The sequence below is a fragment of the Mesorhizobium sp. M1348 genome (genome assembly GCF_040317925.1).
In the GTDB taxonomy this organism is placed as follows: domain Bacteria; phylum Pseudomonadota; class Alphaproteobacteria; order Rhizobiales; family Rhizobiaceae; genus Mesorhizobium.
Genome location: NZ_JAMYLH010000009.1, coordinates 114,995 through 170,386, shown reverse-complemented (window position 1 = coordinate 170,386; position 55,392 = coordinate 114,995). Strand labels below are relative to the sequence as shown.

General features: G+C 63.4%; 56 protein-coding genes (2 of these 56 only partly in view). 28 read left to right on the top strand and 28 right to left on the bottom strand.

The features are described from left to right. Nucleotides 1-661: the 5' portion of an SDR family oxidoreductase gene (locus NKH13_RS17825; protein ID WP_352721017.1), read on the bottom strand. It extends 203 nt beyond the left edge of the window; the window shows 661 of its 864 coding nt (coding positions 1-661); its start codon is at nucleotides 659-661; the stop codon falls past the left edge of the window. 104 nt (nucleotides 662-765) lie between these two features. Here NKH13_RS17825 and NKH13_RS17820 point away from each other — a divergent pair, with 104 nt between their 5' ends. Next, entirely contained in the window at nucleotides 766-1,656 is an 891-nt protein-coding gene (locus NKH13_RS17820; protein ID WP_352913364.1) for a LysR family transcriptional regulator, read from the top strand. Nucleotides 1,657-2,340: 684 nt separating this feature from the next. Here NKH13_RS17820 and NKH13_RS17815 read toward each other — a convergent pair. Next, nucleotides 2,341-2,574: a hypothetical protein gene (locus NKH13_RS17815; RefSeq protein WP_352913362.1), complete on the bottom strand. Its 234-nt coding sequence runs from the start codon at nucleotides 2,572-2,574 to the stop codon at nucleotides 2,341-2,343. A gap of 491 nt (nucleotides 2,575-3,065) precedes the next feature. Between NKH13_RS17815 and NKH13_RS17810 the strand changes: the two genes are divergently transcribed. From NKH13_RS17810 to NKH13_RS17800, 3 genes are read left to right on the top strand one after another with little or no spacing between them, the layout of a single operon-like run. After that, nucleotides 3,066-3,551, top strand: coding sequence for a (2Fe-2S)-binding protein (locus NKH13_RS17810; protein WP_352468744.1), 486 nt, complete (start codon nucleotides 3,066-3,068; stop codon nucleotides 3,549-3,551). Then, nucleotides 3,548-4,537, top strand: a complete 990-nt coding sequence (locus NKH13_RS17805; protein WP_352913361.1) for an FAD binding domain-containing protein — start codon at nucleotides 3,548-3,550, stop codon at nucleotides 4,535-4,537. The genes NKH13_RS17810 and NKH13_RS17805 overlap by 4 nt, the downstream gene beginning before the upstream one ends. Continuing rightward, complete coding sequence (locus tag NKH13_RS17800; RefSeq protein WP_352913359.1) at nucleotides 4,534-6,756, top strand: xanthine dehydrogenase family protein molybdopterin-binding subunit; 2,223 nt, start codon at nucleotides 4,534-4,536, stop codon at nucleotides 6,754-6,756. Before NKH13_RS17805 ends, NKH13_RS17800 begins: the two co-directional genes overlap by 4 nt. Here the strand turns inward: NKH13_RS17800 and NKH13_RS17795 are convergent. Beyond that, nucleotides 6,734-7,933, bottom strand: coding sequence for an amidohydrolase (locus NKH13_RS17795; protein WP_352913358.1), 1,200 nt, complete (start codon nucleotides 7,931-7,933; stop codon nucleotides 6,734-6,736). The genes NKH13_RS17800 and NKH13_RS17795 overlap by 23 nt on opposite strands. Nucleotides 7,934-8,023: 90 nt before the next feature. On the opposite strand from NKH13_RS17795, the gene NKH13_RS17790 reads away from it, so the two are divergent. After that, entirely contained in the window at nucleotides 8,024-8,854 is an 831-nt protein-coding gene (locus NKH13_RS17790) for an AraC family transcriptional regulator (protein ID WP_352913356.1), read from the top strand. Nucleotides 8,855-8,922: 68 nt separating this feature from the next. Then, entirely contained in the window at nucleotides 8,923-9,354 is a 432-nt protein-coding gene (locus NKH13_RS17785; protein WP_352913354.1) for a cupin domain-containing protein, read from the top strand. A gap of 38 nt (nucleotides 9,355-9,392) precedes the next feature. Here NKH13_RS17785 and NKH13_RS17780 read toward each other — a convergent pair whose 3' ends face one another. From NKH13_RS17780 to NKH13_RS17770, 3 genes are read right to left on the bottom strand one after another with little or no spacing between them, the layout of a single operon-like run. Then, a complete protein-coding gene (locus tag NKH13_RS17780) occupies nucleotides 9,393-9,944 on the bottom strand; it encodes a nuclear transport factor 2 family protein (RefSeq protein WP_352913353.1) in 552 nt (183 codons plus the stop codon). Next, the gene (locus NKH13_RS17775; RefSeq protein ID WP_352913352.1) at nucleotides 9,941-10,924 is read right to left on the bottom strand and encodes an alpha/beta hydrolase; all 984 of its coding nucleotides are present in this window, start codon (nucleotides 10,922-10,924) and stop codon (nucleotides 9,941-9,943) included. The genes NKH13_RS17780 and NKH13_RS17775 overlap by 4 nt, the downstream gene beginning before the upstream one ends. Further along, nucleotides 10,909-11,262: a nuclear transport factor 2-like protein gene (locus tag NKH13_RS17770; RefSeq protein ID WP_352913350.1), complete on the bottom strand. Its 354-nt coding sequence runs from the start codon at nucleotides 11,260-11,262 to the stop codon at nucleotides 10,909-10,911. Before NKH13_RS17770 ends, NKH13_RS17775 begins: the two co-directional genes overlap by 16 nt. Before the next feature lie 351 nt (nucleotides 11,263-11,613). Between NKH13_RS17770 and NKH13_RS17765 the strand changes: the two genes are divergently transcribed. Continuing rightward, nucleotides 11,614-12,522 carry a LysR family transcriptional regulator gene (locus NKH13_RS17765; protein ID WP_352913349.1) on the top strand — a complete coding sequence of 303 codons (909 nt, stop codon included), beginning with the start codon at nucleotides 11,614-11,616 and terminating at the stop codon, nucleotides 12,520-12,522. A gap of 27 nt (nucleotides 12,523-12,549) precedes the next feature. Here NKH13_RS17765 and NKH13_RS17760 read toward each other — a convergent pair whose 3' ends face one another. Together NKH13_RS17760 and NKH13_RS17755 are read right to left on the bottom strand one after the other, a co-directional pair. Then, nucleotides 12,550-13,005 carry a carboxymuconolactone decarboxylase family protein gene (locus NKH13_RS17760; RefSeq protein WP_352913348.1) on the bottom strand — a complete coding sequence of 152 codons (456 nt, stop codon included), beginning with the start codon at nucleotides 13,003-13,005 and terminating at the stop codon, nucleotides 12,550-12,552. A gap of 119 nt (nucleotides 13,006-13,124) precedes the next feature. Then, nucleotides 13,125-13,568, bottom strand: a complete 444-nt coding sequence (locus tag NKH13_RS17755) for an SRPBCC family protein (RefSeq protein ID WP_352721040.1) — start codon at nucleotides 13,566-13,568, stop codon at nucleotides 13,125-13,127. Nucleotides 13,569-13,794: 226 nt separating this feature from the next. Here NKH13_RS17755 and NKH13_RS17750 point away from each other — a divergent pair, with 226 nt between their 5' ends. Then, the gene (locus NKH13_RS17750; protein WP_352913346.1) at nucleotides 13,795-14,559 is read left to right on the top strand and encodes a copper homeostasis protein CutC; all 765 of its coding nucleotides are present in this window, start codon (nucleotides 13,795-13,797) and stop codon (nucleotides 14,557-14,559) included. Nucleotides 14,560-14,580: 21 nt separating this feature from the next. After that, nucleotides 14,581-15,078, top strand: a complete 498-nt coding sequence (locus NKH13_RS17745; protein WP_502914236.1) for a GNAT family N-acetyltransferase — start codon at nucleotides 14,581-14,583, stop codon at nucleotides 15,076-15,078. Nucleotides 15,079-15,097: 19 nt separating this feature from the next. On the opposite strand, the gene NKH13_RS17740 is transcribed toward NKH13_RS17745, so the two are convergent. Further along, nucleotides 15,098-16,120: an acyltransferase family protein gene (locus NKH13_RS17740; protein WP_352913343.1), complete on the bottom strand. Its 1,023-nt coding sequence runs from the start codon at nucleotides 16,118-16,120 to the stop codon at nucleotides 15,098-15,100. A 403-nt stretch (nucleotides 16,121-16,523) separates the two neighbouring features. Here NKH13_RS17740 and NKH13_RS17735 point away from each other — a divergent pair, with 403 nt between their 5' ends. The 4 genes from NKH13_RS17735 to NKH13_RS17720 all read left to right on the top strand — a co-directional run bounded on the left by NKH13_RS17735 (nucleotide 16,524) and on the right by NKH13_RS17720 (nucleotide 20,371). Then, nucleotides 16,524-17,663 carry an FIST N-terminal domain-containing protein gene (locus NKH13_RS17735; RefSeq protein ID WP_352913342.1) on the top strand — a complete coding sequence of 380 codons (1,140 nt, stop codon included), beginning with the start codon at nucleotides 16,524-16,526 and terminating at the stop codon, nucleotides 17,661-17,663. 10 nt (nucleotides 17,664-17,673) lie between these two features. Continuing rightward, entirely contained in the window at nucleotides 17,674-19,014 is a 1,341-nt protein-coding gene (locus NKH13_RS17730) for an ATP-binding response regulator (RefSeq protein WP_352913340.1), read from the top strand. Between the two features lie 3 nt (nucleotides 19,015-19,017). Beyond that, nucleotides 19,018-19,704, top strand: a complete 687-nt coding sequence (locus tag NKH13_RS17725; protein WP_352913338.1) for a DUF6392 family protein — start codon at nucleotides 19,018-19,020, stop codon at nucleotides 19,702-19,704. Nucleotides 19,705-19,867: 163 nt separating this feature from the next. Continuing rightward, nucleotides 19,868-20,371 carry a hypothetical protein gene (locus NKH13_RS17720; RefSeq protein ID WP_352913337.1) on the top strand — a complete coding sequence of 168 codons (504 nt, stop codon included), beginning with the start codon at nucleotides 19,868-19,870 and terminating at the stop codon, nucleotides 20,369-20,371. Nucleotides 20,372-20,421: 50 nt separating this feature from the next. On the opposite strand, the gene NKH13_RS17715 is transcribed toward NKH13_RS17720, so the two are convergent. After that, nucleotides 20,422-21,105, bottom strand: coding sequence for a response regulator (locus NKH13_RS17715; protein WP_292662956.1), 684 nt, complete (start codon nucleotides 21,103-21,105; stop codon nucleotides 20,422-20,424). Nucleotides 21,106-21,316: 211 nt separating this feature from the next. Between NKH13_RS17715 and NKH13_RS17710 the strand changes: the two genes are divergently transcribed. From NKH13_RS17710 to NKH13_RS17695, 4 genes are read left to right on the top strand one after another with little or no spacing between them, the layout of a single operon-like run. Then, a complete protein-coding gene (locus NKH13_RS17710; RefSeq protein WP_352913336.1) occupies nucleotides 21,317-22,027 on the top strand; it encodes a fumarylacetoacetate hydrolase family protein in 711 nt (236 codons plus the stop codon). A gap of 4 nt (nucleotides 22,028-22,031) precedes the next feature. Continuing rightward, entirely contained in the window at nucleotides 22,032-22,682 is a 651-nt protein-coding gene (gene maiA, locus NKH13_RS17705) for a maleylacetoacetate isomerase (protein WP_352913334.1), read from the top strand. Then, on the top strand, nucleotides 22,672-23,148 hold the full coding sequence (locus NKH13_RS17700; protein WP_352913332.1) for a DUF4262 domain-containing protein: 477 nt from the start codon (nucleotides 22,672-22,674) through the stop codon (nucleotides 23,146-23,148). Before maiA ends, NKH13_RS17700 begins: the two co-directional genes overlap by 11 nt. A gap of 60 nt (nucleotides 23,149-23,208) precedes the next feature. Further along, on the top strand, nucleotides 23,209-24,249 hold the full coding sequence (locus tag NKH13_RS17695; RefSeq protein WP_352721058.1) for a zinc-dependent alcohol dehydrogenase family protein: 1,041 nt from the start codon (nucleotides 23,209-23,211) through the stop codon (nucleotides 24,247-24,249). A 1-nt stretch (nucleotide 24,250) separates the two neighbouring features. Here NKH13_RS17695 and NKH13_RS17690 read toward each other — a convergent pair whose 3' ends face one another. Then, nucleotides 24,251-25,144 carry a LysR family transcriptional regulator gene (locus tag NKH13_RS17690; RefSeq protein ID WP_352721060.1) on the bottom strand — a complete coding sequence of 298 codons (894 nt, stop codon included), beginning with the start codon at nucleotides 25,142-25,144 and terminating at the stop codon, nucleotides 24,251-24,253. Between the two features lie 140 nt (nucleotides 25,145-25,284). Here NKH13_RS17690 and NKH13_RS17685 point away from each other — a divergent pair, with 140 nt between their 5' ends. After that, nucleotides 25,285-26,721: an MFS transporter gene (locus tag NKH13_RS17685; protein ID WP_352721062.1), complete on the top strand. Its 1,437-nt coding sequence runs from the start codon at nucleotides 25,285-25,287 to the stop codon at nucleotides 26,719-26,721. On the opposite strand, the gene NKH13_RS17680 is transcribed toward NKH13_RS17685, so the two are convergent. Continuing rightward, nucleotides 26,690-27,547 (bottom strand): alpha/beta fold hydrolase, encoded by an 858-nt coding sequence (locus NKH13_RS17680; protein ID WP_352913329.1) that lies wholly within the window; start codon nucleotides 27,545-27,547, stop codon nucleotides 26,690-26,692. The genes NKH13_RS17685 and NKH13_RS17680 overlap by 32 nt on opposite strands. A 179-nt stretch (nucleotides 27,548-27,726) precedes the next feature. Continuing rightward, the gene (locus NKH13_RS17675) at nucleotides 27,727-28,605 is read right to left on the bottom strand and encodes a DMT family transporter (protein ID WP_352913327.1); all 879 of its coding nucleotides are present in this window, start codon (nucleotides 28,603-28,605) and stop codon (nucleotides 27,727-27,729) included. 105 nt (nucleotides 28,606-28,710) lie between these two features. Between NKH13_RS17675 and NKH13_RS17670 the strand changes: the two genes are divergently transcribed. After that, nucleotides 28,711-30,114 carry an aminotransferase-like domain-containing protein gene (locus NKH13_RS17670; RefSeq protein ID WP_352913325.1) on the top strand — a complete coding sequence of 468 codons (1,404 nt, stop codon included), beginning with the start codon at nucleotides 28,711-28,713 and terminating at the stop codon, nucleotides 30,112-30,114. 30 nt (nucleotides 30,115-30,144) lie between these two features. Here the strand turns inward: NKH13_RS17670 and NKH13_RS17665 are convergent, their stop codons facing one another. From NKH13_RS17665 to NKH13_RS17655, 3 genes are all read right to left on the bottom strand, one after another. Next, nucleotides 30,145-30,642: a MaoC family dehydratase gene (locus NKH13_RS17665; RefSeq protein WP_352721068.1), complete on the bottom strand. Its 498-nt coding sequence runs from the start codon at nucleotides 30,640-30,642 to the stop codon at nucleotides 30,145-30,147. Nucleotides 30,643-30,778: 136 nt separating this feature from the next. Then, nucleotides 30,779-31,207 (bottom strand): phasin family protein, encoded by a 429-nt coding sequence (locus NKH13_RS17660; RefSeq protein WP_352721069.1) that lies wholly within the window; start codon nucleotides 31,205-31,207, stop codon nucleotides 30,779-30,781. 83 nt (nucleotides 31,208-31,290) lie between these two features. Then, nucleotides 31,291-32,595, bottom strand: coding sequence for a DUF445 domain-containing protein (locus tag NKH13_RS17655; protein WP_352913323.1), 1,305 nt, complete (start codon nucleotides 32,593-32,595; stop codon nucleotides 31,291-31,293). A gap of 191 nt (nucleotides 32,596-32,786) precedes the next feature. Between NKH13_RS17655 and rirA the strand changes: the two genes are divergently transcribed. After that, nucleotides 32,787-33,248 carry an iron-responsive transcriptional regulator RirA gene (gene rirA, locus NKH13_RS17650; protein ID WP_352721072.1) on the top strand — a complete coding sequence of 154 codons (462 nt, stop codon included), beginning with the start codon at nucleotides 32,787-32,789 and terminating at the stop codon, nucleotides 33,246-33,248. 13 nt (nucleotides 33,249-33,261) lie between these two features. Here the strand turns inward: rirA and NKH13_RS17645 are convergent, their stop codons facing one another. The 5 genes from NKH13_RS17645 to hemP are packed head-to-tail and all read right to left on the bottom strand — an operon-like array spanning nucleotide 33,262 to nucleotide 37,367. Further along, nucleotides 33,262-34,050: a heme ABC transporter ATP-binding protein gene (locus NKH13_RS17645; RefSeq protein WP_352721074.1), complete on the bottom strand. Its 789-nt coding sequence runs from the start codon at nucleotides 34,048-34,050 to the stop codon at nucleotides 33,262-33,264. Nucleotides 34,051-34,061: 11 nt separating this feature from the next. Beyond that, nucleotides 34,062-35,165, bottom strand: a complete 1,104-nt coding sequence (locus NKH13_RS17640; protein ID WP_352721076.1) for a FecCD family ABC transporter permease — start codon at nucleotides 35,163-35,165, stop codon at nucleotides 34,062-34,064. Nucleotides 35,166-35,170: 5 nt separating this feature from the next. Beyond that, nucleotides 35,171-36,079, bottom strand: coding sequence for a heme/hemin ABC transporter substrate-binding protein (locus tag NKH13_RS17635; protein ID WP_352721078.1), 909 nt, complete (start codon nucleotides 36,077-36,079; stop codon nucleotides 35,171-35,173). Nucleotides 36,080-36,089: 10 nt separating this feature from the next. Continuing rightward, a complete protein-coding gene (locus tag NKH13_RS17630; RefSeq protein WP_352913321.1) occupies nucleotides 36,090-37,151 on the bottom strand; it encodes a hemin-degrading factor in 1,062 nt (353 codons plus the stop codon). A 9-nt stretch (nucleotides 37,152-37,160) separates the two neighbouring features. Further along, nucleotides 37,161-37,367, bottom strand: a complete 207-nt coding sequence (gene hemP / locus NKH13_RS17625; RefSeq protein ID WP_352451949.1) for a hemin uptake protein HemP — start codon at nucleotides 37,365-37,367, stop codon at nucleotides 37,161-37,163. Nucleotides 37,368-37,655: 288 nt separating this feature from the next. Between hemP and NKH13_RS17620 the strand changes: the two genes are divergently transcribed. The 3 genes from NKH13_RS17620 to NKH13_RS17610 are packed head-to-tail and all read left to right on the top strand — an operon-like array spanning nucleotide 37,656 to nucleotide 41,562. Then, nucleotides 37,656-39,803, top strand: a complete 2,148-nt coding sequence (locus NKH13_RS17620) for a TonB-dependent hemoglobin/transferrin/lactoferrin family receptor (RefSeq protein ID WP_352913415.1) — start codon at nucleotides 37,656-37,658, stop codon at nucleotides 39,801-39,803. 5 nt (nucleotides 39,804-39,808) lie between these two features. Then, nucleotides 39,809-40,240 (top strand): hypothetical protein, encoded by a 432-nt coding sequence (locus tag NKH13_RS17615; protein ID WP_352913320.1) that lies wholly within the window; start codon nucleotides 39,809-39,811, stop codon nucleotides 40,238-40,240. A gap of 2 nt (nucleotides 40,241-40,242) precedes the next feature. Further along, the gene (locus tag NKH13_RS17610; RefSeq protein WP_352913318.1) at nucleotides 40,243-41,562 is read left to right on the top strand and encodes an energy transducer TonB family protein; all 1,320 of its coding nucleotides are present in this window, start codon (nucleotides 40,243-40,245) and stop codon (nucleotides 41,560-41,562) included. A gap of 70 nt (nucleotides 41,563-41,632) precedes the next feature. Here NKH13_RS17610 and putA read toward each other — a convergent pair whose 3' ends face one another. After that, entirely contained in the window at nucleotides 41,633-45,244 is a 3,612-nt protein-coding gene (gene putA / locus NKH13_RS17605) for a bifunctional proline dehydrogenase/L-glutamate gamma-semialdehyde dehydrogenase PutA (RefSeq protein ID WP_352913317.1), read from the bottom strand. A gap of 153 nt (nucleotides 45,245-45,397) precedes the next feature. Here putA and NKH13_RS17600 point away from each other — a divergent pair, with 153 nt between their 5' ends. Then, nucleotides 45,398-45,850 (top strand): Lrp/AsnC family transcriptional regulator, encoded by a 453-nt coding sequence (locus NKH13_RS17600; RefSeq protein WP_352568904.1) that lies wholly within the window; start codon nucleotides 45,398-45,400, stop codon nucleotides 45,848-45,850. A gap of 27 nt (nucleotides 45,851-45,877) precedes the next feature. Here NKH13_RS17600 and NKH13_RS17595 read toward each other — a convergent pair whose 3' ends face one another. Together NKH13_RS17595 and NKH13_RS17590 are read right to left on the bottom strand one after the other, a co-directional pair. Continuing rightward, on the bottom strand, nucleotides 45,878-47,077 hold the full coding sequence (locus NKH13_RS17595; protein WP_352913316.1) for a cytochrome-c peroxidase: 1,200 nt from the start codon (nucleotides 47,075-47,077) through the stop codon (nucleotides 45,878-45,880). A gap of 7 nt (nucleotides 47,078-47,084) precedes the next feature. Beyond that, the gene (locus NKH13_RS17590; protein ID WP_352913315.1) at nucleotides 47,085-47,531 is read right to left on the bottom strand and encodes a FixH family protein; all 447 of its coding nucleotides are present in this window, start codon (nucleotides 47,529-47,531) and stop codon (nucleotides 47,085-47,087) included. Nucleotides 47,532-47,688: 157 nt separating this feature from the next. On the opposite strand from NKH13_RS17590, the gene NKH13_RS17585 reads away from it, so the two are divergent. Continuing rightward, a complete protein-coding gene (locus NKH13_RS17585; RefSeq protein ID WP_352913314.1) occupies nucleotides 47,689-48,618 on the top strand; it encodes a sugar kinase in 930 nt (309 codons plus the stop codon). Here the strand turns inward: NKH13_RS17585 and NKH13_RS17580 are convergent. From NKH13_RS17580 to NKH13_RS17570, 3 genes are all read right to left on the bottom strand, one after another. Next, nucleotides 48,611-49,612 (bottom strand): NADP-dependent oxidoreductase, encoded by a 1,002-nt coding sequence (locus tag NKH13_RS17580; RefSeq protein WP_352913313.1) that lies wholly within the window; start codon nucleotides 49,610-49,612, stop codon nucleotides 48,611-48,613. The two genes, NKH13_RS17585 and NKH13_RS17580, sit on opposite strands and share 8 nt — an antisense overlap. A gap of 5 nt (nucleotides 49,613-49,617) precedes the next feature. Beyond that, nucleotides 49,618-50,565: an alpha/beta fold hydrolase gene (locus NKH13_RS17575; protein WP_352913312.1), complete on the bottom strand. Its 948-nt coding sequence runs from the start codon at nucleotides 50,563-50,565 to the stop codon at nucleotides 49,618-49,620. Nucleotides 50,566-50,651: 86 nt separating this feature from the next. Beyond that, nucleotides 50,652-51,467, bottom strand: coding sequence for an oxidoreductase (locus tag NKH13_RS17570; RefSeq protein WP_352913310.1), 816 nt, complete (start codon nucleotides 51,465-51,467; stop codon nucleotides 50,652-50,654). A 102-nt stretch (nucleotides 51,468-51,569) separates the two neighbouring features. Here NKH13_RS17570 and NKH13_RS17565 point away from each other — a divergent pair, with 102 nt between their 5' ends. Next, a complete protein-coding gene (locus NKH13_RS17565; protein WP_352913308.1) occupies nucleotides 51,570-52,154 on the top strand; it encodes a TetR/AcrR family transcriptional regulator in 585 nt (194 codons plus the stop codon). A gap of 12 nt (nucleotides 52,155-52,166) precedes the next feature. On the opposite strand, the gene NKH13_RS17560 is transcribed toward NKH13_RS17565, so the two are convergent. Further along, a complete protein-coding gene (locus NKH13_RS17560; RefSeq protein WP_352913307.1) occupies nucleotides 52,167-53,165 on the bottom strand; it encodes a LacI family DNA-binding transcriptional regulator in 999 nt (332 codons plus the stop codon). A 197-nt stretch (nucleotides 53,166-53,362) separates the two neighbouring features. On the opposite strand from NKH13_RS17560, the gene NKH13_RS17555 reads away from it, so the two are divergent. Together NKH13_RS17555 and NKH13_RS17550 are read left to right on the top strand one after the other, a co-directional pair. After that, nucleotides 53,363-54,403, top strand: coding sequence for an ABC transporter substrate-binding protein (locus NKH13_RS17555; RefSeq protein WP_352719608.1), 1,041 nt, complete (start codon nucleotides 53,363-53,365; stop codon nucleotides 54,401-54,403). A 127-nt stretch (nucleotides 54,404-54,530) separates the two neighbouring features. Next, nucleotides 54,531-55,392, top strand: partial view of an ABC transporter ATP-binding protein gene (locus NKH13_RS17550; RefSeq protein ID WP_352719609.1) — the 5' portion only. It continues 176 nt past the right edge of the window; only the first 862 of its 1,038 coding nucleotides appear in the window; its start codon is at nucleotides 54,531-54,533; its stop codon lies off the right edge, out of view.

Below are 55,392 nucleotides of genomic sequence, written 5' to 3'. Positions count from 1 at the left end.
ACGCGATCTGGCGTCCGAGGACGTCCGTCCAGATGGCCGCGACATCCGCGCCGGTCAGCGTGTCAGGGCCGACCAGGTTGATGCGGTCGAACGGGAGCGGCGCTGCGGCCTGCTCGCGGCGGATGAGTTCGATCGCGGCGATCTCGCCGATGTCCCGCGCGTCGATCATGGCGACGCCCTTGGCTCCGATCGGCATCGGATAGATGCCGTAGCCGGTCACCACGTCCTTGATCGTGATGTCGTTGTCCATGAAGTAGGCGGGCCGCAGGATGGTGGCGTTGAGCCCCATCTGTTCGATCATCCGCTCGACGCCGAACTTGCCGGCAAAATGCGGCACGTTGACGTAGAGGTCGCTGTGGATCACCGACAGGTAGACGATCCGCTCGATGCCGGCCTCGCGGGCAGCGGCCAGCGCTACCAGCGCCTGGGTGAATTCGTCGGCCACCACCGCGTTCAGCAGGAAAAGGGTGGAGATGCCGGAGAAAGCTCTGCGCAGGGAATCGACGTCGAGCAGGTCGCCCTGCACGACATCTACGCCAGCGGGGAAATTGGCCTTGGAGGGATCGCGAACCAAAGCGCGCACATTGGCGCCACGCTTCACGAGCTGTTCGACTACGTTGCGGCCGACATTGCCGGTCGCGCCGGTAACGAGAATGGTCATGGGGTTACTCCTGAGTTGAGCCGTATGGCATCCCAGAAAATTAGTGATCCACATTTGTGTCGGTAGGCGTTATATCTGGACACGCCGTCCCACAGGTGGAACACATGGATCTACTTGCCCTTGCTGATTTCAATCTGGTCGCCCGCCACGGGGGCTTCGGTAAGGCCGCGCGCGCTGCCGGGCGCCCGAAGGCCACCTTGTCCCGACGCGTGGCGGAGCTGGAGGCGAGTCTCGACTTACGGCTGTTCGAGCGCGGCGCGCGCGCGCTGAAGCTGACGGAGGAAGGACGTGCGCTTTTCGAGCGCGCGGGCCGGCTGCTGTCCGAGCTCGAAGAGACCGCGGCGGCGATCGCCTCAGGCGGCGAAAGGCCGCGAGGCAGGTTGCGGATCAGCGCCCCAGTGCTGTTCTCACAGACCGCGATGGGGAAGATCGCTGCCGGCTTCGCCCTGAAATACCCGGAGGTAAGGCTCGAGGTCACGACGGAAGACCGCGCCGTCGACATGATCGAAGAGGGATTTGATCTGGTGATCCGGGTCAATCCGGATCCGGATGAGAGCCTCGTCGGGCGAGCCTTTCTGCGTGACCGACTGGTGGTCGTGGCAAGTCCTCACCTCTCCCGGCCGGCGGAGGGTCTGGCGACCCCGGCCGTCATGCGTTCGACAGCCGATCGAAGGGCTTGGGCGGTGAAGACGCCCACTGGCCGGTCAACAATCGCGATCGAGCCGGTCCTTGTGCTGTCGTCACTCATCATGGTCCGGGATGCGGTGCGAGCGGGCGTCGGCGCGGCACGCCTGCCGGTGTCGCTGGTGAGCCATGATCTGGCGGACGGAACGCTGGTACATTGGGGGGATCTCGATCGGCCCGACATCGCCCTGTGGACGCTGTATCCCTCTCGGCGGCTGCTGAGCGCCCGCGTCTCCGCATTTATCGACCATCTGAAGCAGGCCTTTCCCATGGGAACGCCTGACGAGCTGGCCGCCTATATCGGCAAATGATGCCCAGGAAGCTGGTTAACTCAGTTGATGCCTTATGCGAGGCACAAGGAAAGCAGTTGCCGTGCTTTCTTGGCGGTGCGTTATTCGAAATATCTTCCGCGAACGCGACATTTTTTAACGGCAACCGGCTCCGCGAACTGTGCCATCGTCACCACTGCTGACGGCCGGCTATGTGTAGGTATTGAGAGCGCCACCGACCGCATTCCCTTCCCTCCTCGTGGACGAAAAGTGTTCGTTCGAATGATGCTTTTCCGTTGCCATAAGCGCAAGGTTTTGGTCAGCCAGCACAGGGCCTCCTCTTAAGCTCGCTGGCCGTCAAGGCCCAGCGGCCTCTAGCTGCCAGTCTCCCCGCAACCAAGCCGCTGGGTCGCATCGCCAAGGGCGAAGCTTGCAGGCCGGGTGTATATTAGCAACATATTGACTAGGGCACCGTCCGCTCCAGACTCAAGTGTATGGCGCGGGGCACTGGCATCGGTGACGTGGTTGCGATCACGGCCACGGTAGTAGGCGGGTCGCCGACGACCGTATCAGCGTCTCAATCCTCTCCTACAACTTCCCGCATTCGAGCGTGGACAGCAAGTCCAAGGTCAAGCGAGGCCAGCAGATAGAGCTTGCCGGCGAGATCACGCGCATAGACGAGGAAGGCGGCAAGGTGACCATCGACATGGGACCGCCAACTTGGCTTTATTCAGCCTTGAGGTTAATCACCCGCATCACGGCGACCACTGTCCCGTTGTTCGTAGCAGCCTCCTTCGTGCTACCCTTGCCGCAGCTCCATACATCGCCTTCCTTGGCCGTGAACTGCATATCCCCGGCCGTGACCTGCAGCTCGCCTTCAGTGACCGTGCAGACCATGTCGTCGGCCATGACATCCCCCAGCGGGCTAGATCCCTTTGGCTGATACACGACGTCTTCCATCGCGATTTTCTTGTACCCTTGATATGGGAGTCTCGTGTTCCCAGTTCGACGAGCCGAACGCCGGGAAAAATCTCTTTGCCATCAGTCGGACCGTAGGTCTTGGCCGCTACCGGAGTCGGCAATGCAACCAATAGCGGGGTCGACAACGAGGTGGCACCAAGGGCAAGAGCATTACGTCGATTCATCTTCATAACATTATCCTCCCTGAGTTAGTCGGCCCACAACTGGGCGAACCTGATATTTTACGCGCCTGTGCAGCCAAATAGTCAAAACACAATTAAGCAGGCCCATGCTCAGTATGGCCACCACGCCAGCGCAAGCGCGACGTGCAAGCCTTTCCGCCGCAAATCTCAAACGCACGTTTTTTGCTTTCGGCGCATGACAGCGTCTTTCCCCCGGAATCGCCCGCCCTATTTCGTCTCGACAGGTGGGCGGCTGCTTGCTGGACGAGTCCTTGCGGCGAGTACGGCATGTGCTTCGAGGTACCCCACATGAACTTCCACGATCGGCACCTATTGAGGTTGCGGGTGAACGGAGAGGATCACAGCCTTTCCGATCTCGATCCCCGCGTCACGCTGCTCGACCTGCTGCGCGAGCGGCTTCATCTGACCGGAACGAAAAAGGGATGCAATTTCGGCGAGTGCGGCGCCTGCACGGTGCATCTCGACGGGCGGCGTGTGAATGCCTGCATGATACTTGCCGTGTCCGCCGAGGGACGCGAGGTCACGACGATCGAAGGTCTGGCAAACGGCGATGCGCTTCATCCCGTGCAGCAGGCGTTCATCGATCATGATGGTTTCCAGTGCGGATTCTGCACGCCCGGCCAGGTGATGTCGGCGGCGGCGCTGATCGAGGAGGGACATACCGGCTCCGATGCCGAGATCCGCGAATGGATGAGCGGCAATCTGTGCCGCTGCTCGGCCTATCCGCAAATCGTCGAGGCGGTGCGCGCGGCGGCCGGGAGGGTGAGCCAATGACCCCATTCGTCTATGCGCGCGCCGACAGCCTGGGCGACACGATCGCGGCAGGTGCCGCGCCGGATAGCGCCTTTCTCGCCGGCGGCACCGAATTGCTCAACTGGCTGCGCCTTGGAATTGCCGAGCCGATGCGGATCATCGATATCTCCCGCCTCGACGGGCTGGATCAGATCGAGGCACTGCCCGGCGGCGGCTTGACGATCGGCGCGCTGACTCATCTCAACGACGTCGCGCAGCATGCGCTGGTCATGCGCGACTATCCGGTGTTGAGCCAGGCGATCCTCAACGCGGCGTCGCCGCAACTGAGAAATCTCGCAACGATAGGCGGCAATCTGCTGCAGAAGACGCGCTGTGCCTATTTCCGTGCCGAAGAGCAGTTGCCATGCAACAAGCGTCAGCTCGGCTCCGGTTGCTCGGCATTGCATGGCATCAACGACAATCACGCAATATTCGGTTGGACCAAGGATTGCGTCGCCACCCAGCCATCCGACCCGGCGGTGGCGCTGGCAGCGCTTGATGCGGTCATCATCACCGCGCACCGCAGCGCCGGCCGGCGCATTCCGGCAGCGGAATTCCACCTGCTTCCCAACACGCGGCCCGAGGCAGACAATGTGTTGCAGCAAGGCGAACTGATCACGGCAATCGAGCTGCCGGCAGCGGCGCCGCGATCGGCCTACCTCAAGGTGCGCGAGCGCGAATCCTACGAATATGCCATCGTCTCGGCCGCCGCTGTGCTGGAGATGGACGGCCAAACCATCCGTCGGGCGGCCCTGGCGCTGGGGTCCGTCGCGCTGCGGCCGTGGCGGCTGAGCGCCGCCGAGGAGCGGCTCGCCGGTGCCGAACTCGGCGATCGCGAGGCGTTGAGCACCGCCATCGAGCAATCGTTCGCCGAAGCGCGTCCCTTGTCGCAGAACGCCTACAAGATCGAACTGGCCAAGACCGCCGCTTTGCGGGCGATCGAAAGAGCAGCGAGGATGCCGTCATGATGATCAGCCAGCCTGTTGCCCGCCCTGACGGCGGCGTCAAGGTTACCGGCCGCGCCCGCTATGCGGCCGACTATTTTGCTCCCGATCTGCTCCATGCAGTGCTGGTGACCGCGCCCGTTCCCGCCGGCCGCGTGACGTCGATCGCCGTCGACGATGCGCTCGCCGAGAAAGGCGTCGTGCGTGTGCTCACGCATGAGGACATGCCCAAATTCGGCCGGTTCGCATCGCCGAGGGCGGAGCCCGATACGCAGATGCAGCAGGCCGAAGGCCCGCCGGCGGCGCAGAGCTTCATGCCCATGCAGGGCAACGAGATACGCCACGAGGGCCAGCCGCTTGCCATTGTGCTGGGCGAGACGCTGGAGGCGGCGGAAGCCGGCGCCCGCCGCGTCGCATTGCGCTACGAGTTCGCCGAGCCGGAATTGCCGGCACCGCCGGAGTGGACCGCCATCGACAAGGCTGCGGTCGTGCCGAGGGAGAGCGGCTTTCTGTTCCTGGAGCCGACGTTTACGAAGGGCGAGGTCGACCGCGGGCTTAGTAACGCAGCCGCCATGGTCGAAGCCGTCTACCTGCAGCCGTCGCGCCATCACAACGCCATGGAGCCCTCGGCGACGCTCGCTGAGTGGAACGACGGAGAGCTGACGCTGCACGACGCCACGCAGCACGTCTATGGTGTCCGCCAGGTGCTTGCCGCCCGTTTGAATATCCCGGCCGAGAAGGTCCGCGTGATTTCCCGCCATACCGGCGGCGGCTTCGGCGGTAAGGGTTGGATCTGGCCGCATCAGGTGCTGGCCGCCGCCGCGGCGCGCATCATGCAGCGCCCGGTCCGGCTGGCGCTCAGCCGCGCCAATGCCTATTCCTGCCTCGGCTACCAGCCGCGCATGGCACAGAAGATCGTGCTGGCGGCGGACAGGTCGGGCAAGCTGACCGCCGTGCAACAGGACGTGGTCAACCTGACAACCGTGACCGACGATTTCGTCGAGTTCGCCACCGAGGCCTCGAAGGGTCTCTACGCCACGCCGGCCATGCGTCTCAGCCAGCGCGTCGAGCGCGCAAACGTCGCCATGCCGACGGCGCTGCGCGCGCCGGTCGAGGGTCCGGGTACCTGGGCCCTCGAAAGCGCGATGGACGAGCTCGCCCACCGCCTGGGCGTCGATCCGCTCGACCTGCGTCTGATCAACCATGCGGACACGGATCCGGCCACCGGCCGGCCCTGGTCATCGAAGAAGCTGCGCGAGGCTTATGAGGAAGGCGCCCGCCTGTTCGGCTGGCGCGAGCGCCCGCGCAAGCCGCAACGGGACGGCGATTGGCTGATCGGCTACGGCATGGCGACCTGCAGCATGGGCTGTTTCCGCCACCCGACGCCTGCAGCCGAGGTCAGGCTGCACAGGGACGGCACGGTGCTCATCCGCACCGGCACCCAGGACATAGGAACCGGAACACTCACCATCTTTCCGCAGATCGCAGCCGACGTGCTGGGCCTGCCGATGGAGAAGATCGAGTTGGAAATGGGCGATACACAGCTGCCGGAGGCGGGTCCGACCTATGGCTCATCGTCGACCATGGGGGTGGGCGCGGCGGTGCTCGCAGCCGCCGAAGATGCACGTTCGCAGCTTGCCCGTCTTGCCAATCTGCTGCCGGACGAGGTCGAGATGCAAGACGGCAAGATTCGCCGCAAAGGCGCTGCCGGCGGTCAGACGATCGCCGATGTTATGAGCCATACCGACATCGGCGAGATCATCGGCTCCGGCTCGTTCGATCCGGCGCAGCATGGCAAAGGCCTCGCCATGCGCACTTTCGGCGCGATCTTCATGGAGGTCGGTGTCGATCCGGGGCTCGGCCTGCTCAGGCTTCGTCGCGCCGTCGGCAGCTACAGCGCCGGCCGCATTGTCAATCCCCGCACCGCACGCAGCCAGATGACGGGCGGCATCATCTGGGGCTGGGGCATGGCGGCGATGGAGCAGAGCAGGCACGAACCGGTGCTTGGACGGTTCCTGTCGAAGAACCTTTCCGGGGTCGCCATTCCGGTCAACGCCGACATTCCCGGCGATATCATTATCCACTTCGTCGACGAGGTGGACGAGCATGCCAGCCCGATTGGCGGCAAGGGCATCGGCGAGCTCGGCGCCACCGGCGTTGCCGCTGCGGTGGCCAATGCCGTCTTCGACGCTATAGGCAAGCGGATCCGGGAGCTGCCGATCACGCCGGAAAAACTGCTGTAGAAGGACCGGCCCGCGGAAGCGTCTGCTCGACGAGGTTGACGTAATAGCGCATTACCGTCGGCACGATCTCGTCGTTGAAGACGTAGCGGTCGCCGTGCAGGCCTTCGCCCGGGCCGACCTCGCCGGCACCGATCCACGCATAGCAGCCGCTCGCCTCACGGATCATGAAAGCGAAATCCTCGCAGCCGAGACTGGGACTGAACTCGGTCATGACATTCTCCCGGCCGACGGCGGATGCCGCCGCCTCGACGGCGCGGGCCGTCGCGTCCGCGGTGTTGATCAGCGGCGGATAGCCCTTCCGGTAATCGAGCCTGGCCTTGAGCGAATGCGCGGCGGCAATACCTTGTGCGATCTCGCCGATCAGCCTCTCGCAATGGTCGGAAAGGCCGGGCTCGAAGAAGCGGCAGGTGCCTTGCAGCCAGACCTTGCCCGGCACGATGTTGCCGACATTGCCGCCATGGATCTGCGTGAGGCTGACGACAAGCGCGCTTTGCGGGTCGACCGAGCGGCTGACGATGCGCTGGACGGCTTGCACGAAGGCGCCGGCGGCCAGGATCGGGTCGTCGCCGAACTGCGGCATCGCGGCATGCGCGCCAAGACCCTCGAAGGTCAGTTCGAAATTATCCACGGCCGCCATTTGCGGCCCGACGCGGGCGGCGATCGTCCCCAGCCTGACGCCCGGCCAGTTGTGGACTGCATAGACCGCCTCGACCGGAAAGCGCTTGAACAGGCCGTCCTCGATCATGCGCATGCTGCCGCCCTCGTTCTCCTCGGCCGGCTGAAAGATGAAAGCGACGGTGCCGTCGAAGGTGCGGGATTGACTGAGCAGTTTGGCGGCGCCGAGCAGCACGGCGGCGTGGCCGTCATGGCCGCAGGCATGCATTACTCCTTCTTTCCTGGAGGCATAGGGCAAGCCGGTTTTCTCCAGCACCGGAAGCGCGTCCAGCTCGGCGCGCAGGCCGATGCCGCGCGCGCCACCACCGCTGCGCAGGACACCGACGACCCCGGTGCCGCCGATCCCTTCATGCACCTCGTCGAGGCCGAAGGAGCGTAGTTTCTCTGCAACGAAACGCGCCGTTTCGTATTCATTGAATCCGAGCTCCGGATTGGCATGGATATGGTGCCGCCAGCCTATGACGTCTGGTGTCAGCGCGGCGATGCGGTCATTATGCAGCATGATGCCTCCTTTCACGCCGACAAAGGCGGCGCGATTTGATCCTGCCAGGCATACAAGGCCGGACGAGAGGCGTCTTGAACCGGATTGACCATGGCAAGGACAAACGAAGCGGCAGAGACCGGGAAATACTGGCGGCATCCGTGCTTCCCCGACCTTGGCCTGTTCGAGGCGCGCTTCACCCAGCACCGCTACGAACTGCACACGCACCCGACCTATGTGATCGCCCTGATCACCTTCGGCTGCGAGCGGATTCGCATCGGCCGTCAAAGCGTTCTTGCTCCGGCAGGCGCCATTGCCGTCGTTAATCCAGAGGAGTGGCATGACGGCGAACGCGGCGCGGACGAAGGCTGGGCCTACCGGACGTTTTATCCTTCGGTGCCGCTGATGACCGCGCTTGCCCGCGAACTCGGCCGCGATGGCGCTCCGGTCTTTTCGCGCGCGACTATCCAAGACAGTGGTCTTGCTGCAGCGTTGGCGGCAGCACACCAGGGCTCGACATCCCCGGACACAATGATGGCCGAGACGTCCCTGTTCGTGGCGCTGCGACGGCTGATCGTTCGGCATGGCGATTGGAACGGGCGTCCCGAGGAGCTCGAAAGCTCCAGTTCACGGCGAAGGTTTTCGCTCTACCGCGATCTTGTCGAAAGCGAGCTTGGCTCGCAGCTCGACCTCAAGCGGCTTGCAGGCGCGGCCGGCGTAACCCGGTTCCAGGTCATCCGCGACTTCAACAAGGCGATCGGCCTCACGCCGGCGGCCTATATCCGCGACCGGCGATTGCGCCGGGCGAGCGCGCTGATCGAACGGGGATTTGGCCTCGCCGACGCCGCCATCGCGGCAGGTTTCGCCGACCAGAGCCATCTGTCCCGTACATTCCGGGCCATGCATGGCATGACGCCGGGCATATTTAGAAGAGCGGGATAGGCGCTCCTGAACAGACAGCTTGCGCGCCAATGCGTGCTGCGCAATGCTGACGCAGCTCGGGGGGAATCATGCGAAAAATCTTGGCATCGACGCTGCTGCTCGCGGCTGCACTGTTTGCAAATAGGGCCCAGGCGCTGGATGCCAGCGGCACCCCGGTTGTCGTGACCCCGCTTGCCTCTCGCACCGAGACCGCGTCCGGCCAGCCGATTACGCTGCCCCAGAAGAACGTGCAGGTCCTGGTCTCGGCCTATCAGATCGCGCCGGGCGCGACCTTGCCGGTCCACAAGCATCCGTTTCCGCGCTATGCCTATGTCGAGGCCGGCACGCTTCAGGTGACCAATGTCGAGACCGGCAAGAGCAACACCTATCAAACAGGTGATTTCATCATCGAAATGATCGGGCAATGGCATCAAGCGACCAATGTCGGCGCCGATCCCGTCAAACTGCTGGTCATCGATCAGGTTGAAGAAGGCACCAAGAACACGGTATTGCGCCAGTAGCTGCGGTCGTCGGGCACTGCAGCAAGCAACGTCCGAATTCACTCCGCCGCTTTCGCCCGGTCGGCAGCGGCGGCCAGAACGGCGCGATCCCCCTCCTCGTACAACCGATGGATGGCAATGGCGTTGACGCGCCAGCCTTCCGGCGTCCGCACCAGCCGGTGGAGATAGCTGCCGCCGACCGTCCAGAACCGGGCGCCGATCCAGTGAGTTGCGCGGACATGGCTGCGTGCAACCGCGTCATTGCCCGCGCCTTCGACGGTGATGTTGGTGATGAGGTGCTGGGTGGCGTCGAAGCCCGGCAGCAGCCCTTGCCACACGGCGATCAGCGCGTCGCGGTCGCTGGTTGTCGCCTCGCCGCCGAAAAGGCTGGTATAGTCGGTCGTGACGCGGGCCGCGAGATAGGATCTGACCCGGTTCCATTCACGCAGATCGGCATAGAGGCCGATCCCGGCAACCGCCTCGGCGATTGCGATCCTGTCTTCGACCGTCAGCGCATCTCCCGATGCGCTCGAGGCGGGCGCCGAGATGGCGGAAATCATCGCAGCGGAAACCGCCGAGATCAGGACATGCCGGCGGGTGACGAAGCTCATTGTCCCGCCTCCCCCGCACTGCCCAGCGTCGCGCGGAAGTGCGCGGCGACGGCATCACTCGCCGCCTTCACCGGCGCGGCACGATCGTAGAAATCGAATTGGGTGACGTTGTCGAGCCACAGCTCCTGCTTGGAGCTGGTCAGCCGCGCGTAAAACTTGTGCGCACCCTGGGGAATGGCTGCCGCCTCGCTATGCACCATCAGAAAGGGCTGGTGCAGGCGCGGGGCAGCCTGGATGGCGTCGAACCTCAGCCAGCCGCGCCAGAAGGCCGGATCGGCCTCGTTGCGCCAGGCCGGGATCATGCCGCGATCGGGCTCGGTGTAATAGGGCATCTTGAACATGATCGCGCGCTCGTCGGTCAGGCTCGCGGCCGGCAGGAACGCCTGTCTGCCGGTGCGGCGATACGCGGCCTCGGCCGCATCGCTCGTGGCTTCAAGCCTGGCGACGCCGTGCTTGCCGCCATAGGTCTGCTCGACCACTTCGGCATCCTGCAACCAGGGCGCAACGAGGGCGACCGACTTGATCGCGGCGTTTTCGGCCGCAGCGGTGACCATGTAGCCGGAGCTGGCGCAAATGCCGAGCCCCCCGATGCGGTCCTGATCGGCTTCGGGCCGGCTCGCGAGATAGGCGACCGCTGCTTCGATGTCGGCGATCTTGGCCTTAGGATCCTCGTACTGGCGGCGTATGCCGCCGCTTTCGCCCCAACCGCGAAAATCGAACGTCAAGGCGACGAAGCCGCGGTCGGCCATCTCGCGCGCGTAGCGGGCCGGCATTTGCTCCTTTACCGTCATCCAGGCGCCGGTGACGACCAGCGCGGGCCGAGGTTTCGCCGCGTCCAAATCCTCCGGCAGATAGAGCTCGCCGATGATCTGCTCACCGTTCGAGGCGAAAGCGACGCGCTCGATGCGCGGTGCGGCGAAGGCATTGGAGGCGGCGAGCGCCACGGCGGTTGCTGCAGCAAGTGTCAGGATTTTAAGCATCGCAAGTCTCCTTTGGCTTGGAGTGAGAAGCGCGGCGCGTTGCGAGAAAGACCGCCGTCCCAGCGCTCGCCAGCCAGTCGGCCGGGCAATGGCGTCAGCGGGTAATGAGCCCAGTAGAAGGCGTCCGACTGATACATGTCGGTCAAAAAATTCTGTGCCTCGGCGATCTTGCCGTCCTTGATGCGGAACATCAGCGCGTAGAGCTGGTCGATCTCGGGACCTGAGCCGACATTCGACCAGCCGCGATGGACATCGACGACGAGGTCGCCCTGCGCCTGGAAGAAGATCGGCTCCGCCTTGAACTTGCCGTCGGCCAGGCCGCGGAAGAAGGCGACCACCTCGTCCGGCCGCGCTTGTCGCCGGCGAGCGGATGATGACCGGGAATGCGCCACACGATGTCAGGCGCGAGGAAGGGCCGCACGGCCTCGGGATTGCCGCTCGTGTAAGCTGCGTAGTAGTCCTTGATGAGCTGGATGTTGCTGTCCTCCAGCGGCCCGGCATTCGCCGGGGCGGCAGACACCGCCAGAAGGGCGCCGGCGGCGAGTGAAGCGAGCCTGGTCATCGGTCCTGTCTCCTTGCCAGTTCGAGCCGTCGCAACAGCGAGGCCCGTTCGTCGAGCCCAACATGACGCCTTTTGTTCGCCGGAAAAACCAGTAGGGTTCGACAGGGCTATTTGGAAAAACCTTACAATGCGCCTCGACCAATTCAGCGGCATCGTCGCCTTCGTAAAAGTTGCGGAGGCCAGGAGCTTCACCCGCGCCGCAGCCGAGCTCGGCGTCGCTCCGGCCTCGTTGAGCGAGGCGGTCAAGGGGCTCGAGGAGCGCCTGGGGGTGCGGCTGCTCAACCGTACGACCCGCAGCGTTGGCTTGACCGAAGCCGGTGCCCAATACCTCGATCATGTGCGCCCGGCAGCCGAAGATATCCGGGCGGCTGGTGCGGCACTGCGCGAGGCCCGCGACCGTCCCGCCGGCACGCTGCGCCTCAGCCTGCCCTGGATCGCCGCCCCGCTGCTGATCGAACCGCTGATGCGGCCGTTCATGGATGCTTATCCCGAAGTGCGGCTTAGCCTGATCTTCGACGACAGCTTCGTCGACATCGCCGCCGAGGGCTTCGACGCCGGCCTGCGCATCGGCGAGCTTCTCCAGAAAGATATGATCGGCGCGCGCCTGGGCGGACCCCTGCAGATGGTCGTGGTCGGCAGCCCCGATTATCTGGCGCGCAACGGCACGCCGAAGCGGCCGGCCGACCTCGCCGCCCATCGCTGCATCGCATTCGCTCTCACCCGCACCCGCACGATTTCGCCCTGGGAGTTCATCGTGGAGGGACGCGAAGTCGCATTCACGCCGGACGCATGTCTGGTCGTGAACACGCTTCCGCTGTGCATTACCGCCGCCGCGCAGGGGCTTGGCCTCGCCTTCGCGGTCGAGGGCCTCGCCGCGCCGCTTCTTGCCTCAGGCGCGCTGGTCAAGGTGCTGGAGCCTTTCTGTCCCGCTTACGAGCCGCTCCACCTCTATTATCCGAGCCGCCGCCTCGTACCGCCGAAGCTGCGGGCCTTCATCGACTTCGTGCGCGCGAATTCTCACAAGCTGCGGATCTGATGTGGCTTTGCGGGAACCCGGCCCCGTTCAGCCCCAGGCGCCGACCATCTGCCTGGTAGTTGCGTTGAGACGGTTGAACGCATTGATCAGGGCAATCTGGACGACCAGGGCGGCAAGCGCCTTTTCGTCGAAGTGCCGGGCTGCCTCGTCCCAGACCGCGTCCGGCACCGGATCCGGCCGGTCGGCCAACCGGGTTGCCGCCTCGGTCAGCGCCAGCGCGGCGCGCTCGGCGTCGGTGAAATAAGGTGTCTCCCGCCAGGCGGACACGGTGAAGACGCGCTCGTCCTTTTCGCCGGCCTTCTTCAATTCGCGCGCATGCATGTCGACGCAGAGGCTGCATCCGTTGATCTGGCTGGCGCGCAAATGGACGAGCTTGCGCGTCACATAGGACAGGTCAGCCGTTTCCGTCGACTTGTCCAGCGCGAGCAGCGCCTGCAGGGCGCCGGGAATGAGCATCACCGGGTTTTTCAATCGTGCTTGCACAGTGGTCTCCTTCGGACGTGTTTTCTCAAGCCCGGACGACGAACATCCGGGGTCTCGATATTTCTTGGTTCTGTCAGTTCGCCGGCCGCCGCGTTGCGGCAAGGCGAGCGCCGGGATCTTCAGCTTTGCGAGGCAGTCACCCGCTCAAGCCGCTCGAGAATGCGCGGCCAACCGCTTCCCATGCCGATGTAGCCGCGCTCGTCCTCGGACCGGAACCCGGAATGCTCCATGCGCACCCGCGTCGCCGTACCTTCGGGCGTCAACGACCATGTCACCACGGTCTTCAGACCGCTGTCGGATTCGGTGCCGTCGCCCCAGCTGTAGGCGAGCAGGCGTGGCGGCTCGATCTTCAGCACCTCGCAGTTCGTCACGCCGGACCAGCCAGGCACCGGCGTCGCGCGAAAGGTAAAGCGATGGCCTTGCTCAGGCGCAAAGTCGTTCTCCATCAGCCATTCGGCAACCAGATGCGGCACGGTCAGTGCGCGCCATATCTTTTCAGCCGCATGCGGGATCAGACGCTCGACGACAATGGATTTGGTTTCGATTTTGGTTGCTTCAGTCATGACTTCGGACCCGTTGTTTGCGGTTTGGCTGGGCTATTCAACAACGCGCTCTCCATGAGAACCAATAACCCATCAGCTATGAGTTACGTATAACGCTTAAGTTATGAATGTGTCAAGCGGCGGAATGGCAGGCGCGCCCGCAAGCACATTGAGCCAACACTTCCGGCTTTCATCGCACCAGACCCGATGCTACCGCTGGCCAGCTGAAATCATCGACGGATCGCCCATGATCGAGACCGAACGCCCTCGCCTGCCGCTGATCGAGATCTGCGTCGAAGGCACAGACGGCCTGCTGGCCGCGCAAGCCGCAGGCGCCGACCGTGTCGAGCTTTGTGCCAGCCTGATCGAGGGCGGCATCACGCCGAGCTTCGGCACGGTGCGCACAGCGCTCGAGCTGGCGACGATCCCGTTCCACGTCATCGTGCGGCCGCGCGGCGGCGATTTTCTCTATAGCGAAGCCGAATATCGTTCGATGCTCGCCGATGTCCGCGCGCTTGCCGAGCTCGGCGTCGCCGGTGTCGTTATCGGCTGCCTCGCGGCCGACGGCACGATAGATGAGCAGCGCATGAGCGAACTGGTGAAGGCGGCGGGGCGATTGAACGTCACCTGCCACCGCGCCTTCGACATGACCCGCGACCCGACAGAGGCACTGGAGGCGCTGGTCCGCTGCAAGGTCGGCCGCGTGCTGACCAGCGGCCAGCGCGACACGGCACTGGAAGGCGCGGACCTGCTCGCCGATCTTGTCAGGCAGGCCGGCGGCCGCATCATCATCCTCGGCTGCGGCGGGCTTGATCCCGAGAACATCGGCAAGGTGCGGAGGAAAACCGGGTTGAGCGAAATGCACTTCGCCGCGCTCAAGGACGTGCCGAGCGCCATGCGCTACCGCAACCCGAAAGTCGGCATGGGCGGCACCGACCTCGACCGCGAATACCGCAACACCGTGACCGACGAGGCGATGGTGGCGGCAACCATCGCCGCTGCCCGGACATGATGCCGGATGACAGAAGAAAACATGATTGAAACGCATTTCCCGATCGAGCAGGTCTCGCCGCGTGATGAGCCCGCCATCCTCGCGCTCAACAACGAGCATGCTGCCGAATTGTCGTGGCTGGAACCCGAGCGCCTGTCCTTCCTGCTCGGCGAAGCGTTTTACACGCGCCGCATCGGCACGCTCGAAGCCTTCATCATGACCTTCGACCAGGACGCCAGCTATGACAGCCCGAACTTCCTGTGGTTTCGCCAGCGCTATCCGCGGTTCGTCTATGTCGATCGTGTCGTGGTCGACGCCAAAGCGCGCGGCCGCGGCCGTGCCCGCCGGCTGTATGAGGATCTGTTCGAGCAGGCGTCACGCGCCGGCCAGGCGATCGTCACCTGCGAAGTCAATGCCGAGCCGCCCAATCCGGCTTCGGACGCTTTCCATGCCGCACTCGGCTTTGTGGAAGTGGGTGACGCGGTAATCCACGGCGGCAAGAAGGCGGTACGGTATTATGCAAGGCGGATTGCCGGCTGAACGGCGTGCGCCGTTCGCCCTACCAATTGCGGTTCAGCCAGGAGCGGGCCGGCTTTTCGACGATGTAGTAGCTGCACAGCGCGCAAGCGAACACCGCCGCCAGCATCAGCCACGGCGAACTGCCTTGTATGTCGACGAATTGGTAAAAGGGCTGCTGCCAAAGATAGAGCGAATACGACCACAGCCCCAGCATCGTCATCGGCAGGGAGGATAGAAGCCCGGTCAGGTGCCGGCTGCTGAAGTCGAGCGAGTTGACGGCGAGCGCCAACAGCGGCACCGCGACCAGATAGTGGATCGGGGTTGGCACGGCAGCCATGAAAAGCAGCACAGCTATGACTGAGGTCGCCAGGGCGACATGCGGACCCTTGAGCAGCGCCGGCAGCCTGTCGTCGGCCTTGAGCAGGCATATCACCGCCGACAGCAGGATCGAGGCGATGTGCACGTCGGTGCGCCAATAGGAGCCCTCGTAGCCTATTCCGAGCGCCCAGTATGAGATGGCGCCGTTTGCCATGGCCAGCACCGACAATGCGCCGAGCAGCACGATGACCCGGGACCGCCCCGAGACGACGACGCTGATCAGCGCCAGGATGATATAGGCGTGCTCTTCGACGCAGAGCGACCAGATATGGTCGAGCGCGCCGGCGCGGGTGACGAGAATTCCGGCATAGTTGTAGGTGAATGTCAGCGCCGTCAGCGCCGCCTTCCACTTAAAGGCGATGAACGTGCCGGACAAGGCAACCATCGCGGCAACGACAAAAATCAGCAGTGCCGGGTAGATGCGGGAGAACCGGCGCTTGAAGAATTTTTTCAGCGGATAGTGTTCGACGAACAGTATCTCGGCCATCAGCCGGCCGCTGAGCACGAAGAAGAATTCGACGCCCAGGACGCCGAGATTGATGCCGGGAACGGGGAAGAAATGGCCGATCAGCACCAGCGCGATCGACAGGCCGCGCCAGCCGTCGAGATAGGCAAGCCTGGTTCTTGCCGAGCTGTCGGCGACAGGCCTGGACACTACAAGACGCGTCGCGGAGATGTCCGTCATGCCGGTCCCTTCTGCGACAGGCGGGCTGGAGGCCGCATTCTCAGCCATATTGCAGTGCACTAAAACTTTGTGCAAGTGCGAGATAACGACACGCCCGAAGTACGGGACGCACAAAAAAGGGGCCATCAAGGCCCTTCCCAAAACCGACGGTCTGCAGTCTCAGGCGTTGGCGGCAGCCGCCGCCATCGCGGTGCGATGTCGCCTTCCGTCTGTGAGCGGCCGCGCGGACGCCGTCAAACGGCAGAAACTTCAAATCCATCATGTTGGCTCATTGCCAAAGCGCCGCTTCAAGACAACAATGACCTCGACGCCGGCGCGCCAGACGCGCACAAAAAAGCGTCGGAGGAAATGGAGGAGGAAGCCGCTGGCCAAGTCACGGACGCGCTATGCATGCGGCCTTTCGGTGCTCACCACCGACGAATCTGACGCGGATGCGTTCGCCCGGGCGGTGGCAGCGGAAGCAGTGGCCATCGACGCCGGGTTTGCCCTCCTGTTTTTCTCGCAGCGTCTCATAGAGGCCGTCGCCCTGTCGGAAGCGCTGAAGACCCACGCGCCGGCGCTCCACTATGCCGGCTGCTCGACGGCCGGTGAGATAACGCCCAAAGGGCTGGAGGAAGGCCAGATCCTGGCTATGCTGTTTCCCTCCGCATCGTTTTCGGCAGCCAGCACCATGGTCGAAAATCTGTCCTCATCGGGCATGGACGGGATTACCGGCGAAGTCGAGGCGCTGAGACGTTCGTTACGCGAGCGCCTCGGGCACGAGCGAGCCGACACCACTTTCGCGCTCTGCTTGATCGACGGGCTGTCCTATGCCGAAGAAGCGGTGACCTCCGCCATCCATTGGGGGCTCGACGATATTCCACTGATCGGCGGGTCGGCTGGCGATGATTTGAAATTCGAGACAACGCGGCTGATCTCGAACGGCAAAGTGACCTCCGACAGCGCCATCATCGTGCTGATCACCACGGAAATTCCTTTCCACGTGTTCAAGACCGACAATTTCGTTCCCACCGACGAGAAGCTGGTGGTGACGGCATCCGATCCCGACCACCGCATCGTGCGCGAATTCAACGCCACCAATGCCGCCGAGGAATATGCCGCCTCGGTCGGCGTCGTCGCGCAGATGCTGACGCCACTGAGTTTTGCCTCGCACCCGGTGGTGGTGAAAGTGGGCGGCGAATTTTACTGCCGTTCAATCCAGAAGATGCACGCGGACGGCTCGCTGTCGTTCTTCTGCGCCATCGACGATGGTGTCGTGCTTGCCGTCGCCCAGCCCAAGGACATGGTCGAGGCGACCCGCGCCGCGCTCAGCGACGTCCGCGAAAGGCTTGGCGGCATCGACCTGATCCTCGGTTTCGACTGCGTGCTGCGCCGGCTCGACGCGCGCAACCGCCAAGTCTATCGCGAGATTTCGGAACTCTACAAGGTCAACAACGTCCTCGGCTTCGGCACCTATGGCGAACAGTACCGTTCGATGCATCTGAACCAGACCTTTACCGGCATCGCCTTCGGTGAACGCAACGCGGCCGAAGCGGCGGAGTAGGAAATCCGGGATGCCGCTGAGGAACATCGACGACCTGGAAAGGCTGAAGAAGATCAACGCCGCGCTGATCAGCCGCGTCGAGCGTTCCATGGACCAGCAAGGCAATGCCTTTTCGCTGTTCCAGACCGCCATTTCGCTCGAGAACCGGGTGCGCAACCGCACCGAAGAGCTGCATTCGACCTTGCGCCGGCTGGAGCAGTCGAACATCGACTTGAACGCGGCCAAGGAAAACGCCGAGCTGGCGAACCTGTCCAAGACCAGGTTCCTGGCGGCCGCCAGCCATGACGTGCTGCAGCCGCTGAACGCCGCGCATCTGTCGGTCTCGGCGCTTGCCGAAGTACAGACCAGCGACGAAGGCAGAAACCTGGTCCGCCAGGTCGAGCGATCGCTTGAGACGATGGAGGACCTGCTCCGCACCTTGCTCGACATTTCCAAGCTCGATGCCGGCGTCGTGCAGCCCGACATCACCGATGTCAGCCTGGAGACGCTGTTTTCGTCTCTGCGCTCGGATTTTCAGCCGGTCGCGGAGATGAAGGGGCTGACGCTGAAGTTCCGGCCGGTCAATGCGCTCGTATGTTCGGACCGAACCTTGCTGCGCCGCATCCTGCAGAACATCCTGTCCAATGCACTGCGCTATACCCGCTCGGGCGGCGTGTTGGTCGGCACCAGGCATCGCGGCGACACGATCCGCATCGACGTCGCCGATACCGGCTGCGGCATCCCCGACGACCAGCGCGAGGCGGTGTTTGAGGAATTCCATCGCGGCGCGATCCCGACGGATGCCGGGCTTGCCGCCGGCGGGCTGGGGTTGGGGCTGGCCATCGTGCGCCGCATCGCCGCGGCACTCGGCCATCCCGTCACGTTTTCGTCGAAGGTCGGACATGGCACGATTTTCCATATCGACGTTCCGGTCGGGATCGGCGACACAGCCGATCTAATCGCCAGCACCGCCGAGATGGAGCGGCCGCGTGGCTACGGCCTGTTCGGCACAAAGGTGCTGCTGGTCGAGAACGACATCGACGTGCTGCAGGCGATGACCTCCCTGCTCGAGCGCTGGCAATGCCTGGTGCGCCCCGCCACTTCGACCGGTGACGCGCTCGACATGCTTGGCGATACCGACTGGTTGCCAGATATTGTCATAGCCGACCAGCATCTCGACGGCGGCGACCTCGGCACCACCACAATCGCCGAGGTCCGTGATTATCTCGGTCGCGCCGTGCCCGCGCTGATCGTCACCGCAGACGGCTCGGAGACAGTCGCCAAGGCCGCCCGCGCCGCCGGCATCGAGCTGATGCGCAAGCCGCTGAAGCCAGCGCAGCTGAGGGCGTTGCTGGCACATCTGCTGGCTTAGAGAATGACTAACGCGATCCTCGACTACTTGGGAAAACCGGCGTCATCTCCTTTGACGTCACCGCCGTTTGAGTCCTGGGAATTCAAACGAACTGTTGACAATGATCTTCCGGAAATCCGCATAGACTACGTTTCTGCGCGTAACAGATTTTCCTTCATCTGCGATAGCGATGAAAAAATAGACACCATATTCATAGAGGCTGATAATTTGGATCGAAGCCTCCTGGACATTTCCTTTTCACTCAGCCGCAACGACGTGCTGCGTATATTGGGCGTGCCCTCAAAAAGCGGCGCGGCACGGAGAGATCCTTTTTTGGGTGAATACGGCCGTTGGGACCGCTTCGACGAGGCGCATCATTCAATACATATCTCATATCACGCTCATGCAAACCGGATAACAAGGGTGACGCTTATGCGCGCCGACGCGGTGCCGTTGACTATGCCGGGCATGCCATGCGCGACTGAGAGGACCCGGGAAACCACAATGATAGTGCAGTTCTACGGCATCACCTTCGACTTGCCCGTCGGATGGGAAGACATAACTGACGACCTCCCCGAGGGATCGCCGCCTACCTTAGAAATTACGGTGACAGTGCACTTTTCTACTGTTCGCCCGGCCGTCGTTGTCCGTAGATCGACTGCACGGCTCGCCTCGCCCGCCTTATCGTTCCCGGTCTGCCGCACTAGGTAACGCAGCTGACCGGGTTGCGGTGCAAATCGGCAAAGCCGTGAACCCACGAAAATGAGGCAGGCGACGAAAGAAACATGGTGCACCTGTCACCGATTTTGAATTGCAGTGATTGAAACCGTCGCGGACAAGGCCAAGAACGACGCTGCCGGGGAACAAGGGGGCAATGAAGGGTGTGCCGAACAAAACAATGACCAACAGCAATAAGAAAAAAGTTGAACACTATACATCTCCCTTTTGGCGCATTCTTCGAGGAGAGGCTGTGTACCAACTTGATGAAACGTCAGTGCCGGAAGCCATCAATCGGGCGCTTGGTCCCGACCCTTTTTGGGAGAAAGGGGAGAATATAATGTGCTTCGACGACCTCGAGGTCGGACTAGACGAAACAAACGAATTGAAAACTGTTCGGTACTACGGCTTATATCCTGGGAAAACCAGTAAGGGCGAGATCAGGCTTCCAAAGCTTGATAGCGAAAGAATTTCCAAAAAACTATTACAAATGAGTAACGTTGTGGAATATCTAATGATTAACTCTGTCGGATTCAACTACGATAAAACGTTTGACAGCGATTCCGACCGTGGTCTTCGCCTGCACGATGGAGGAAGTATTCATTTATATAACAAAGCTGGAATCTTCTATCTTGGTTCGGTTTTTTTGATGAAAATTTAGAACAACAGAAGGGGTGAAGAGTCCATCTTTGTTCGCAGGCGACCGTGAGATCAAAACCCCGCATGGTCCCGAAACAGCTCGGCATTGTCGAGCTTCGAGACCTCGATCACCGCCTGGGTGCGGCTGTAGACGTTGAGCTTGCGCAGGATTTCGGAGACATGCGCCTTGACGGTGGTCTCGCCGACCTGCAGCTCATAGGCGATCTGCTTGTTGAGCAGGCCCTGGCGCAGCATCTGCAACACTTTGAGCTGCTGCGGCGTCAGCGTGGCCAGGCGCTGCACCATCTCGGCGCGGTCGGTGCTGTTGGCGTCGGGCGGCCGGCCCTCATAACTCCCAGGAACATAGATCGCGCCTTCCATCACCGAGCGGATGGCCGCGGCAAGATCGCTCTTGCGCGCCGATTTCGGGATGAAGCCTGCCGCACCATAGGACAGCGCCTCGGAAATGATCTTCGGTTCCTCATAGCCGGAGACGATGACCACCGGCAGGCGCGGATAACGCGTCCTGAGCTGCAGCAGTCCGTCGAAGCCATGCACGTCGGGCATACTGAGATCGAGCAGCGCCAGGTCGAACGGCTTGGCATCCGTCAGAAGCTCGAGCGCCTCGGCAATAGAGCGCGCCTCCACCGTGTCGACCTCCGGATAGGCCATCTGCACGGCGCTGTGCAGCGCCTCGCGAAACAGCGGATGGTCGTCAATGATCAGGAACCTGGCGCGATCGGTCATCAGCTTCATTTCGGTTTGGTCTGGCCTAGAATAGTCCTGCAACCATGGCCAGCTTATTGGCAAATAGTACATTGCCATCCTGGCTTGCTAAAGCAGAATGTGCCCATGATTTCCGCGGCGCCATGCGACAGGCCTGGCTCTTCCGCCATCCAATGCCTTGCCCGTCCGCCCAAATCGGCCGAATGTGCGGGGGACAGATCCGCTGAAACAGAGACAGTGCATGACCGGCTTCGTCCTTCCCCTGCCCGCAACCCCGTCGGTAGCCGTCGCAGGCTCGCCGGAGCGTTTTGCGGTGCGCCGGATCTTCTGCGTCGGCCGCAACTACGCCGCGCATGCCCGCGAGCTCGGCAATGACGAGCGCGACCCGCCCTTCTTCTTCACCAAACCGGGCGACGCGGTGGTCGACGCGGCAGTCGGTTCGGGCACCACGATCCCCTACCCGCCGCTGACCCAAAACCTGCATCACGAAATCGAGCTGGTCGTCGCGATCGGCAGAGCCGGCTTTCGCATACCGCGCGAGCGCGCGCTGGACCATGTCTGGGGTTACGGCGTCGGCGTCGACCTGACCCGCCGCGACCTTCAGGACGAGGCGAAAAAGGCGGCAAGGCCGTGGGACTGGTCGAAAGCCTTCGACCGCTCAGCGCCCTGCGGCCCGCTGGTCCCGGCGCAAAAATCCGGTCATCTCGAAAAGGGTCGCGTCTGGCTCGCGGTCGACGGCGAGATCAGGCAGGACGGCGACCTCGCCGAACTGATCTGGCCGGTTCCCGACATCGTCTCGATTTGCAGCGAGGCGGTAGAACTTCGGCCCGGCGACCTGATCTTCACCGGAACGCCAGCTGGCGTCGGCGCCATTGGGCCGGGCGAAAAGATCACCGGCGGCGTCGACGGCATCGGCGAAATCGAACTGACTATTGGCCAACCGGGCCCGTGATCCGATGAGCGACCTCATCCTTCACAACTACTACCGTTCCTCGACCTCTTACCGGGTGCGGATCGCGCTGGAGATGAAGGGCCTGGCCTACGAGTACGTGCCGCATCATTTGCGCCACGGCGAGCATCTGGATCCCGCCTACCTCGCGGTTAATCCGCAAGGGCTGGTGCCGGCGCTGATCCTGGGCGACGGCACGCTGCTGACGCAGTCGCTGGCAATCATCGAATTTCTCGACGAGACCACGCCAGAGCCGCCGCTGCTGCCCAAGGATGCACCCGGCCGGGCTCGCGTCAGGATGCTGGCGCAGATGATCGCCTGCGACATTCATCCGGTGAACAATCTGCGCGTGCTGACCTCGCTGCGCACACTGTTCGGCGCCGGCGACCAGGATGTCGTCAACTGGTTCCGGCACTGGGTCAACGAAGGCTTCCAGCCGCTTGAAAAGATTCTGGCTTCCTCGCCCGAGACCAAGACATTCTGCCACGGCGACACGCCGGGGCTGGCCGACATCTGCCTGGTCGCGCAGGTCACCAGCAATGCCCGTTTCGGCGTCGACATGACGCCCTACCCGACTATCTCGCGCATCCATGCCGCCTGCATGGCGCTGCCGGCGTTCCAGAAGGCCGCGCCGGAGAACCAGATCGATGCCGAATAGAGAAGCCAAAGATCCAGATGAAGCGAAAACGCTCGCCGACATCGAAGAATATGGCTGCCACATTCTGTATGTGCTGGAAGAAGGCGAGCATCCGCCTTTCAGCTACTCGGTGGGGATAGAGCACAATTTCAATGCTCCTGAACTGGTCGTTGTCGGGCTGAAGCCAGAGCTTTCCCAGTCTGTCATCAACCAATACTGCAGACGGGTGTGCAACGGCGAGATTTTCCGCATCGGGCAGCGATCGTCTGGTTTCATAGGCGGCTTCGACTGTCAGTTCGGCTCGGTCCATGTGGAGCACTACCCTGAACATTTCGGTTGGGACATCTGGTTCTACGACGGCCTGGGCTTCCGGGTTATGCAGCTTATCTATCCTACGACCGAAGGCATCTGGCCGTGGGATCCTGAAGCGAGCGAGTGGTTTCGAAAGCGGCAACCGCTTCTCGACACGCCGCCGGCATCAAGCTAACTCCGAACAACCGCCTGACCAATGCGCCGTTATTGAATTGAAACTTATGAAAGCCTTGTCATGAAAGCCGTCGTCTTCGAAAAGTTCGGCGAAACGCCAACGATCCAGACCGTTCCCGATCCGGAGCCGGCACCGGAAGGCGTCGTCATCAAGGTCGAGGCGACTGGCCTCTGCCGCAGCGACTGGCATGGCTGGATGGGCCACGACGACGGCATCCGCCTGCCGCATGTGCCGGGCCACGAACTGGCCGGCGTCGTGGTCTCCGCAGGCAGCCAGGTGACCCGCTGGAAGGGCGGCGAGCGCGTCACTGTGCCGTTTGCCGTCGGCTGCGGCCGCTGCTTCGAATGCACCTCGGGCAACCACCAGGTCTGCGAGCATCAGTTCCAGCCCGGCTTCAGCGCCTGGGGATCGTTCGCCGAATATGTCGCCATCGACCATGCCGACACCAATCTCGTGCGCTTGCCCGACGAGATGGAATTCGCCACTGCCGCCAGCCTCGGCTGCCGCTTCGTCACCTCGTTCCGCGCCATCGTCGATCAGGGCCGCGTGACCCCCGGCGAATGGGTGGCCGTGCATGGCTGCGGCGGCGTCGGCCTGTCGGCGATCATGATCGCCAGCGCCATGGGCGCCAATGTCGTCGCCATCGACCTCACCGACGAGAAGCTGGACTTCGCCAAAAAGATCGGCGCGGTGGCGACGATCAACGCGGCAAAGACGCCGAACGTGGTCAAGGCGGTCAAGCAGATCACCAATGGCGGCGCGCATATGTCGATGGACGCGCTCGGCCACCCCAGTACCTCGTTCAATTCGATCGCGAACCTGCGCCGCCGCGGGCGCCACGTGCAGGTCGGCCTGATGCTCGGCGACCACGCAAGGCCGCAGATACCGATGGACAAGGTGATCGCCTTCGAGCTCGAAATCCGCGGCAGCCACGGCATGCAGGCGTTTCGCTACCAGGCGATGATGGAGATGATCCGCACCGGCAAGCTCAAACCCGAACTGCTGGTCGGCAAGAAGATCAGCCTCGAGGAGGCGCCGGCCGCTTTGATGGCGATGGGCGGCTTCGAAGGCATCGGCATCGGCGTGGTGACTAGATTCTAGATTAACGAAAAGAGGCGCAGACCTCCCGCACGCAGGCTCGCAGCCAGCGCTGCGCCGGATCGGCATCGAGCCGCGGATGCCAGAGCATTGAGATGGTGACCTCGGCAACATCGACCGGCAACGGGAAGCTGTACATGCATGCGCGCGCGCCCAGCGTGTGCCGCTCGGGGACGCTGGCGATCAGATCGGAGGCGCGCGCCATGGCGAGCGTGGCCGAGAAGCTGGAAACCATGCACGCAATCGTCCGCTCGAGGCCCAGCGGCTTCAATGCCTCGTCGATCGGGCCCTTTTCGCGGCCACGCCGCGAAACGCTGATGTGGCGACCGGCGGCATAGCGTTCCGGCGTCACAAGGCCCTCGCTCAGTCTATGTCCCGTTCGCACCGCACCGATGAAGCGGTCGCGAAACAGCGCCTGAATGCGCATTTCAGGGCTCGTTTCACCGGCAACCCCGATTTCAAGATCAATCCCAGCGTCGCGCAGCGCCATGTCGTTCTTGTCGGATTTCGGCGCAAAACGCAGCCGCACGCCGGGCGCGTCCGCTTCGATGCGGGCGACAAGACGCGGCGCGAACTCCTCGACGAAACTTTCGTTGGCGCGCAGCGTGAAGACTTTGTCGAGAGCAGAGAGGTCGAGGAGCCTGGCCGGGCTCAGGAGAGCTTCCGCATCCTGAACGACGCGGCCTACCTGTTGCTGCAATTCCAGTGCGCGCGGCGTCGCAACCAGGCCACGGCCGGCCCGAACCAGCAATGGGTCGCCTGTCGCCTGGCGCAACCGCGCCAACGTCCGGCTCATCGCCGAGGGACTGAGGCGTAGCCGCCCGGCCGCGCGCGCCACACTGCCCTCGGTCAGCAGCACATCGAGGGCGACAAGCAGATTGAGATCGGGCGACGACATGGAGGGACCGTAGCACAGTTCAATCGTGACGTGGCGTTCAATGCACGAATAAAATGCAAGTGCTGCGTCTTCCGCCACATCAAGCCGGGGAATAGCTTGCGGCAGCTCCGATCCTGGGGCTGTCGGCAAAGGAGTTCACCTTGGCATCGATCGCTGAAAAGACTTGGAACGAAGTTGCCCCGGTGAGCGCCCGCTCGGCCCGATGGGCATTGGCAAGTCTGTCGCTTTCAACGCTGCTGTCGTCGCTCGCCACCAGCATCGCCAGCGTCGGGCTGCCATCGCTGATGCAGGCGTTCGGCGCATCGTTCCAGCTCGTGCAATGGGTTGTCCTGGCTTATCTGCTCGCCATCACCACCTTGATCGTCAGCGCCGGGCGGCTCGCCGATATATTCGGCCGCCGACCGCTGTTGCTCGGCGGCATTGCCCTGTTCACCTTCGCATCGGTGCTTTGCGGGCTCGCGCCGACGCTCTGGCTGCTGATCGCCGCAAGGGCGGCACAGGGGCTCGGCGCGGCCGTTATGATGGCTCTGACGCTGGCCTTTATCGCCGACACGGTTCCCCGGGAAAAAACCGGCAGCGCCATGGGCCTGCTCGGCGCCATGTCGGCGATCGGCACCACGCTTGGCCCCTCGCTTGGCGGACTGCTGATCGCCGGCCTCGGCTGGCGCGCGATCTTCCTCATCAATCTGCCGTTGGGAGCGCTGGCCTTCGCGCTCGCCTGGCGCGTCCTGCCGGCCGGAAGAAAGACAGCGGAACCGGATCGGCGCGGTTTCGACGGGATCGGCACGGCTTTGCTCGCTCTGACGTTGGCCGCCTATGCGCTCGCCATGACCCTTGGGCGCGGCAGTTTTGGTTTTCTCAATGTCGGCTTGCTGATTGCCGCCGCCGTGGCTGGCCTGCTGTTCGTCATTGCGCAGACAAGGGCCGAGAACCCCTTGATTCAACCTGCCAGATTCCGCGATCACGCCTTGAACGCAAGCCTTGCCATGAACCTGATCGTCGCCACCGTGATGATGGCGACGCTGGTGGTCGCGCCATTCTATCTGTCGCGCGCACTTGGGTTGAACGCAGCCATGGTCGGGCTGGTCCTGTCGACCGGCCCTCTGGTTACCGCATTGGCGGCACTGCCGGCCGGACGCCTGGTCGATCGTTTCGGGGCGCACCGGATGATGATCGTCGGCCTGTTCGATCTCGCTATTGGTACCTTTGCTCTGTCGCGGGCGGAATTCGGTATTGCCGGCTATGTCGTACCAATCATCATCGTCTGTACCGGCTACAGCCTGTTTCAGACCTCCAACAATTCAGCCGTGATGACCGATGTGGCATCCGACCAGCGCGGCGTCGTCTCCGGCCTGCTCAATCTGTCGCGCAATCTCGGCCTGATCACCGGTGCGTCGGTGATGGGCGCGGTGTTTGCCTTCGCATCGGCTGGCGGAAGCGAAGGCACCGGTCAGCAGATATTGGCATCTGCGGCAGCCGCACGCGGCATGCAGGTCACCTTCCAGGTCGCGACGGCCCTGGTCGTGGCGGCGCTGATCCTTGCGATTATTTCTGATCGCCGCGGCCAGCACGCTTAGCTGAGCCGCCAGCGACAAACTCCAGCATCAGTTCAGCAGCCCTGAGCGCATGCGTCTCCAGAAGGAAATGGCCTGCGTCGAAGACGTGAGCCTCCATCCGGGGAAGATCCATAAGCCAGGACTGAACCTCTGCAACGTCGAAGAAGGCATCGTGGCGACCCCAAAAAAGCATCGCTCGGGGCTGATGCTTCGCCAGATAATCAGCCACTTCCCCGAACCGGTCGACATATCGGCCGTAGTCGGCAATGAGCGCCTTCTGCAGATCAAGTCGTCCCGGCAGACACATGACCCGCCAGTCTTCAATCCAATTACCTGGATCGATCTGCGCCGCGATCTCGGCTGGCAGGCCGGCGACGTACTGGTCGCGGGCTCCCTCGAGGGTCAGATGGGCGGTGGCGGCCTGCTGGTTCGCAGCATTCGGCGCAGCCCAGAAGTCCAATGTGTCTGCCCATTGCGGACCAAAGCCGGAGCGGTGGGCATTGGCATTCTGGATAACGAGGCCTTCGACGAGTTCCGGCGCGCGCATGGCGAGATGAAGCGCTACCGGGGCTCCGAAATCATGCAAATAGAGAAACCTGCGGCCAACGTTGAGACGCGAGAGCAGCTCGTCAATCGCGCGGGCCAGCATGTCGAACGATGCCTCGGGCGGCAGATCGGACGCGCCGAAGCCCGGCAGGTCAGGCGCCACGACATAGACGCTGCCGGAAAGCGGGGCAATCACGTCGCGAAACGTCCGCGAGGAGCTGGGAAAGCCGTGCAGCAGCACGAGCGCGGGCTTGGAAGCGTCACCAGCCGTCCGGACGGCCACCTCACCACCGGAGGACAAGGCTATCTTCTGGACCCCAGGCACCAAAATTGTACCTTTCCTCCACGCCGATGCAGGCCACCTCGCTCCTTGCGTCACGCTGGCCGATTCGGCGCCTCAGAGGCGTCGTTTCGCCAGGTCGGCAGCTCTTGGTATCAATTGGACGCGATGGTATCGAGTTCAAGAGTATGCTGGCGCACCTATCTCGCATATCTCTTGGCACCGACGACGCAAAGCACGACGGCGGCGGTGACGGAGATCATGGCGGGACTGAACTGCTCATGCAGCAGCGCTGCCGCCAGCCCAAGGCCGAAGAAAGGCTGCAGCAGTTGCAACTGCCCGACCGCAGCGATGCCGCCTTGCGCCAGGCCGCGATACCAGAACACGAAACCGATCAGCATGCTGAACAGCGAGACATAGGCCAGGCCAATCCAGGCGCCCCTGCCGGCACTTTCGAGCGACGGCGGCATGGTGATGAACGTCAGCGCCAGCATGACGGGCAGCGACAGCACCAGCGCCCACGAGATCACCTGCCAACCGCCGAGCTTGCGCGACAGCGCCGCTCCTTCCGCATAGCCCAATCCGCACACGATGATGGCGGCCAGCATTAAGATGTCGCCGAGCGGCGAGACCGACAGGCCTTGGGTGACTGCAAAACCGGCGACAAGGACGCTGCCGAGGCACGAGAACAGCCAGAACGCCGGCTTCGGGCAATCACCGCCTCGAACCACGCCGAAGATCGCGGTCGCCAACGGCAACAGGCCGACGAAAATGATCGAGTGAGCCGAATTGATGTGCTTGAGCGCCAGCGCCGTCAGCAGGGGAAAGCCGACCACGACGCCAAGCGCCACGATCGCCAGCGGGAGCAGATCTCGCCGCTCCGGGCGCTTCTGGCGAAAGAGAAGCAGCAGCGCCAGGCCGAGGATGCCCGCCGACGCCGCACGGGCGACCGTTACGAACACCGGATCGAAATCCATCACCGCCACGCGCGTCGCCGGAAGCGAACCGCTGAAGATCAGCACGCCTATGAACCCGTTGACCCAGCCACTCGCCGCCCAGCCACTTGCCGCCTTGTCCATTGATGCTCCGCTCGTTTTCGCCCTCTATCGGGCCGGGCGTATGGCTCCGCCAGAGACAATGAGGTACAGTTTGACAAAACCGTCATGGTAGGCTGAGCAGTACGGATGGATGAGCAGACGACAACAGATGAGGGCAGCCGGACGCTTGTCGAAAGCGTCATGGCGACGATCAGGCACAGGATCGCCGCGCGCAGCCTGACACCGGGAATGCGGCTGCCTTCGATCCGGGCTTTCGCCAAGGCCATGCAGGTTTCCAAGTCCACCGTGGTCGAAGCCTATGAGCGTCTAGCGGCGGAAGGCATGATCCGCTCGCGGCCAGGCTCGGGTTTCTATGCCGCCGGACAGTTGGCTCCGCTGTCGCTGGCCGAGATCGGCCCCAGGCTTGACCGTGCTGTCGACCCGCTGTGGGTCTCGCGCCAATCGCTGGAAGCCGGCGACGGCGTCCTGAAACCGGGTTGCGGCTGGTTGCCGGCGTCATGGATGCCCGAGGCCGGATTGCGCCGCGCGCTGCGGACGATGGCCCGCGCCGACGATGCCGCGCTGACCGACTACGGCACGCCGCTCGGGTTGCCGGCGCTGCGCCATCTGCTGGCGCGGCGCATGGCCGAGCACGGCATCGAAGCCTCTCCGGACCAGATCATGCTGACGGAGTCGGGCACCCAGGCGATCGACCTGCTGTGCCGGTTCCTGCTCGAACCGGGTGACACTGTGTTGGTCGACGATCCCTGCTATTTCAACTTCCATGCCCTGTTGCGCGCCCATCGGGCCAAGGTGATCAGCGTCCCCTACACGCGCTCGGGTCCGGACATCGAGCTGTTCGCGCAGGCACTGAACGAGCATCGGCCGCGCCTCTACATTACCAATTCGGCGCTCCACAATCCGACAGGCGCGATATTGTCGCCGGTCGTTGCTCATCGGGTGCTGAAGCTCGCCGACCAGTCGGGGCTGACAATCATCGAGGACGATATCTTCGCCGATTTCGAACACACGCCCGCGCCCCGGCTGGCGGCCTTCGACGGGCTCAGCCGGGTCATCCACGTCGGAAGCTTTTCCAAGACGCTGTCGGCATCGGTGCGCTGCGGCTTCATCGCCGCTCCTCGCGACTGGATGGAAGGATTGACCGATCTCAAGATCGCCACGTCGTTTGGCAGCGGTCGGCTTGCATCCGAACTGGTACTGGCGCTGCTGAAGGACGGTCTCTATCGCAAGCACGTCGATCTGCTGCGCGCGCGGCTCTCGCGCGCCATGGAAGAAAGCAGCACCCGCCTCAGGGCGATCGGCATCATGCCATGGATAGATCAGCCGGCCGGCATGTTTTTATGGTGCAGGCTGCCGGAGGGGATAGATGCCGCAGATGTCGCCCGCCACGCTCTGTCGGCCAATGTCGTGCTTGCGCCGGGCAATGCGTTCAGCCTGTCCCGGTCGGCCAGCCGTTACATGCGCTTCAACGTCGCGCAATCGGGAGGCGACCGGATTTTCAGGGCGCTTGAAGACGCGATGTCGCGTTGATTGCGCTGCCGCAAAACTGAGGCTGAACTCTCAGGTGCCGGCCCGCTTGCGGCGCGCATAAAGCATGACGAGCGTCTCGGCGGTCAGCGCCGGCCTCTGCTCGCCTTCGATCTCGACCGTATTGGCAGCCTTCATCAGATATTGCCCCGGACCTTTGTCTTCCATCGACAAGAGCGTGGTGCGCAGCCTGATCCGCGAGCCGACCCTGACCGGCGCCACGAAACGCACTTTGTCGAAACCGTAATTGAAGGCGGCCTGCGTGTTTTCGGGTACGATGCCCATCTCGAGCGCCAGCGCGCCGATGATCGACAGGGTCAGATAGCCATGCGCGATGGTGGTGCGGAACGGGCTTTGCCGCTTCGCCCGCTCCGGATCGACGTGGATCCATTGATGATCGCCAGTGCATTCGGCAAACTGGTCGATGCGGTGCTGATCGACCACTGTCCAGTCCGAGACGCCCAACTCCTGCCCGGCCATCGCCCTGAGTTGCTCGAAGGTCGGCGGCGTCCTCGGCCGTATCTGCGTCATTCCTGCTTTCCCGATCGCTTGCCTGTTCCGGACCACGACGGGCCGCCCCTGTCAATTCGCCAATGCGATTCCAGCGCATAATCTTCGGCCGAGCCGCCGGTCTTTGCCGCCGGCAAGTGTGCTGCCGGGGAACAGCTTACTTCTTGTTGTGGCCGGCGCGGATCTCCTCCATCGCCTCCTTGATGCGGCTGCGCAGGATTTCGATCGATTCGGTGCCGGACGCCCTCGCCAGTTCGGCCATCTCGCCGGCATTCTTCAGCGCGGTCTCGAAGGATCTCCTGGCGAACGCCGCCTGCTTCTCCATCATTTCCTGGGGATTGCCGGGCGCCCTGTAGTTTTGTGCCATGTCGGTGATTTCGCGCAGCGTGTCCTGCAGCATCTCGCGTTGCCTGGACAACAGCGCCGACGCTCCGGCGGCACTCGCCCGGGCCGACTTCTCCAGCGCTTCTAAGTTTTTGCGGTTGTGAGCGAGGATCGCCTCGACGTCGACATTCGGCAGCTTCAGGTCGCGGCCGAACTTGCTGAACATGTCGATGAAGGACTCGGACTCCGGTCGTTTTGCCATGCTGGTTCTCTCCCCCTGTTGCCGTGAACGCCACCACTGCACGGAAGATAGTGCAGCAAAGCTCAGCGGTCCATTCGGACGAGTCAGCCGACGAGAAACAGCCGTTCGGCGGTGTAGAGCACGAGCCCGGCAAGGCCACCGATGATCATGCCGTTGAAGCGAATATATTGCAGGTCCTTGCCGATGTTCATTTCGATCAGCCTTGTCAGTTGCGCGAGGTCCCAGCGCTTGACCTGGTCGGCGATGAATTTGGACACGCCGCTCTTCTGGCTTTCGACGAAGGATGCAAGCGCCACGATGAACCCCTGGTTCATGTCGGCCCTGATCTGCGCGTCGTCGGCAAGATGGCGGCCGACCTCGACGAACATGGTGGCGAGATGGTCGCGGATCATCGAATTCGGCGCCTTGGCGTCCTGTTCGATGAACAGCCGCAGGCTGTCCCACATATCGCCGGCCAGCGAGCTGAGTTCTGGCCGGGCAAGGAAATCGCGCTTCAGCTTTTCGGCGCGCCTGGCATATTGTTTGGATGTCCTCAACCGCTCGACGAAGGTCCCGACGAAAAGGTCGAATTCGGCTCGCATCGGATGGTGCGGATCGGCGCGCACTTCATCGAGCAGCGAGCCGGCCGATGCAACGATCTTCTTCAACAGATAGGCGTCGGCGCGAAACAGGTTGAACAGCGACGGCAGTTCCTCGCGGATCTTCTCGCGCATCGTCGCCAGCGCCTGCTCGTCGCTCAAGAAGCGGCCGACCACCTTGGTGAACTCGTCGAACAGTTTCTGGTGGCGACGGTCGTCGGTCAGCGCCGACAGCAGCTCGGCGGCGAGCGGCGCCAGCGGCACCTTCTCGATCTGCTCCAGCATACGGCTGGTGAAGAAGCCGCGCAGTCCGGATTGCTCGACCGCCGCCAGCGTCTGCGGCACCAGCCGGCCGACGAAGCGCGACAGGTCGGCGGCGCGGTTCGGGTCGGCCAACCAGTCCGCGACCAGCGCGGAAAAGTCGACCTCGGCGAGCTTTTCGCGCACCGGTTCCGGCGCCAGGAAATTCACCTCGATGAAGCGGCCGAGATTGTCGGCGATGCTATTCTGGTTTTCCGGAATGATGGCCGTATGCGGGATCGGCAGGCCAAGCGGCCGCCGAAACAGCGCCACCACCGCATACCAGTCCGCCAGCCCGCCGATCGTCGCCGCCTCGGCGAAAGCGGCGACGAAGCCCAACCACGCATGCCGGCTCTCGAGCGATTTCGCCACCGCAAAGACCAGCACGCAAAACGCAAGTGCTGCGGCGGCGACGAACTTGGTGCGCCTGAGCGCCGAAAGCTTGGCGTCGGCATCGGCGTCGAACCGGACGGACGCGACGGATGCAAATGCCGGGGCTGGTCGTGACATGATGGGCCGCTCCTGATCGTGTATGCGAACTTATCTAGTGTCGCCTGCCCCAGAAAGCGCGCCGCTGGTTCCGGTGCGCGCAATCGTGCACGCAAACTTGACGCCGGAATTCATCTATTATGCAGCGCCAGTCTGGAATTGTTCCAAACTATAGGCCATATTGACGCCAACCACTGTTATGTGAGGACACAATGCGGCTTACCCGTCAGACCAACTACGCCATGCGCATTCTGATGTATTGCGCCGCCAACACCGAGCGGTTGAGCCGCATCCCCGAGATCGCCGCCGCCTATTCGGTCTCGGAACTTTTCCTGTTCAAGATCCTGCAGCCGCTGGTCGAAAACGGCCTGATCGAAACGGTGCGCGGCAGGAATGGCGGCGTCAGGCTCGGCCGCGCGGCCGAATCAATCAGCCTGTTCGATGTCGTGCGGGTGACGGAGGAAAGCTTTGCCATGGCCGAGTGCTTCGAGAACGACGCCGCCGAATGCCCGCTGATTGACAGCTGCGCCTTGAATTCGGCATTGCGCGAAGCGCTCAACGCCTTCTTCGCCGTGCTGTCGCGCTACACGATCGCCGATCTGGTGGCGGCGCGCCCGAATGTGCGACACCTGCTCGGCATCGACATGCTGGTGCAAAGGGCGCCGGCCGCCTGATTTCTCTGATTGCCTAAGCTGCCGATTGCGGCAATACGAATGGCATGTTTGCGGCCGGCAACACGCCGACCTTCAGCCGGCAATCGAAGACCTTTTCGATCAGCTCGTCGCTGAGCACCTGTTGCGGCGAACCTGTAGCCGCGAGCTTGCCGCGATGCATGACGAAAATCCGGTCGGCATACATCGCCGTCAAATTGAGGTCGTGCAGGATGGCGACCACGCCGCCGCCGCATCTGGCGAAATCACGCGCGATGTCCATGATGATCAGCTGGTGTTTGATGTCGAGGCTGGACACCGGCTCGTCGAGGAACAAATAGCGCGGCTTGCCGTCGAGCACCGGCGCCCACACCTGGCACAGCACGCGGGCAAGCTGCACGCGCTGCTGCTCGCCGCCGGACAGCTCCTGGTAGAAGCGGCCGGCGAAACCGTCGAGGTCGACGCGCGCCAGCGCGCGTTCGGGCAGGCGCTGGTCCTCGCCGGGCAGCACACCGGAGCGCCCGCCGACCAGGCCGAGCCTGACGATCTCGCGCACCGTGAATGGAAACGACAGCGTCGCCGCCTGCGGCAGCACCGCGCGCACCGTCGCCGCCTCGACCGGCTTCATCGCGGATAGATTGCGGCCGTTGACGGTGACCTCTCCCGAATAAGCAAGATCGCCGGACAGTGCTCTGAGGAAGGTCGTCTTGCTCGAACCATTGGGGCCGACGATGGCCGCGATTTCGCCCGGCCGCGCCGCGAAATCGACATTGGCGACAATGCGCTTGCCGCCGATCGCCACCGAGACATCGCGCGCTTCGATCATAAGAGCCCCTTTTACAGGTCGATGACGCCGCGCTTGCGCAGCAGGATCCACAGGAAGAACGGGGCACCGGCGACCGCGGTGACGATGCCAATCGGCAATTCGGCCGGGGCAACGATGGTGCGGGCAACGGCGTCGGCCAACAGCAGCAGCGCGGCGCCGAGCAGCGCCGATGCCGGCAGCAGGTAACGGTTGTCGGGGCCGATCAGCAGGCGCAGCAGATGCGGCACCACGATGCCGACGAAGCCGATGCCGCCGCTGACGGCGACCGACGCGCCGACCGCCGCCGAGACGCCGACAATCGCGGTGTATTTCAGCCGCTGCACCGGAATGCCGAGATGGCCGGCCGTGGCCTCGCCGAGCGCCAGCGCGTTGAGGCCGCGCGCCAGGAACGGCATTGCCGCCAGCGCCAGCACGATGACCGGTCCGACCGAGCCGATCTTCTGCCAGGTGGCGCCGCCCAGCGAACCGAGCTGCCAGAAGGTCAGGTCGCGCAATTGCCGGTCGTCGGCCATGAAGATCAGGATGCCGGTCAGCGCCATGGCAAGCGCCGCCAGCGCGATGCCGGCGAGCAGCATGGTGGCGACCGAGGTCCGGCCCTGCCGTGTCGCGACCTGATAGAGCAGCAATGTCGTCGCCAGCCCGCCGCAGAACGCAGCCAGCGGCAGAGCCATCGTGCCGAGCGCCGAAGTCAGCGGCGCCAGCATGGTCGAGCCAAGCACGATGACGGCGACCGCACCGAGGCTCGATCCCGCCGAAACGCCGATCAGGCCGGGGTCGGCCAGCGGATTGCGGAACAGCCCCTGCATGACGGCACCGGAGACGGCAAGCGATGCGCCGATCAGCACGCCCAGAATGATGCGCGGCAGACGGATGTCATGGATGATCAGGCCGTCGCGGGCGCTCAACGCCGCGTCGCCGGGCAACGCGCCGAACAGCCAGTTGTGCATGACGCCGATGGCCGAGGCATCGGATGCGCCGGAGGTCAGCGACAACAGCACGGCGATAGCCAGCCCGACGCAGAGCAGCACGATGACGAGGCGGGCGCGCCGCGAGCGGTCACCCTCGGCGGCCGTCACCATAATTCCCGCCGCACCAGCGATCGAATGATCCGCCATCGCGCTCAATCCGTGACCTGGCCGCCATAGAGCGAGACGGCGAGGTCGTGGATAGCGTCGGCCGTGCGCGGGCCGAAGCCGAGCAGATAGCCGCCGTCCATGCGGATCAGCTTGCGGGCGGCACCCGCCGGCGTCGAAGCCACGGCAGGGTTCGAAAACAATTCGTCATCCGCGGTTGCCGGCCCGGCATTGTTCATCATCAGGATCGCGTCGGGCCTGGCTGTGATGACTGCCTCGTCCGACAATTGCTTGTAGCCGGCAAAGCCGTCGATGGCGTTGATGCCGCCCGCAAGCTTGATGATGCCGTCGGCTGCGGTGTCGCTGCCGGCGGCAAGCAGCTTGCCGCCCTGCATCGACAGCACGAACAGGATGCACTTGCGCTCCTTGATCGAGGCGGTCTGCTTTTCGGCTGCCTTCAGCCTGGCGTCGATCTGGACCGCCAGCGCATCGGCCTTGGCCTCGGTGCCGAGCGCCTTGCCGACGATGTGGATCTTTTCCAGAATGCCTTGATTATCATAGCGCTCGGGCACCTCGATGAACGGGATGCTTGATTTCTTCAAGACGTCGACGGCTTCTTTCGGTCCGCTGCCGTGCAGTGCCAATATGCCCGACGGATTGACCGACAGCACACCCTCCGGCGACAGCTGGCGCATGTAGCCGACATCCGGCAGCTCCGCCGCCGCTTGCGGATAGCGGCTGGTCGAATCGCGCGCGACAAGGCGATCCTGTTCGCCGAGCGCGTAGACGATCTCGGTGATCGAGCCGCCGATGGCCACGATCCTTGAGCGGTCGGCGAAAGTCGCGATGCCTTCGGCGGCCTGAGCCGGCATCAGCACGGCGAACGCCAGGAAAACAGCGGCCGCAGGACCAAGCGCCGACCTGGAGACCGATGCCAGCCTGGAGAATAGAACCATCATCGTTTCCTCAGGCTGCGGTCGGGCTTGGGATACGCGGCAGGTTTTCGGCCAGAAAGCGCCAGTCTTCGCGCTCGCTTTCGCCCTCATGCCGCTTACCGAAGAACTGGATGATCATCTTGCCGTCGGCGCCATAGACTTCGAGCGATGTGACATGGCCGTCCTTGGTCGGCTTGCGCACGGCCCAGACCTCATCGATGTGATCGGTCCGCAGGTGCAGATGGAAGGTCTCGTCGAGCACATTGAGCCATGGTCCCATCGGCTTGATCGAGGCGACGGGGCCGGAATGGATCTGGATGCAGCCGCGATTGCCGACAAAGCACATGATCGGCATGGCGCCAGCAGCGGCGTGGTTGAACATGGCGCTCACCGCATCCTTATCGACCAGCCAGGCATAATCCTGGCCGACCAAGCGCACCGCCTGGCGGCGGCTGAGCTTCAGTGTCTTCAACATGCCGAAGAACTGATGCACGTCGGTCAGCTGGCTCCAGCGGTCGCGCAGATCGTCGACGCTCGCCGAATTGTCCGCAGTCTCGGTCTCGTCGTCAGGCACGCCCGCTGAAATCGCCACCGTCGGTTCCTGGTTCGGCGATTCCAGCCCGGCCACCAGCCTCTGATAGGCGTAGAGGTTGGATGCTGGCCTGAGATGCACCTTGTGTACCGCCTCGCCTGCGGTGTCGAAGAACTGCAGGCTGCGTCGGATGTCGGCGCCGTCGCGCTTTTCCACGGCAAAGCCGTGCGCCCAGACTTTCGGGAAAATACGCAGGTCGATGTTTTCGCCGAGCACCATGGCATTGTGATTACCGGTGACGACCTTGTCGTAGACGCCGATCTTCTCGTGCACCGCGCTTTCGTTGCGGGTCAGCGCCATCACCTCACCGACAGCTTCGAGGCCAGTCAAAAGGTCGTTGACACGCGGCTCGACGCGCACGACGCCGTCGCCGCAATGCGCGGCGACCAGTTCGGCCTCCGAAATACCGAGCTGGGCGGCGAGGTCGCGCTCGCGCATTTTCGGATTGTCTGCCCGTGCCCGCCGGATCTCGTGCGGGGCGGGTTTTACGCGCTGGTCCATTTCTACCACCTACTTGTTGAGGATGAGCTTGCCCTGCCGGGTGATCTTCAGCCGGTACAGCGCACCATGATGCTCGATGCCGATCTCGTGCTCGCCCTGGAACAGCGTGTTGCTGGACAGCGTTCTCACGGCCGATTGGACCCGGTCGAAACGGACGGAATTTTCGTCGGAACGGCGGACGCGATAGCGAAAGTCGCTGGGATTGTGCGTGTTCATGGGTTCGCTCCCTGTTTTGTGCCGGGCATCTGGCTCGGCGCCTGCGTGAAATGCCGATTCAATTCTTGACTCGAATGGTCATGTTATCTAGCAGTGCAATACCGGAGTAAATGAGTCAACATTTAAGACGCCGGACGCGATGAAAAATGCCAGCGAGCCCCAAGCCAGCCAGCATCGAACATGGATTCTTGGAGTTCCAGCATGGGGTTGGCGAATTGGGGACGGCTGGCGGGCAGCGGCCTGGCACACTGGTCGACGGCAAGCAAAATGGGGTCTATGGCAAGCAAAATGGCCGCGTTGCTGGCCGGCGCGGCGGCGATCCCGCTGCTCGCCACACCGGCCGGCGCCCAGCAGGCCGCCCAACCGGCAGCCGACCAGCAGCAGACTGACCCGTCTCAACAGCCCGAAAAGGTAAAGCCGGCCCCGGCGGGTACCACGCTGCTCGACAAGATCCTGATCCTCAGCCGTACCGGCGAGACGGCGATCGAGTCGCTTGCTTCAGCCAGTCATGTCGACGAGGAACAGCTCGAGCGCCGCATGGCGACGACGCCCAACGAGATGCTGTTCGGTGTGCCGGGTGTCGCCGTCCAGGCCGACGCAAGGCGTGTCAGTTCCAGCATCAACATCCGCGGCCTGCAGGATTTCGGCCGCGTCTCCGTCATCGTCGACGGCGCCCGTCAGAATTTTCAGCGCTCGGATCACGGTACGCAATCGACCTTCTACATCGATCCCGAACTGATCAAATCCATCGATGTGATCCGCGGCCCGGTCGCCAATACCTACGGCTCCGGGGCGATCGGCGGCGTCGTCTTTTTCGACACCAAGGATGCTCAGGATTTCCTCAAGCCGGACGAGACCTGGGCGGCATCCGCGACCGGGCGCTACGAAACCAACGGCGAAGGCTGGAGCACCAGCGCCACCGGCGCGTACCGGATAAACGAGAATTGGGACGTGCTCGGCAACATCGTCTACCGCGACTTTGACGACTACAAGTATGGCGGCGGCGACACTGTAGCGGGCACTGGCTTCGATGTCTTGAGCGGCCTGCTCAAGACGACCATCCGCCCCAGCGAAAACAGCGAGCTGAAGCTCGGTTGGATCGGCTCGAACGACGGATGGACCGAGACCAGCGGCAGCGCGCCGGTGAACGACGCCGACCTGAAGGCGAATACCTTCACGGCCCGCTACAACATCACCGACGAAGACAAGAGCTGGCTCGATCTCCACATCAACGCCTCCTACAACAAGACCAAGCTCGATCTGACGACCCTTGTCGCGCAAAACCGGTTTGATCCGGTCACCGGCCTGCCTGTGGTTCTGCCGGCGGGTTCGAAATCGACGTTCGACATCGGCACCTCCGGCATCGACATTTGGAACACGTCGAGATTCGAGACCGTCGGCATTGCGCATGAGCTGACCTATGGCGGCGACTGGGTTGCCGACGATGTCGAGACAGGCGGCACGGCGGGCGGCGACAGTTTCTACACGCCCTCGGGCGATAGAAACGTCTCCGGCGCTTACGTTCAGGACAAGCTCACCTGGGACTGGCTCGAGGTCATCGCCGGGCTGCGTTACGATAGCTACAAGCTCGACAGCGATGTCGGCGAAACCTCTGGCAACCGGCTGTCGCCACGCATCACAGTGGGCATTTCGCCCTTCGAAACCGCCAGCCTTTCCGGGCTGCAATTCTACGGCACCTATGCGGAAGGCTACCGTTCTCCGTCGCTGTCGGAGACGCTGATCAGCGGCAATCATCCGGCAGGCGTCAGCTTCCCGTTCCTCCCCAATCCCAATCTCAAGCCCGAAACCGGCAAGACCGTGGAATTCGGCGTCAACTACAGCACCAACGGCGTCATCCAGGCCGACGACGCGCTGCGACTGAAGGCGGCCTATTTCAACAACAATGTCGACGATTACATCGACGGCGTAACTCTATCGGCGTTCGACCCTACCAGCGGCTGCCCGTTCGGTCCGGGCATACCGATCTGTTTCCAGTATCAGAATTTCGCCAAGGCCAAGATTCACGGCTTCGAGATGGAGGGCGTCTACGACGCAGCGTGGGGCTTTGCCGGCCTTTCCGCCTCGTTCACCGATGGCCACACGATTTCCTATGAAGGCGAACGGGCGGACCTAGTCACCGTCCCCTCCTCCCAGGTCACCGGGCAACTCGGCTTTCGCTTCCTCGAGGACAGGCTGACCATCGGCGGTGAGGTGCAATACAACGGCAAGCCGCAGGGCAACGCGGTGGCCAAGGACTATACGCTGGTCAATGCCTTCGCCAGCTATCAGGCGTCCGACAATTTCAAGGTCGATTTCCGCGCCGACAATCTGTTCGACGTCAAATATGCCAACCCGCTGAACGCGTCGACCACGAGTGTCGTCTACGAGCCCGGCGTCACCCTGAAGCTGGCGGCGACGATGAGGTTTGGAGGCTGACGACAATGACAAGCATGACGGCATCCCTTCGTCTGTTCGCCGCGGTGCTGGCAATATCGCTTGCGGCGCCTCCGGCATGGACACAACAGCAAGCGCCGGCGCTTCTCCTCGAGCTCAACGGCGCGCAGCCTTCCGACAAGGGCTGCCGCCTGACCTTCGTGGTCACCAACAATCTCGGCGCCGGTCTGTCCAAGGCGGCATTCGAGATCGCGCTGTTCAACGAGGCCGGTGTCGTCGATCGGCTGACCGTGCTCGATTTCAAGGAGCTGCCGTCAGGCAAGACCAAGGTGACGCGTTTCGACCTTGCCGGCACCGATTGCGGCAAGGTTAGCCGCGTGTTGATCAACAGCGCCACGGAATGCGCCGGCGCCGAGCCGAATGCCTGCATGCGCGGGCTGAAGACGCAGACCAGGACCGGCATCGCCTTCGGGGTCTGAATTTGGGACTGGAACCCGCATTCGCGCGAAACACCGTGGCGTGGCCGCTAGCCGGTTTGCTGCCGCCGGAGCCGGACGATCCGGATTTCGCCATCCCGCGCGGGGCGCCGCGTGTTTCGCCGCGCGACAGGCCGGAAGACAGTTACATCGCCGATGCCGACGGCGACTTGACTGCGGTACCAGTGGAGCCATTGCGGCAGGCACGACAGAAGCAGCGGCGCCGCAATTGGACGGTCGCGATCGCCTGCTCTTGCGCATTCCACGTAGCCGTGGCGCTGGCCTTTCTCACGCTGCCGGACGACCGGCCAAGGATCGAGGGTGCCGACCAGCAAGGCGAAATGCTGCTCGGCGCCGAGCCGCAGCAGGCGGCCGGCGATGTCGGAGACGACCCGGAAGTGGCCAACGTAACGATGGTGACCATGCTCGACGCCAAGCCCGTCGAAACGGTCGAGGCGCAGGCGACCGCGGCTGAGGAGACACTCCAGCCGGTCACTGACGCGGCGAAGACGTCGGACATCGAGGTGGTCGAGCCGGTCAGCGAGGCCGCCAAAGAAACTGCACTTGCCGATCGCACAGAGCCGGCACCTGCGCAGCCGGCGCGCCAGGACCCATCGCCCGACATTCTTGCGACCGACAGGCTGGTGCCTGCCGACGACAATGCCGTGCCGCCGCCAGTCAGCGCCACCGAAACGGCCGAGCCTGCCGAGACAAGCGCACCGGCACCAGCCGATCCGACGCCAGCCGAAACAGTTCAGACGACCGAGACCGTCGGCGCGGCGGAAGAACCGAAGCCGAACAGGCCGGAGCCCAAGCAGCCGAAGAAGGCAACCGCAAAGAACAAGCCGGCCAAGAAGGCCGAACCAAACGAGCCTGAAAAGCCGGCCCTGCGCAAGAAGGCGGCCAAGGCACTTGCCAAAGCCGATTCCAAGAAGAGAAAGACCGGCTCCGGCGGCCGTGACGAAACGGATGTCGCGCGCGGCACGGCCGACGGCAAGAAGGACGGCAAGATCCTGACCGCCAGCAGGGGCGGCAAATCAGGCGTCGGCAATGCAGCCGTCACGAACTATCCCGGCAAGATCCGGTCAAAGCTGGTGCGGGCCCTCAATTCGACACGCACGCGCGCCACTGGCACGGCTACCGTTGCCTTTACCGTCGGCTCGAACGGCAGCGTCCGGTCGGCCAGGCTGACGGGCAGTTCGGGTGTTGCCGCGCTGGACAAGGCCGCACTCGACGCAGTCCGCCGGGCTTCTCCGTTTCCCCCTATTCCAGACGGAGCCGGTCGCTCGGCCTGGCAGTTCGAAGTGCCGCTCGGTATTAGGTAACGATCGTCCTCATGCGGGCACCAAAGTCGGCGCCGCCCCTGCCCGCGATGAGCGAGCCGTAGCGAAACCCTCAGGCCGCAGCCAGCAGGCTGGCATTGCCGCCCGCCGCCGTGGTGTCGACGCACACGGCGCGCTCGTGCGCATAGGCGGCCGGATAATAGACTTCGCTGACCAGCGGCACGATCGGGCCGGCGCGCTCGGCGATGACCTTGCGCACGATGCGCGCGGCCTCGGGCGTGCCAGAAAAGGCCACGACATCGACCCGCAGCGAGCGCGCTTCGACCGGGTCCGGTCTACCGTCGATGGCCGCCAGCGGCAGGCCCTTGCCGGTCAGCGCCGACAGCGCTGCCGGCGCGCCGGGCGCGACGGCGAGCACCGCATTGCCGGCGGATAGCGCCTGGATCGCCTGGGCAAGCAGCGTATCCGCGTCGGGACCGAGGCAGAGCACGCGCCCGCGGGGCGACAGCGACAGCGTGTTTGCCTCACCGGTCGGCCCGGGCAGGTCGACCTGGCCGAAATCGACGGCGGCTGCAGCGCCGATGGCCGCGGCGCCCTTGCCGCGCAGATGTTTCCTCAGGATGGCGACGCGATCCGGCCGCGTCGACCAGCCGCCAAACGCCGGGTCCGGCAGATTGTCGGCGAGCTCGGTCGCAGTCACCTTGCGGCCTTCGGCAAGATGGGTGCCGGCCTCCGGCCCCTTGCGGAAGCGCCGGAGATAATGTGGCCCGCCGGCCTTCGGCCCGGTGCCGGAAAGCCCCTCGCCGCCGAACGGCTGCGCGCCGACGACGGCGCCGATCTGGTTGCGGTTGACATAGATGTTGCCGGCATGGATGCCATCGACGAAATGCTGGGCGCGGCCTTCGATGCGGGTGTGCAGGCCGAAGGTCAGGCCATAGCCTTTGCGGTTGATCGCGGCGATCACCGCATCGATCTCGTCGGCATCGAAGGTGGCGACGTGCAGCACCGGGCCGAACACCTCGCGCTCCAACTCCTCGATGCCCTTGACTCGAAAGACGTGCGGCGCAACGAAGCGGCCGTCCTTCGGTGCTTCGAGCTTGGCAATCAGCCGGCCCTGCAGGCCCATTTTGGTGCAATAGTCGCGGATCGACGCTTGCGCCTCGTCGTCGATGACCGGGCCGACATCGGTCGAGATCCGCCACGGGTCGCCGAGGCTGAGCGCTTCCATCGCGCCTTTCAGCATCTCAAGCATCTTCTTCTCGACGTCCTTCTGCACGTAGAGCATGCGCAATGCCGAGCAGCGCTGGCCGGCACTCTGGAAGGCGGAGGCGAGGATGTCGCGCACCGCCTGTTCCGGCAGCGCAGTGGAATCGACGATCATGGCGTTCAGGCCGCCGGTCTCGGCGATCAGCATGGCGTCGGGCGCGGCGGTGTCGGCGAGCTGCTTTTCGATCAGCTTGGCGACCTCGGTCGAGCCGGTGAAGCAGACCCCGGCAATGCGCGGATCGGCGGTCAGCGGGCCGCCGACCGAGGGACCGTCGCCGGGCAGAAGCTGGATGACGTCTTCCGGCACGCCGGCCTCGCGCAGCAGCTGGACGGCGCGGAAGGCGATCAGCGGCGTCTGCTCGGCCGGTTTGGCGATCACCGAATTGCCGGTGACGAGTGCTGCCGCAATCTGCCCGGTGAAGATGGCCAGCGGGAAATTCCACGGCGAGATGCAGGCGATGGCGCCGCGCGCCTCGGTGCCCGCCTCGCCATTGGCGGCCTCAGCCGCATAGTAGCGCAGGAAATCGACCGCCTCGCGCACCTCGGCGACGCCGTCGGCCAATGACTTACCGGCCTCGCGTGAGGCCAGCGCGAAGAACTCGACGGCGTTCGCCTCATAGAGGTCGGCCGCCCGGTTGAGGATGGCGGCGCGCTCGGCGACCGGGCGTCTTGCCCATGCCGGTTGTGCCTCGACGGCGATGCGCACGGCGGTCTCGACCTGCTTGGCGCCGGCCTCGCTGACCGTGCCGACCACTTCCGAAGGTTTTGCCGGATTGACGACCGGACGCTGCTTGCCATAGCCGGCAGCGCGGCTGACCGGCTTGGCGTGCCAGCGCTCCGGCCCGGCGAACTCGGCCCTGGCCTTGTCGATCGCCGCCAGCGTCAGCGTGTCGGTGATGTCGAAACCCCTGGAATTGCGCCGGCCGGGGCCAAAGATCGCCGACGGCGGCACGATCGCCGGATTGGCGGCGGGGCCTTGTTTCTCCACCGTTTCGAGCGGGTCGCGGGCGATGTCCTCGGGCTCGACCTCCTCGTCGGTGAGCTGGTGGACAAACGAGGAGTTGGCGCCGTTCTCCAGCAGCCGGCGGACCAGATAGGCGAGCAGGTCGGAATGCGCGCCGACCGGCGCATAGATGCGGCAGCGCGTGCCTTCGGCCTTGCGCACCGTCTCGTGCAGTGCTTCGCCCATGCCGTGCAGCCGCTGGAACTCGAATGTATCGCGGTCCGTCGTCATCGACAGGATGGCGGCGACGGTGTGGGCGTTGTGGGTGGCGAATTGCGGATAGATGCGATCGGTCATCGCCAACAGCTTCTTCGCGCAGGCCAGGTAGGACACGTCGGTGTTGGCCTTGCGGGTAAAGACCGGATAGCCGTCGAGCCCGAGCGTCTGCGCCCGCTTGATTTCGGTGTCCCAATAGGCGCCCTTGACCAGCCGCACCATGATGCTGCGGTCGTATTTCCTCGCCAGTTCGTAGAGCCAGTCGATAACGAAGGCGGCGCGCGGGCCATAGGCCTGCACGACGACGCCAAAACCGTTCCAGCCGGCAAGCTCCGGCTCGGCCAGCACCCGCTCGATGACGTCGAGCGACAAATCGAGGCGGTCGGCTTCCTCGGCGTCGATGTTGAGGCCCATGCGCGAATGGCGCGCCGCCAGCGCCAGCGACAATAGCCGCTCGGCCATGACGGGCAGCATCTTTTCCTTCTGCGTCACTTCATAGCGCGGATGCAGCGCCGACAGTTTTACCGAGATGCCGTGATTCTGGCGGATGTCGGGGCCGTTGGCGCCGGCATCGAGCGAGGAGATGGCGTCGGCATATGCCTTGAGGTAGCGCAGCGCGTCGGCCTCGGTGCGGGCCGCCTCGCCCAGCATGTCGAAGGAATAGAGATAGCCTTTCTGCGTCATCGGCCGGCCGCGCCTGACGGCTTCGGCAATGGTGCGGCCGAGCACGAATTGCTCGCCCATCTCGCGCATCGCCGCCGCCACCGCCTTGCGGATGACCGGCTCGCCCAGCCGGCGCACCATGGCGCGCAGCGTGCCTTCGATGCCGCCCTCGCCTTCGTCGAGCACGCGGCCGGTCAGCATCAGCGCCCAGGTCGACGCATTGATGAAGATCGAGCTCGAGCCGCCCGAATGCGCCGACCAGTCGTGCGGCGCAATCTTGTCGGCGATGAGGTCGTCCATCGTCTCGGTGTCGGGCACGCGCAGCAGCGCCTCGGCCAGGCACATCAGCGCCACGCCCTCCTTGGTCGAGAGACCATAGGCTGACAGGAAGACCTCCATCAGCCGCGGATCGGACGAGCCGCGCACCGCGCGCACCAGATCGGCGGCACGGGCCGAAATCGCCTTGCGGTCTTGCGCGGACAGCCCGGCCGCCTCGGCCAGCCGCTTCACCGCCTGGTCTTCGTCGGGCAAATAATTGGCACGGATCTGCTGGCGGATGGTGTCGAGCGCTGGCATGGCGGTCCTGTATAAGGGAGCGGGCCGGCGGTCACCGGACCGAATGGCGCAAGCTAACATAAGTAGGGATTCCAGTCGGTCCAAAGAAATCGACAGCACAGGTCGATCGATCTATCATTAGGACTGATCACCTCCAATTCGACCAGGAATCCAATGACAGAAGACCAATTGGACCGGATCGACAGGAACATCCTGTCGGCGTTGGGTAGCAATGGCCGGCTTTCCATGTCGGATCTGGCGGCGAAAGTCGGCCTGTCGAAGACGCCGGTGCAGGCTCGAGTCAAGCGGCTGGAGAAGGACGGCTTCATCAGGGGCTACCAGGCGATCATCGACCGTGAGCGCATGGGCGAAGGCCATGTCGCCTTCGTCCAGGTGAAACTGTCCGACACCCGCTCGGCCGCGCTCGACGCCTTCAACCGCGCCGTGCAGGCGGTGCCGGAGATCGAGCAGTGCCACATGATGGCGTCGAGCTTCGACTATCTGCTGAAGGTCCGCACCACCGACATCGCCGCCTACCGCCGCGTGCTCGGCGAGCGCATCTCGGCCCTGCCGCACGTCGCCCAGACCTCGACCTTCGTGGCGATGGAGACGGTGAAGGATCGGTAGGAGAGCGCTGCTGTTGTCCCGCCAACCTCACTCCGCCAGCGTCTTCAGAAACGCCACCAGCGCCGCGCGTTCGCGATCCGAAAGCTGCAGCGGATGGATCTCGGATGTGCCTTCGACACTTGCCGGCGCCTTGGAATAATGCGCCACCACTTCGTCGAGCGAGGAAAACTGCCCGGCATGCATGTAGGGCGGACGGGTGGCCGCGCCGCGCAGCGACGGGGTCTTGTAGGCACGGACGAGTTCCGGCCCGGCCTTGACCATGAAGCGCAGTTCGCGGCAGGCGCTGGCATCGCCGTCGCGAAAGGCACCGAAGCAGTTGAACGGATCGGCCTCGACCTGCGCCACCGCGTCGACACGGCCGCGATCCGGCGGCAGGCCCGCGACCGGCGGCACGCCGGTGTTGTGGAAGCTGCCGTCGGTAAGACGCGGGCCATTGTGGCAGGTCACGCAATTGGCCTTGCCGATGAACAGCTTCAGGCCGAGGATTTCCTCCGGCGAAAAGGCGGCGTCGCCTTTCGGCTCGGCGCCCGCAGCCAGGTCGATGGCAAAGCGGTCGAAGCGTGTCTGCGGCGGCGCGATCGAGCGCTCGAAGGCGGCGATCGCCTTGCCGATATTGGCAAAGACGCGGTTGACGTCCTCGGCTTGGCTGGCGGGCATGGCGTTCCAGGCCGCCTTCTCGGCATCGGTGCCGAGCGGGCTGGCATTGGCCGGCACGCTCGAAAGGTCAGGCAGCGGCCCGAAGATGCGCTCGTAGCGCTCGCCGAAGCGGGCCTTGATGTAATGCGCGAAGGCGGCGCGGTTGCCGGCCTGCTCCAGCGGATTTTCGAGCGGTGTCAGCGCTTGCGCCCACAGGCTGTCGCGCCGCCCGTCCCAGAAGAACCAGGGATCATGCGCGACGCCGGCCAACGGCATGGTACGACGGTTGGTGCGGCCGACGCCGACAGCTTGCGGCAGGTCGTCCTGGAATTGGCGGTCGATCTTGTGGCAGGTCGAGCACGATACCGTGTCGTCGCCGCTCATCCCGGTGTCGAAGAACAGCGTCGAGCCCAGTGCCGCTGCGGCCGGCACATCGGCGAAGCGATTGGTGGTGTCGGGCTTCAGCGGCGGCAGCTTGGACAGGGCCAGCGAGGCGATGGTCTGCTTTTCGGCATCGGAAAACTCCGGTCTGCCGCAGCCGGCAAGCACGGCCACCACCACCAACGCGAGAAGACTGGAAAACCGGGCCATCAGTGGCTCACAGCACCACGTTGAAGACGACAGTGTCCGAACCGGCCGCAGCGGAAATGGCAAAATGCAATTGCCACCACCCGCTCATCGTGAATTTCACGCCGTCGATGCGATAGCGCCCCTCGCCGAGGTAATCGGTCGCCTGCGGGCTGGTCGGCAGACCGTGCTTGTGCTGCGGCATGCCGCCGGAAATCGTTATCGCAGCACCTTCCACCGGCGCACCCTCGACGGTTCTCAGCGTCAGCAGCCAGGATTCCAGTTCGCCCTGCCGGATGACGCCCTTCTCGGGCTCGAAAGTCGCCACGAACAGCTTGTTCGCTGCCGTCTTGGAACGGCCTACGTCCGAGCTTGGTTGCGGCGCATGCGGCGCCGTCAGATAGACGACGGCCAGCACGCCGGCGAGCAAGGTAGCCAAGCCGAGGCCTCCAAGAAGATAACGCCATAACGATGCCAAACCTATTCCTGTTCTGCGGATAACGTTTCGCTGGGCAGATCGCGTCCCACGCCCCTGTGGGAAATTGCCCCCAGTGCAAGAATCCGCCGTCGCCAAGCATGGCGCTGCCGGCAGCAAAAAGCTACAGCACCGCAATTGCAGGATGGAGGAGTACTTCATGGCAGGAAACGGCATCGCCTCGATCGGCGAGTGCATGCTCGAGCTTTCGGGGCAGGTCGGGCCGAACTGGCGCATGGGCTTTGCCGGCGACACGTTCAACACTTTGTGGGCGCTGCATGCCTTGAGCGGCGAGCGGCCGGCGACCTATGTGTCGGCCTTCGGCGACGACCCGTTCTCACGCGACCAGATCAAGTTCCTGGCCGAGAACGGCATCGGCATCGGCGCCAGCCCGGTGATAGCGGGCGCCCGCCCCGGCCTCTATGCGATCACGCTGACCGGCGCTGAACGTTCTTTCACCTATTGGCGGGCCGATGCGGCCGCAAGGCAGTTGGCTTCGGACCCAGCCGCTTTGCAGAAAAGCCTTGAAAACCAGGCGCTTGTCTATTTTTCCGGAATCACTTTGGCAATCCTCGACGACGACGCACGCGAGGTGCTGCTGACGGCCGTGGCCAAGGCGCGCGCGGCCGGCTCGCTGATCGCCTTCGATCCCAACTACCGGCTGCGGCTGTGGCGCCGGCGCGAGGAAGCGCAGGCCGCGATCCTCGAGGCGCTCGCCGTCGCCGACATCGCACTACCCACCTTTCCCGATGAGCAGATGCTGTTTGGTGATACGACATCGCAGGAAACAGCTGAACGGCTGCGAAAACTGGTTGGCGAAGTCGTCGTCAAGAACGGCGAGGAACCGGCGCTGATCGCGCAAAACGGAACCTTGCAATCGGTGCCGGCGGTACACGTGGCCAACCCGGTCGACACCACCGGCGCCGGCGACTCCTTCAACGGCGCCTATCTCGCCGCTCGCCTTGCCGGCCATGCCCCGGCAGAAGCCGTGCTGCGCGCCCATCGCGTCGCCGCCGCCGTCGTGCAGGTGCGCGGCGCGCTGGCACCGTTCGAGACGCTGAGGGCAGCGTTCGAGGCGCCTGCTATCTGACCTTGATGACGACCTTGCCCTTGGCGCGTCCTGTTTCGACATAGGCCAGGGCGTCATTGGTCGCTTCGAATGGAAAGACCCGATCCAAAACCGGGCGGATCGCGCCGGCTTCGATGAGGGCGGTGATTTTGCTCAGCTGATCGCCCTGCGCCCACATGAAAAGGAACGAAAACTGCACACCACGGCGCTTGGCTTTGGCCCGAATTCCGCGGCTGAGTAGGCGCAGCACCAGCCTCAGCATCAAATTCAGTCCCTTTTCCCTGCCAAATTCGGGATCCGGCGGACCCGAGATGGAGATGAGCTTCCCACCCGGTTTCAGCACGCTCAGAGATTTTTCCAGTGTTTTGGCGTCCTGGCTGTTCAAGACGACATCGTAGCCCGACAGAACTTTCTCGAAGTCGTCTTTCCTGTAGTCGACGACGACATCGGCGCCGAGACTTTTCACCAGATCGCCACTCGCCGCGCTGGCGGTTGTCGCAACGGTCGCGCCGAGGTGCTTGGCCAACTGAATAGCAAATATCCCGACGCCGCCGGAACCAGCCTGAATGAACACCTTCTGTCCCTTCTTCAGGTTTGCCCTGTCGATAAGCGTCTGCCAGGCGGTGAGACCGACCAGGGGAATCGAGGCCGCCTCTTCCATGCTGAGATTCTCAGGCTTGAGCGCCACGTCGGCTTCATTGACGGCAATGAATTCGGCGAATGTCCCAATCCGGCCATCGCGCGGCCGCGCATAGACCTCGTCGCCGGCTTTGAACTTGCCGACCTTGGATCCCACGCGAACAACCTTCCCGGCCACGTCGTGGCCCAGGGTGAAGGGCCGGTGATAGGGCAGGATGAGTTTAAATTCTCCGGTTCTGACCTTGGAATCGAGCAGGTTCACCCCTGCGGCATGGACCTCGACCAGAACATCGCTGTCCTGGAGCTCCGGCTCCGGCATTTCGGCCAGCCGCAGGGTGCCCTTTTTATTATACTTATCGACAACGAATGCCTTCATGGCAGTTACTTTCTAAGAATGTCTGTTGCTGTTCCGGACGAAACAAGCCGAACGTTTTCAGCTGCATAGCCGCCCTGCGGCAAGGCCTCAGCCTCGAGGAAGGACAGGGCTTTCGGGACAAAATCGGCGTAGTTCTGAAATACCCCGCCATGCCCGGCATCCGGATAGATAACCAGATGCGCCCCCGGGATACGCCTAGCGAGATCGTAGGTATTGCTGCTCGGCACCATCCTGTCCTGGTCGCCATTCGCAACCAAAGTGGGAATGCGGATGGCGCTCAGGTCTTGCGGCGCCAGCAGTCCGTAGGCCTTGATCGCCTTGAGTTGCGCGCCGAAGGCGCTCAGCGATACCGCCTTGTCCCGGTTATTCCGGCGCTCCTTCAGCCGTCCCAGAAACGCGTTTGCGGCGCGGCGCCCATTCGGCGTCCTTGTGAAGAAGAGATAGTATTTCGGATCCCGCAAAGTCAGCGCGCCCTTGATCATGTCCACGATCGTCAGCGGCGTCACCTTGTCGATGCCTTGCCCACCGGCCGGCCCCGTTCCAGCCAGGATGAGTTTGCGCACGAGCTTAGGCTCCGTCAGCACTATTTCCTGCGCCACGAAGCCGCCGAGCGAAAAGCCGAAGAGATCGACTTCTTCGAACCCCAGCGCCCGGATAAAGGCGATTGCATCCCGCGCCATGCCGGAAATGGTCGACGGAGTCTTGCCCCCCGAAGCACCGATGCCGCGATTGTCGAAGGCAATCACCCGCCGGGTCGCAGCGAGGCCGTCGACGATGCGCGGATCAAAATTATCCAGCTGAGCAGCCAGATGGTTGAGCAGGATCACCGGCACGCCCGCCCTGGGCCCGAGTTCCCTGTAAGCAAATGCTGTGCCGCCGACATCGATCGAGAGCGTTGGCGCGTCCTGGAACAATGCCGGTGAACGCGGCGACCGATTGGATGTATGTGTCATGCTTGGCGCCTCCGTCTCGTAGGGCCTGACCAAATGTGTTGTGGTTGCTAGTCGCATGTGCGTGAAATCCTCTGGCTCGCTGTTGTTCAGACCGGCAGTCGGAACTGCTTGCGCAGGCTCTTGTCGAAAATCCCCGCGGGGGCAAAGCGGCGCAGCAGGCTGACCTGGCGCGCTGCCTTGCCAGCGGTATAGCGCCGTCGCGGACGGGCATCGGTCGCTGCCTTGACAACCACATCCGCCACCACTTCCGGCCGATCGGCTTTGGGCATCACATCGCCCAGCAGCGCCTTGAGCCCGGCTCGAGCCCGATCGTATTCCTTCAACAGCGAATCCGGCTCGATGCCGTTCTGGTCGAAGACGGTGCGGACGAATGCCGGCTCGATGACGGAAACGCGGACGTTGAAGGCGCGCACCTCGTGGTCGAGCGATTCCGAATAGCCTTCGAGCGCGTGCTTGACCGCCGAGTAATGAGCTGAGTATGGCGCGGGTACCAGTCCCAGAATGGAGCCGATATTGATGATGCGCCCTTCGCCGCGCCGCCGCATCGACGGCAACACCGCATTGGTCATCCGCATGACGCCGAACAGATTGACGTCGAACAGGGCTTGTACCTGTGCGACCGAGGATTCCTCGGCGCCGCCTAGCAGGCCGACACCGGCATTGTTGACCAGGAGGTCGATCCGGCCGGTCTGCGCGAGCACAGTTGAGACGAGGGCGCCGACCGAGTCCCCGTTGGTGACGTCGCACGTCAGCATGGATACCTGTGTCGGTCCGTTGCTTGTCGCCCTGCGGCTTGTCCCGAAGACCGTAAACCCTGCCCGCGCCAGTGCCTCGGCGCTGGCTCGGCCAATGCCCGAGGATGCTCCAGTCACGAGCGCGGTCTTTCCCGAATTCATCTTCATTTCGTGCTCCAAAATCATGAGGGCTAGATTTTTTCCATCAATTGAATTATGATCATAATATCACATTACGCTAATAATGCAATAGCAAAGAGGAATAGCAGCATGCGCTACGAAAAGGGCCGAAAAGACGCGTCACGCAGCCGGATCATGGAGGTCGCCGCCGAACGTTTTCGATCTGACGGCATCGCGGCGTCCGGGCTGGCAACCATCATGAGCGACGCCGGGCTGACGAACGGCGCCTTCTATCCGCACTTCCAGTCCAAGGCGGAGCTCGTCCGTGAAAGCGTGGCGGCGGCCTTGGACGCTCAGTCGCATCAAGTGCAGGAAGCATTGGCCGCCGGCGGCCCGGAAATGGCCATAGAGACGTATCTATCGGCCGAGCACCGGGACAATCCTGGAAAGGGCTGCGCTTCGGCCGCGTTGTTGCCGGAAATCGCGCGGCAGCCGCCTGAAACGCGGGCCCTCTACGCCGAGCGCATTCAATCCCTGGTGCGCCAGATAGCCGAAGCTCTGCCGCGGACCAATGATCCAGAGGGCGCTGCGTTGGGCATGTTTGCAACGCTCATCGGCGCTCTTCAACTCGCGCGCGCCGTGGAAGGGACGGAATTGTCGGATCGCATCCTAGCGGCGGGAGCAGATGCCGCGAAAGCGCTGATCCGGCCGGTTCAAGACAAGGTGGCCTCCTGAGGGCAGCCCGGACTATTCGGCCGGCTCGAATCTGCCTTGCACCAAGACTGTCTCCACCGGCCCAAGCGGATTGATGATCCGGCTCTCCAGGACTTCGATAAGTTTGCGTCCAACACCAGCCATATCCACGGAATGAACTCCGATCTTTGCCGGCAGGAAGCGTGCCAGCCGCGTGCTGTCACGGGTGACGATGTGGACGTCGCGGCCTGGTGTAAGACCCCGCTTGCCGAGAGCGTGCAACGCTCCCAGAAGGCCCAGTTCGTTGGCGCACGCCAGGCCCGTTGGCGGATCCGACGACGCCAGCAAGCGATCGAACCAGCCTGCGCTCGATTCCATGGTGAACATGCCATGACCGATCAGCGATGGGTCGATCGGAATACCGGCCTCGGCCATTGCCCTTCCATAACCGGAAAGACGCATGGCGCTCGCCTGGTCCTCCGGAACGAGAAGTTGCAGCGCAATGCGTCGACAGCCCTTATCCATGAGCCGCCGGGTCGCCTCGTAGGCAATCTGTTCATTGTCGACATCGACATAGGGATACGCGATATCCAGGTCGGTTCTTCCAAACGCGACGAATGGCATGCGTTTATCCAGCAGCAGCTTGACGCGCGGATCAGCCGACACCAGGCGTGTGATGATCAGGCCGTCTGCGCTGCGCGCCTGAAGCTGCCGCTGCACACTCTCAACGGGATCGTCGTCGGGAGTGGTGGAATAGATGGACAGACTATAACCGGCTTGCCGCGCCGCCAGCGTCATGCCTTCGATTAAAGGAAGCTTCAACAGATCGGACAGATGGTCTCGTGTTTCCATCGGGAGTACGGCAGTCAGCGTCTGCGTTCGACCGGTTTTGAGCGCGCGACCATGATGATTTGGCAAATAGCCGACCCGCTTAGCCGCCTCCTTGACGCGGGCTATGGTCGAGGGCTGCACTTCCGGCCCATCCTTCAGAGCGCGGGACACCGTGGTCACCGAGAGGGAAAGTTCCGCGGCGATCTGCTTTAGATTGGCCATTGTTCGCCCGACTTCATTTGCGAAAGCGCCGGCTGATTTTGCTGACCGCCAACGTTACCGGATTCGACATCCCGGTCAATCCAAACTCCCGTAGGAAGCAGCTTGACTCCAGCGTATTCAGGTGCAATCGTAACGTTACGATTACAAAATAATGGCTCTTTCAAGCGATATTCCATAAAAGTTGGGGAGGAGAACCTATGTCCTGGCTACGCATTTCCTTAACAGCATTCGCAATCTCGGCTGCCCTGCCCGTACATGCGCAAACGGTCACCATCACGACCGCAGGCGGCGACTATGGCAACGCCATCAAGGAGGCCATGTGGGGCCCCGCTGCAAAAGAGCTTGGCTATGATGTCCGCGAGGAGACGCAGAGCGACGGCCTGGCCGCCCTGAAGATGCAGGTTACCTCGGGTGCAGTCACGACCGATATCGTCCACCTGGGTTCGCCGGAAGGCGCGCAGGCTGCCGCACAGTCGCTGCTTGAGCCACTCGACTACAAGATCATCGATCCGAAATCCGTGCCGGAGGGTGCAAAGTCCGACTACTGCTATCCGTTCGACTCCTATGGCACCGTCATGTCGTGGAACACCAAGACCTATGGCCAGAACCCGCCGAAGACGTGGGCGGAATTCTGGGATGTTGCCAAATTTTCTGGCCGTCGCGCGTTGCGCGCCAATGCGCAAGACTCGATCGAGATCGCGCTTCTCTCCGACGGCGTGGCACCGGCGGACGTCTATTCCGTGCTCAGCACGCCGGAAGGGCTAGAACGCGCCATCAAGCGGCTTGAAGCGATCAAACCAGATGTCGCCGTGTGGTGGACCTCGGGAGCTCAATCCGCGCAGTTGCTGAAAGACGGTGAGGCGGATTTGGTCATTACCTGGAACGGACGGGCCCAAACCGTGAAAGCAGATGGCGGCGCGGCTGACTACACGTTCAAGGGTTCGGTCATCGGCACGGACTGTCTTGGGGTGCCGAAGGGAGCGCCGAACAAGGAAGCCGCGATGAAGCTCATCGCAGCGATGACGCAGCCCGCGCGCGTTGCCAAGCTGACCGATTTCATTGCCTACGGCCCAGTCAATCCTGCGGCATATGAGGGTGGCCTTATTCCCGAGGACCGTCTGAAGACCCTTGCGACCGCGCCTGAAAATGCTGGCACTTCGGTGTTTTCCAATTCAGAATGGTGGGTCAAGAATGGCGAGGCTGCCCAAAGAGCCTTCGATGAAATGATGGCCCGCTGACTCTCAGCTCTAATGCATGTCGCGCAAAAATGTGCAGCGCGCGACAACGACATGCATGAAAACAAGAACCTAAAGCGTATCGCGCGAGGCCGGTCGAACGCGACGCGCTTCAAGGCTGGAGCATATGATGAAGTCGCTCGCGATCACCATCGAAAGCGTGCACAAGGCTTATGGGTCCTACGTCGCACTGGATGATGTTTCGCTCGACATTCAGGCTGGCGAATTCCTCACGCTACTAGGGCCATCGGGATCGGGCAAAACCACGTTGCTCATGGCTCTGGCCGGTTTTGTCCGGCCGGATTCCGGTAAACTTTTCTTGGGCGACCGAGACATCACCCGCCTGCCGCCCAACAAACGAGACATCGGCATAGTATTCCAGAATTACGCCTTGTTTCCGCACATGAACGTCCTGGCGAACGTCGCGTATCCGCTGGTGCTGCGCAAGATACCGAGAGCGGAGGCGCGTCAGCGGGCGCTCGATACCTTGGCCCGCGTGAAGCTGGATGGTCTGGCGGAGCGCAATGTTGCCGCACTATCCGGCGGCCAACGTCAACGGGTGGCATTGGCGCGGGCTATCGTCTTCGAACCGCGCGTGATGTTGATGGACGAGCCGCTGTCGGCGCTCGACAAGAATCTGCGCGAGACCATGCAGTATGAGATCCGGCGTCTGCATGATCATCTAAAGATCACCACAATCTATGTGACCCACGACCAGCGCGAAGCGCTGATTATGTCTGACCGGATTGCGGTGATGAATTCTGGCCGCATCCAGCAGATAGATACGCCGCAGCGGATTTATGATCGTCCATCGACCCGCTTCGTCGCGGAGTTCATGGGCGAGGCTAACATTGTGGCCCCGGGCTCAGCGCGCAGAATCGATGGCGCCGAAGCATCACGCGAAACTCTGATGATCCGCGCCGAAAGCTTCCATCTTGATGCGAAGCTCGTCGGGGGAGACGGAGTGGCTCTCGAAGGAATACTGCGCGCCA

Coding starts and splice junctions, on each gene's coding strand:
- putA (WP_352913317.1), bottom strand. CDS start 45,244: ATGCCAGCGCTCGACACCATCCGCCAGCAGATCCGTGCCAATTATTTG.
- NKH13_RS17620 (WP_352913415.1), top strand. CDS start 37,656: ATGGCCGCGTTGCTGGCCGGCGCGGCGGCGATCCCGCTGCTCGCCACA.
- NKH13_RS17815 (WP_352913362.1), bottom strand. CDS start 2,574: ATGGAAGACGTCGTGTATCAGCCAAAGGGATCTAGCCCGCTGGGGGAT.
- NKH13_RS17570 (WP_352913310.1), bottom strand. CDS start 51,467: ATGAAGATGAATTCGGGAAAGACCGCGCTCGTGACTGGAGCATCCTCG.
- maiA (WP_352913334.1), top strand. CDS start 22,032: ATGAGCGACCTCATCCTTCACAACTACTACCGTTCCTCGACCTCTTAC.
- NKH13_RS17630 (WP_352913321.1), bottom strand. CDS start 37,151: ATGGACCAGCGCGTAAAACCCGCCCCGCACGAGATCCGGCGGGCACGG.
- NKH13_RS17675 (WP_352913327.1), bottom strand. CDS start 28,605: ATGGACAAGGCGGCAAGTGGCTGGGCGGCGAGTGGCTGGGTCAACGGG.
- NKH13_RS17585 (WP_352913314.1), top strand. CDS start 47,689: ATGGCAGGAAACGGCATCGCCTCGATCGGCGAGTGCATGCTCGAGCTT.
- NKH13_RS17775 (WP_352913352.1), bottom strand. CDS start 10,924: ATGCTTAAAATCCTGACACTTGCTGCAGCAACCGCCGTGGCGCTCGCC.
- NKH13_RS17820 (WP_352913364.1), top strand. CDS start 766: ATGGATCTACTTGCCCTTGCTGATTTCAATCTGGTCGCCCGCCACGGG.
- NKH13_RS17795 (WP_352913358.1), bottom strand. CDS start 7,933: ATGCTGCATAATGACCGCATCGCCGCGCTGACACCAGACGTCATAGGC.
- NKH13_RS17690 (WP_352721060.1), bottom strand. CDS start 25,144: ATGTCGTCGCCCGATCTCAATCTGCTTGTCGCCCTCGATGTGCTGCTG.
- NKH13_RS17800 (WP_352913359.1), top strand. CDS start 4,534: ATGATGATCAGCCAGCCTGTTGCCCGCCCTGACGGCGGCGTCAAGGTT.
- NKH13_RS17555 (WP_352719608.1), top strand. CDS start 53,363: ATGTCCTGGCTACGCATTTCCTTAACAGCATTCGCAATCTCGGCTGCC.
- NKH13_RS17730 (WP_352913340.1), top strand. CDS start 17,674: ATGCCGCTGAGGAACATCGACGACCTGGAAAGGCTGAAGAAGATCAAC.
- rirA (WP_352721072.1), top strand. CDS start 32,787: ATGCGGCTTACCCGTCAGACCAACTACGCCATGCGCATTCTGATGTAT.
- NKH13_RS17665 (WP_352721068.1), bottom strand. CDS start 30,642: ATGACGCAGATACGGCCGAGGACGCCGCCGACCTTCGAGCAACTCAGG.
- NKH13_RS17635 (WP_352721078.1), bottom strand. CDS start 36,079: ATGGTTCTATTCTCCAGGCTGGCATCGGTCTCCAGGTCGGCGCTTGGT.
- hemP (WP_352451949.1), bottom strand. CDS start 37,367: ATGAACACGCACAATCCCAGCGACTTTCGCTATCGCGTCCGCCGTTCC.
- NKH13_RS17745 (WP_502914236.1), top strand. CDS start 14,581: ATGATTGAAACGCATTTCCCGATCGAGCAGGTCTCGCCGCGTGATGAG.
- NKH13_RS17595 (WP_352913316.1), bottom strand. CDS start 47,077: ATGGCCCGGTTTTCCAGTCTTCTCGCGTTGGTGGTGGTGGCCGTGCTT.
- NKH13_RS17560 (WP_352913307.1), bottom strand. CDS start 53,165: ATGGCCAATCTAAAGCAGATCGCCGCGGAACTTTCCCTCTCGGTGACC.
- NKH13_RS17615 (WP_352913320.1), top strand. CDS start 39,809: ATGACAAGCATGACGGCATCCCTTCGTCTGTTCGCCGCGGTGCTGGCA.
- NKH13_RS17715 (WP_292662956.1), bottom strand. CDS start 21,105: ATGAAGCTGATGACCGATCGCGCCAGGTTCCTGATCATTGACGACCAT.
- NKH13_RS17670 (WP_352913325.1), top strand. CDS start 28,711: ATGGATGAGCAGACGACAACAGATGAGGGCAGCCGGACGCTTGTCGAA.
- NKH13_RS17720 (WP_352913337.1), top strand. CDS start 19,868: ATGAAGGGTGTGCCGAACAAAACAATGACCAACAGCAATAAGAAAAAA.
- NKH13_RS17805 (WP_352913361.1), top strand. CDS start 3,548: ATGACCCCATTCGTCTATGCGCGCGCCGACAGCCTGGGCGACACGATC.
- NKH13_RS17755 (WP_352721040.1), bottom strand. CDS start 13,568: ATGACTGAAGCAACCAAAATCGAAACCAAATCCATTGTCGTCGAGCGT.
- NKH13_RS17645 (WP_352721074.1), bottom strand. CDS start 34,050: ATGATCGAAGCGCGCGATGTCTCGGTGGCGATCGGCGGCAAGCGCATT.
- NKH13_RS17810 (WP_352468744.1), top strand. CDS start 3,066: ATGAACTTCCACGATCGGCACCTATTGAGGTTGCGGGTGAACGGAGAG.
- NKH13_RS17790 (WP_352913356.1), top strand. CDS start 8,024: ATGGCAAGGACAAACGAAGCGGCAGAGACCGGGAAATACTGGCGGCAT.
- NKH13_RS17785 (WP_352913354.1), top strand. CDS start 8,923: ATGCGAAAAATCTTGGCATCGACGCTGCTGCTCGCGGCTGCACTGTTT.
- NKH13_RS17565 (WP_352913308.1), top strand. CDS start 51,570: ATGCGCTACGAAAAGGGCCGAAAAGACGCGTCACGCAGCCGGATCATG.
- NKH13_RS17750 (WP_352913346.1), top strand. CDS start 13,795: ATGATCGAGACCGAACGCCCTCGCCTGCCGCTGATCGAGATCTGCGTC.
- NKH13_RS17580 (WP_352913313.1), bottom strand. CDS start 49,612: ATGAAGGCATTCGTTGTCGATAAGTATAATAAAAAGGGCACCCTGCGG.
- NKH13_RS17700 (WP_352913332.1), top strand. CDS start 22,672: ATGCCGAATAGAGAAGCCAAAGATCCAGATGAAGCGAAAACGCTCGCC.
- NKH13_RS17725 (WP_352913338.1), top strand. CDS start 19,018: ATGACTAACGCGATCCTCGACTACTTGGGAAAACCGGCGTCATCTCCT.
- NKH13_RS17740 (WP_352913343.1), bottom strand. CDS start 16,120: ATGACGGACATCTCCGCGACGCGTCTTGTAGTGTCCAGGCCTGTCGCC.
- NKH13_RS17600 (WP_352568904.1), top strand. CDS start 45,398: ATGACAGAAGACCAATTGGACCGGATCGACAGGAACATCCTGTCGGCG.
- NKH13_RS17655 (WP_352913323.1), bottom strand. CDS start 32,595: ATGTCACGACCAGCCCCGGCATTTGCATCCGTCGCGTCCGTCCGGTTC.
- NKH13_RS17765 (WP_352913349.1), top strand. CDS start 11,614: ATGCGCCTCGACCAATTCAGCGGCATCGTCGCCTTCGTAAAAGTTGCG.
- NKH13_RS17710 (WP_352913336.1), top strand. CDS start 21,317: ATGACCGGCTTCGTCCTTCCCCTGCCCGCAACCCCGTCGGTAGCCGTC.
- NKH13_RS17660 (WP_352721069.1), bottom strand. CDS start 31,207: ATGGCAAAACGACCGGAGTCCGAGTCCTTCATCGACATGTTCAGCAAG.
- NKH13_RS17780 (WP_352913353.1), bottom strand. CDS start 9,944: ATGAGCTTCGTCACCCGCCGGCATGTCCTGATCTCGGCGGTTTCCGCT.
- NKH13_RS17640 (WP_352721076.1), bottom strand. CDS start 35,165: ATGGCGGATCATTCGATCGCTGGTGCGGCGGGAATTATGGTGACGGCC.
- NKH13_RS17695 (WP_352721058.1), top strand. CDS start 23,209: ATGAAAGCCGTCGTCTTCGAAAAGTTCGGCGAAACGCCAACGATCCAG.
- NKH13_RS17575 (WP_352913312.1), bottom strand. CDS start 50,565: ATGACACATACATCCAATCGGTCGCCGCGTTCACCGGCATTGTTCCAG.